Below are 57,671 nucleotides of genomic sequence, written 5' to 3'. Positions count from 1 at the left end.
AGCATGATAAAGAGCGCAGCCGCCCTGCCGCAGAGCAGATCCGCAAGATCCATAAAGAAAGAATCCCCCTCGAAGAACTCCAGGAAGATTACGAAATAGTTGACCACCAGCATCCCGAGGACGGCAATAGCCCTGGCGATATCATAACTTTCAATGCGGGTGGCGGGAATCGCCCGCTGTTCGGGCAGGGGAGCAGCGATTCCTGCGCAGGGTGGGACGGGAACAGGACCGAGGACTACAATGGATTGCGTCATCAGAATAGAAGACAGAACAGAAAATGCGACATAAAATTCACCATCCCCGAGGGGAATTGAAAAATGGATGATTCTATTAAATCACCCCACCGGCAAATGCCACAATTATTTTTTCAAAGCTGAATATTGATGGCTTCGTAAAGAATCTTATACATCCAGATTACCTACGATAATCCAACAAGTTAGATGGCACTGCCCATCCTTCTCGTGGCTTTTTACGAGACCGGCAAAAATGTTCGCGCTGCCTCTTCTGGAAATTCCGGGGCAGCCCTTCCCCTGCTGATATCTTCCCGTAATCCGGAAGATGACGCGCAATCCAGAATCTCAAAAGCGCCAGGAGGCGCTCAATGATCCGAAGATGTTGTAATCCCTCTCCGCATCGAACTCCTTGGTCCTGAGAACGTAGGAATAGGTCAGCCGCAGCTGGTTCAGATCAAGAACATATCCTGCCATAAAATCCGCCACCCACACCCTTCGATCGACACTGTGGCTGTCCTTGAAGGTGTTGCCGTCCAAAAAAATATCATGGGCAACCGCCCGTCCGTCCAGGGCGGCAAAAAAATGCCAGCCGACAATCCCGAAGCCGTTGTCCCTCGGGAATGGATCCCTGAAGGCGCTGTTGGTGGCACATCCCGCCCTGATGGGGCAGGAGCCGAAATCGTCCGGTAATTTCCAGCCGTAGCGCACTTCAACTCCGGCATTGCCATAAACGTTCACATTGCCGACCCGGAATCCCAGGTGAGGAATCAGATCAAAATTATAACCGCTCCCACAATCTTTCTGCCAGGTCCGCCATTGTGATTCACAGATCGCCTCAATGGCCACTTCGTTCTTCAGCTGGTTGTCCCACCCTTCCGCCTTGTTGTTACTGAGCAACTGATGGGTTATATTCTGAACCTCTTCACCGAGCGCCAGCGGCCCGACCACCCCGAACTGAAACTCCCAGCTGGTCTTGCGGTTCATGGTACGGCTGTGGAATCCCGTGGCAAAATAGAGATATCCGGCATAGGGTCGGTCTTCGACAATCAGGTCTCTGCGGCTCGTATTTTCCGGAGTATAAATATTGTGGCCGACGGAGAGAGAGACGGCCCGGTTGGTTGCCTTGTCTTTAATAAAAGGCAGGCTGTTGATCAGCGGATAGCTCCATTGCGGCAGATTGGGCTCTTGAAAATCGGTCTCGTAAGGGGTACTCCAGGTCAGTTTCAAGCCGCTGGAATACCCACGATCGGTCCCGGTAAAGGCATCGTTTTCCCAGTAGAGGGTAAAAGTATCAAAGAGTTTCTGCTCCTCTTCCGCCCCGACGATTTCCACTCCGAAAACCAGAAGAAACAGCGCTGTCAACGCAAGGCCAACCTTGATCCATCGGCAATCTCCGACTGAGTATCTTATTGAAATAATTTGCAAAATATCTTTATTCGCGATCTCCTGGCGATCCAATCGATCATTATATCGATTCCAGCGCCCCGCCCTTTTCAACCCCTGATTTTGCAACGACCCGTGACAAACCGCGAACAACATGAGACTTCAAGCCACGTGGACTGCTTTTCTCTTTCCTTGTTCAAATAACCACACAAAGGTTGATCTGAAAATAAAAAACGCCTTGCCGGATAGCACAGTTTACTGGCACAGTAATGACAGATGCTGTTCACCGATAACTATTCGACAATGAAACAAACCCTTTCAACCCTCTATGATTCACTGGTACTGAAGCAACCGGCCGTAACCCTGATCATCACCCTGCTGACGGTTGGTTTCTTTGCCTGGCACATCCCGGACTTCCGGCTGGACGCATCAGGCGACTCCCTGATTCTCGAAAACGACGCCGACCTTTATTATCATCGCCAGATCGCCGAGCGTTACGGGTCCGGTGACGTGCTGGTGGTCACCTATACGGCTGCAACCGATCTGTTTGCGCCGGAATCCCTTGCCGATCTCAAAGGGCTTCGGGACGAACTTGCCCAACTTGAGGGCGTCGCCTCGGTGACCACACTTCTGGATGTGCCCCTGATCTTCACCACCGACATTTCGCTCTCGGACGTGGCCGACAAGGACAAACTGCTGACCCTGGAAAAATCCGGCGTCGACAAAAGAACGGTCGTGACCGAACTCTCTGAAAACCCGCTCTACAAAGGGAGGCTTCTCAGTGAAGACGGAAACACCACCGCCCTCCTGGTCAACCTTCCCATCGACCGGCAATACCGGGAGCTTCTGGCCCGCCGTTACCAGCTCAGGGAAAAAGAATCCCTGGGCACCCTGAGCAGACAGGAAGAGACAGAACTGCACCAGGTCTCAAGCGCTTATCGGCAGAACCTGACCAGGCTGCAGCATCAAGAAAGCCGACTGGTAGATGCGGTCCGGCAGATCATCGACAAACACCGCGGGAAAGCGGAGCTTTACCTGGGCGGGGTGCCGATGATTACCGCCGACATGATCGCCTTTATCGAAAACGACCTGCTGGTCTTCGGGGTCGGGGTCTTCATCTTTCTGGTGATCACCCTTTACATCACCTTCCGCAAGACTCGCTGGGTGTTTCTCTCCCTGCTTTGCTGCAGCGCTGCAGTCATCACCATGCTCGGCCTGCTCGGGATGATGGACTGGCGGGTCACCGTCATCTCCTCGAACTTTATCTCGCTGATGCTGATTTTGACCATGGCTCTTACCATCCATCTGATCGAGCGCTACCTGGAGATCCATGCCAGAAACCCCGGAGTCAACCAGCGCTATCTGGTTCTGCTGACGGTTAAAACCATTGCCCTTCCCTGTTTTTATACCGCCATGACCACCGCAGTCGCCTTCAGCTCCCTGGTGGTCAGCGGGATCAGGCCGGTTATCGATTTCGGCATCATGATGACCATCGGCCTCATTGTCTCTTTTACCCTGGCCTTCATCCTGTTCCCGGCTTCGGTCTGCCTGCTCGACAAAGACACCTCCGGCGCCGGCGAGGATTTCAGTCACCCCTTCACCCTGATTTTTGCCGGGGTGACCAAGAACCACGGCGGGAAAATCCTCATCCTGGCCCTGCTCCTGGCCATTATCAGCGGGGTCGGTATCACCAGGCTCAAGGTTGAGAATCGCTTTATCGACTATTTTCGGGAAAAGACCGAAATATTCCGGGGGATGAGCCTGATTGACCGAAAGCTGGGGGGCACAACCCCGCTCGACCTGGTGATCGATTTCAAAGTTGAGGAAGAGGTCGGCTTCGGCGAAGATGAATTTTCTGCAGATGATGGAGGCGGCACATCAAGATGGTATGCCGACACCTATACCATGGAGGAAATCGAGGAAATCCACGACTATCTGGATGCATTGTCCGAGACCGGCGAGGTCCTCTCCCTGGCAATTTTAGGCAAAATCACCACTCGTTTGAATGACAATATCCCCCTCGGCAATTTTGAACTGGCCATTCTCCATAAAAAAACCCCGGCCGATATCAGGGAAATGCTGGTCGATCCTTACGTTGCAGAGGACATCACCCAGGCCCGATTTACGATGCGGATCATCGAGTCCGGCCATCCGCTTGCCCGGGCTGAACTGCTGACCCGAATCAGGAATTTTCTGGTCGGGGAGATCGGTCTTAAAAGTGAGCAGATTCACTTCACCAATATGTATGTTTTGTATAACAACATGCTCGGCAGCCTCTTCCGCTCACAGATCATGACCATCGGCCTCGTCTTTCTGGGGATTGTGTTGATGTTTCTGGTGCTTTTCCGCTCCCTCTCCCTCGCCCTGATCGCCATTGTCCCGAATATGCTGCCGGTGGCGGTGGTCCTGGGCGCCATGGGCTGGCTCGGAATCCCCCTCGACCTGATGACGATCACCATTGCCTCAATCACCATCGGCATTTCGGTGGATGACACCATTCACTACATCCACCGATTCCAGAAGGAGTTCCCTGAAGATCGCAATTATCTGGCCACCATGAACCGCTGCCATCGCAGTATCGGCCGGGCCATTCTCTACACGACGACCACGATTACCATCGGTTTTTCAATCCTCGTGCTGTCAAACTTTATCCCGACCATTTATTTCGGCCTGTTCACCGGCTTTGCGATGCTGGTCGCCCTGCTCGGCGACCTGCTGCTGTTGCCGAAGATGCTGGTGCTGTTCAAACCTCTGGGCAAAGAGGGTGTTCCGTCAGCGGGGAATTGATTGCCGGCCAAAAGGCAAACAGTCCGACATTTTCCCAGGTGAAATTGTAAAGTATACGATTATCTTCTCTTGGTATCCTTTACATCCCGATTCACTCAGCACAAACAAATTATCCTGTTCCATTTGTTTGATATCCATATCAAAACAATATACAATACAAGCATGTTTATATTGTTTTAGCATGCATCGAGCGGCAAGATTGCTTCATAAGTGAATCCCCATGATATTCGACAAGATCTTCGAGCGTATAAAAAGAGAAACCGAGATCAAAAGCATGGCCCACCTTGCGAAAATGGTTGGCACAGCACAGTCCTACGTTTCGAAAAAGAGAAAAGAAGACAAGTTTCCCGTTGAATGGGCATACATTGTCGGCCGGGAATACGATCTCCTGACCGAATGGATCCTGACGGGAAATGGCCCGAAAAGTCTTAATGATGAAAATGAACGAAAAATCAAACTATTAAATGAAGTTGAGTGCTGGATACTGAATACAGACGAAGAAGAGCGGGGCGCCGTCGAATGGTTTACCTATGATTTCAGAAAAAAGTATCCTGAATTCGTGGAATGGCTGAGAAAAAAAGAGGCCGAAGAGACTGAAAAAAACAAGGATCAACTCGATGAGTCATGAACCGGCGCCTGTTATTTCAGCACGCTCGGAAGGAGGACTATGATGACGGGCCATAGCATTTTACTGGTTGACGATGATGAAAGCATCCTTGAGACCCTGAAGGATATTTTCTGGATGGAAGGATACGAAGTGAGCACCGTAAATAATGGAAAATCCGCCCATAAGTTTATCGGCGCGAAATATTTCGACCTGGTGATCACGGATCTGAAAATGAAAGAGATCAATGGCCTTGATGTCTTGAAGAAATCCAAAGAGGTGTTTCCCGAATGTGGAGTCATCATTCATACCGCGTATGCAAACCTTCCTTCGGCGATTGACGCATTGCGAACTGGAGCTGACGACTATCTCCAGAAACCCTGCTCTCCTAAGGAACTCATCTTTCGGGTGAAAAAATGCATCGAGAAATATGAAGTGATCCGAAAAATGAAATCCTTTGATGATATCCTGCCCGTATGTTGTAAATGTAAAAAGATCAGAGATGATTCAAAAACCGAATACGGGACCGGTGAATGGATAAATCTGGAAAAATACCTGTCCCTGAAAACCAATGCGCGGATATCCCACGGGTACTGTGAGAGTTGCCTGCAGGAGGAAATGAAAAAAGTAAATTCAGACCAAAATGACAGGCTTGGCGAATAGTCGAAACACAGATTATTCAGTATGTCGTCATTTATCTTTTGCAGATTGCACCATCCTGATCTCAATACCGCTGCCCCACCGAGACCCGTGGAGGATATGGGGATATATTTTTCCGATTCGCCTGGCCGTTTCAGCTTGACACATACCGCAATGGTGAAGAACATAATGGGAAAGGAATATCAAACAAATCAATAATCGAGAGGATGCCCATGGAAATTCACGACCCGACCCTGCACCTGAAACTGATTGAAATGTGCGACTGCTACATGGAGACCAATTTCAAGGAACAGCTCCAGCACCTGGCAACCGCGCCGGGTGGAAACATTGAAGAAGACAGCATGAAGTATCTGGCCCTGGCCATTATGTATGCAATCACCGAGAAGGCCCGGAAGCTCTCCTTCAAACGTAAGAAAAGCGATATTACCGTAGTGCTCAAGTCCTTTGGCGAAAAAACCTCCGTGAAGGCCCCTTCCGAGGACATCTTCAACCGGATGATTTCCATTGTCCGAACAATCCTCCACCTGGAAGAAGACAAAGCATCTATGCCGCTTGCCCTGGGACTGCGCAGCGGCAACCTGGAGGTGCAGGTCAAGGTTGAACGTGAGGGTGACAAGGAATCCATGAAGCTGACCTTCCCGGATCTTGGGGACTGATCATCCACTCTGATAATCAAAAACAGCAAGACCCGGCTTCCTTGGTCGGGCTTTGCTGTTTTGGTGAAACATTGCTCTGCATGTTCAACAGTTGGGCAACTCGGAAAGAAAAGCCTCTCAAGAGATCAATCATCCCCCCCTCTCTAAATATCCTCACCCTCCCATAATCCCTTTCCAGGAATTTCAGTTTCACATCCCTCATCCATTGTGATAGCTTTAATGGTGATAGCGGGGGTCTTGATGAGGAAACAGTTCTGCCGGACGCTGGATACAGATGGCAATGATCGCCGGCTGACAAGCAGTTCAGCACCACTGCACCTCCATTTTTTGAAGCCTTATACCCAAGTAAAAAGCGAAAATTTCAATAGAACAAAATGACCTCCGATACGACATCCACATCCAAAGAACCGGCCGAACGCTTCGCAGAGCTTGAGAAGCAGGAGCGTTTGCTTCGCCTGGTTTCTGATAATTCTCCCGCATACAACGCCTATGTAGGAATTCACGATCTTCGCTACAAGTTTGTGAATAAAAGATACATTGAAGGTTTCAACCGACCTCGGGAAGAAATTATCGGCAAGCATATCAAAGAAATCATCGGCGAGGCAAATTATGAATTTGCACTGGAATCCATCAATACCGTGAGGAACGGACAGGCGACCTCATATGTGAACACATTTAATCTCAAGGAAGGGAAACGCTGGATCAAAGTCAATTTTTCCCCGGATTTCAATACCCGGGGAGAAGTTGTCGGCATTGTTGTTCTCAGTTACGACATCACCGAGCAAAAACAGGCGGAGGAATCATTACAAAAGTCGGAAACCCTGTATCACGATCTTGTTGAAACCTCTCAAGACCTGATATGGCAGTGCGATGCCGAAGGCCGATATATCTACCTGAACCCGGCCTGGGAGACCACCTTCGGATATCAAATCACAGAAATGCTGGGGAAAAAATTTACCGACTTTCAGTCCCCGGAGCAGGCAAAAAAAGATCACGCGGAATTTTTACGGCTGAAACAGGGAAACTCGGTCAAGGGCTTTGAAACTGTCCATCTGGGGAAAGACGGCCGCGAAATCCATCTGGTATTCAACGCCAAGTTTCTGACCGATGAAACCGGCGATATTGTCGGCACCCGCGGGACCGCTTACGACATCACCGACCGATATCTTGCCGGAAAGCAGCTGAGTGAAAGTGAAGAGAAATACCGAGATCTGGTTGAAAATACCGAAGACCTTATCACCCACACTGATCAAGATGGCCGTTTTACGTTTGTAAATCACACTTCCCGGAAAATATTCGGCATTTCCCCTGAAGAGTGTGTCGGTTTGCGAGCCCTGGATTTCATCCATCCTGATGATCGAGAACGGACCCGGAACCAGCTCTCTGACTGTGTTGCCGGCAAAAGATTGAAGGATTCCATAGAAAATCGCCAGGTCAATCGAATCACAGGCGAATCGCATACCCTTCTCTGGTCAACATCTTTTACCTATGATGATTCCGGTTCCCTTGTCGGTATTGGAGGAATTGCCCGAGATGTCACGCCAATCCGGACAGCGGAACAAAACTATGCAAATCTCTTCGCAAAGATGCTCGATGGATTTGCGCTGCATGAAATTATCTGTGACGATGCCGGAAGGCCGGTTGATTATAGATTTCTCAGCGTAAATCCCGCCTTTGAAAAGTTAACGGGATTAATCGCCGAAAAACTTATCGGCAAGACGGTGTTAGAGGTTATGCCGGGAACCGAAAAACACTGGATTGACACCTATGGTAAGGTGGCCATCACCGGAGAGCCGGTATTATTTGAAAATTACTCAGCTGAACTGGACAAGTTCTTCGAAATATCGGCATACCGACCGTCAGAAGGACAATTCGCCTGTATATTTCAGGATATTTCCTCCCGGAAAAAGGCTGAAAATGCTCTGCAGGAGAGAACCAACTTTCTCGACAAAATCATTGAGAGCGCAGCCTTGAGCATGTGGATTTCCGACGCGGAAGGGACTGTCATCAGGGCAAACTCAGCCTGTCTGGATTTTTTCGGCGCCACTGAAGATGAGGTGGTCGGCAAATATAATCTGTTCAAAGATATTGTTATAGAGAAGCAGGGATTCATGCCGGTCATCAGAGATGTTTTTGCAAAGAAAGAACCTGCCAGCATCATTTTGGATTACGATTTCGGGGCCGTTGACCATGTTGAAGTAAAAAATGCCACCCACAAAATCATAGAATCGGTCTTCACACCGGTTCTGGATCACAACGGCGATGTTTCAAACATCATCGTTCAGGCGATAGACCTCACCGACATAAAAAAGCAGGAAGAAGCATTACGAAAGAGCGAGGAAAGGTACCGTCTTTTATATACGAACACCCCGTCCATGCTGCACTCTATCGATCAGAACGGACAGCTTATTGATGTCAGTGATACCTGGCTGAACAAACTCGGATATCTTAAAGAAGAAGTGATCGGGCGGAAATCCAGCGATTTTCTCACTGAAGATTCACGGCGTTACGCTTCCGAAACAGTTCTGCCGGAGTTTTTTAAAACCGGGAGCTGCACTGATATCAGTTATACATTCGTGAAGAAAAACGGCGAGGAGATGGACGTTCTTCTTTCCGCTACTGCTGAAAAAGATACTGAAGGGAATATCATCCGATCACTTGCCGTGCTGGAGGATGTCACAGAAAAAATCAGGCTTGAGGCGCAACTTCGTCATACCCAGAAAATGGAAGCCATCGGCACCTTGTCCGGGGGAATAGCGCATGATTTCAATAATATCCTTTCCGCTGTTCTTGGTTACGCCGAAATAGCCAGGGACGAAATTCCCGACTGGAACCCCGCCAAACACCAGATTGATGAGGTCCTGAAAGCCGCCAATCGGGCAAAGGACCTGGTGAAACAGATCCTGTCGTTCAGCCGTAAGGGGGAGCAGAATCGGAAACCGGTAAAGATTCAGCTGTTGATAGAAGAGACCTTGAACTTCCTCCGGGCTTCAATTCCCACAACTATTGATATCAGACTCAATATGGCTCCGGACTGTGGAGCGATACTGGCCGACCCGACCCAGATCCATCAGGTTCTTATGAATCTCTGCACGAACGCTGCCCAGGCCATGGAAGAAGATGGCGGAGTCTTACGCATTGATCTCTATGAAATCGAGCTGAATGGCTCCGGTTCCGGCAACGACTTAAACTTGAAACCCGGGGTGTATATTCTTTTATCGATTGCCGATACCGGTGTCGGTATTTCCCAAAAACATCTCGAACGGATCTTCGACCCCTACTTCACCACGAAAGAGGTGGGGAAAGGTTCGGGCATGGGTTTGGCTGTGGTCCATGGAATTGTTCTCAGCCACGACGGACGGATTACAGTTGAGAGTTCCGCCGGTCAGGGGTCAACGTTCAAATTATATTTTCCAAGGGTAGCAGTGGAACCGGAAAAACAGGAGAATGTCGACACAAGCCCACTCCCCGGAGGCAAGGAGAATATTCTGATCGTGGATGATGACGCCAGCATTGCCCGGCTTACGCAAAAAAGACTGGAAATGCTCGGGTACCAGCCAACCGCCATGACAAGCAGCACCGAAGCCCTTGAGCTTTTCAGGGCCGCCCCTCATACCTACGCTCTGGTCATTACGGATCAGACAATGCCGATGCTGACCGGGGAACAGCTTGCCAAGGAACTTCTTAAAATCCGGCCTGATATCCCGATTATCATGTCTACCGGGTACAGTTCAAAAATTGATGCCGATAAGGCAAATTTAATGGGCATCCGCGCTTTTATCATGAAACCGGTCGATCACAAGGATCTTGCAACAACGATCCGAGCAGTCCTGAATGGGAATTGACAGACTTTTTTGCATGGCACCGGGCCACGCCCGGTGCAGCACTGTGATCTCTTCCTCGACAAGCAGATCGCTCTTGCTCAACAGGACAATCGGCCGGATACAACTCTCGTGCGTCATAACCAGGTAACGCTCAAGGCGGCGGAGGTTGAAATTTTCATTTAGGGACTGAACCATGAAGGCAATATCGATATTGATGGATTTATCGATCCTGCACCGCGCCGTTTCCGCGATCAGTTGCCCCACTGACTCGAAATCATTTTGCCCGCAGATACAAAACCTTTTGACTTGATCCCGGTATCGGCCGTTCTTCTGTCACGAAAAGGTCCTTCTTTGCTTTCACCAGATCAGAGAGTTTCTTGTAACCATAAAGCCTGGAATCAAAGTCCGGCTGCAGCTTGGTGAGATAACTCCCGAAAGCCCCCAGACCTGCCCAGCCGGTATCGTCAATCGACTGCTCCAATGCGTCCAGAACAAATTCTTTGGGGAATTTCTGCTTTGCCGGTGCTGTCTCCTCGGCAGCTGCTTTGGCTGGTGGGGTTCTGGTCTTACTCTTGGTTTTTGGCGGCTTCTCAACTGACTCAGAACCGGTACTTGGCCTCAGGACTTCCGTGAAAATAAATTTGTGACAGGCATAGCGAAAGGCATCCGGGGTTTTCTTTTCCCCAAAGCCAAGAACAATGAGCCCCTCTTCACGCAATCGCATCGCCAAACCGGTGAAATCACTGTCGCTGGTGATCAGGCAAAAGCCATCGAATTTTCGCGTGTACAGTAAGTCCATCGCATCAATGATCAGCGTACTGTCGGTGGCGTTTTTCCCGGTCGTGTAGGCAAACTGCTGGACAGGCTTAATGGCATATTTCTGCAGCACCTTCTTCCATGAAGCGCTGGTCGGCGCCGTGAAATCTCCATATATCCGCTTTACGGTTGCCTCGCCGAATCTCGCTATTTCCGCAAGCAGGCCTTCAATGACAGAAGCCTGGGCATTGTCCGCATCAATTAATACCGCCAATTGAAGAGTTGGCTCTTCAGACTCAATTTTTGCAACTAACCGTGGTTTTACCAAAATGCCTCCAGTTCCATAACTTGCCGCGTCAGCTCCGCCTCCGTCCTCAACGTCCGCTGAATACGTTTGGTTAAAGATCTTTTCCTGTTAACTTCCCATTCTAACATACTTGCAGTGCACCCCGGGGAGAAGAGTCTGAGAAGGGATAGCTTCTTCCATTGCCTGAATTTGAATGGCATGAACATCTTTGCCGGATATGCGATTGTTTACCCCGCAGTCTTTCCTGAAATTCACCCGATGCCCAATCAACCCGGCTCTCTTTCCCAGGCATTCTCCCCCACCCTGCTCTTTTCGAAACCGATGACAAACGCGAGCAGTGACGGGATGACGAAGAGGGTGAAGACCGTAGACATGGCGAGGCCCCCGAGAAGGATGCTGCCAAGGCCGCGGTACAGTTCACTTCCCGGCCCTGTGGACAAAACCAGCGGGGTCATGGCGAGCACACTGGTAGTGGCGCTCATGAAGATCGGGCGGATCCTGGTCCGGACGGCATCGGAAATGGCCGGAACTCCGACCATGCCGTTATAGCGGACGTTGTTCAACGACTGATGGACGATCAGGATCGCATTATTGACCACGGTGCCGATCAGGATGATGAAACCGAGCATGGCCAGCACGTCGAAACCCTGAGGGGCGACCAGCCTGTTGACCAGCCAGAGGCCGATAAAGCCACCGGCCGCCGCCAGCGGCACGCTGAACAGGATGATGAAGGGATAAAGGAAATTCTCGAACAGGGCCGCCATCAGAAGATAGGTAATGATCAGGGCCAGGAGCAGATTCCACTGCAGAGCCCGCCTCGTTTCATCAAGCTTGTCGGCATTACCGCCCACCGAGACCTCCAGTCCCTCCAGCTGGCCGGAGGCCCGCATCCCGCCGATCACGTCATTCTGAATGATTTCCATCGCCTGCTGCAGGGGTAAATCGGCCGGCGGAGTAACCTGCAGGGTAATGGTCCTGGTCCGCTCAAGGTGGTTGATCTGCGGCATGCCCTGGCCATAGACCAGATTCGAAACATCACCGACCCTTATCAGGTTCCCGTAGCGGCTGACAACGGTGCTGTTCAGGATATCTTCGGGGGATGTGTAGTCGACATCATCGCCTTTGATCATGAGATCAATCTGCTTGACCCCCTCCGGCCGGAACTCGTCGATCTTGCGCCCGTCCATCAGGATGTCGACATAGGTGCCGAGGTCTGCTTCCGACAGGCCGTTGGCCGCGAGTTTTTCTTTGACCGGGATAATCCCCGCCTCCGGATAACTGGTTTCAAGGGACGGAATCGGCCGGATCTGGCTGTTCGGCACCTTGGCGGGAATCAGGCCGAACATCATGGCCTGGGCAACTCCGGTGATCCGGCCGATATCCTGGCCTGAGATATTCACATCAATATTCCGCCCCTGACCAAGCCCCGACTCGAAGATCCCTGCCTGGATACTGACCCCGAACACCCCGGGAATGGATCTCATGATCCGGGAGAAAAGCGGCATCATCTCCTTGGCCCTGGTTTCGTGAACGCCGATCCCGCCGAAGAGATTGAAACGTTCCGCGCCCACATAAAACATCCGGGAGATTTGCGGAATGCCGTCCTTGCCGTCCTCTTCAAAATAGGGCTTCGCCTGTTCATAGATGTAATGCCCCATGCTTTTCAGCTTCTCCACCGAGTAGCCGGGCGGGGGGATCAGGATGTTTAAAATCAGGTTCCGGTTGCCCTGGGGCAGATATTCGGCACTCGGCATCATTTCGGCGCTGATCAGCAGCGAAATCAGGGTAAAGAAGATCACCGTCAAGAGCCTGTTTCGGGTTGAGTTAAGACAGAGAGCGGAAAAGAACATGATCCGCCCGGCGATAAACTCACCGGTCCGGCTCCGCTGGAAACGGTTTGCCGCCCGCTCTTTTTTTCTTTTATAAAACTGATGGATCAGGGTGGGAATCACCGAAACCGAGACAAAGAGGCTTAAAATAATGGAAAAGGTAATGGCGATGGCGATATCCCGGAAGAGCTGTCCCGCCTCTTCCTGGATAAAGATGACCGGCAGAAAGACCGCGACCGTGGTGGCGGTGGAAGCGAGAACCGCCCCCCAGACCTCTTTTGCGCCATCGTAGGCGGCACCAAAGGCGTCTTTGCCCATCTTCCGGTGCCGGTCGATATTTTCGAGAACCACGATGGAGTTGTCCACCAGCATTCCCACCGCAAAGGAGATGCCGGCAAGGCTCACCACGTTCAGGTTACGGCCCATCATCCACATGAAGACAAAGGTGCCGATGGCCGAGATCGGGATAGCCACCGCCGTGGTGATGGTTGAGGTCACACTGCGCAGGAAACTGAGCAGGACGACAATGGCCAGAATCCCGCCGATCAGGACGTTCATCTTGACCAGGTTGATGGCGTTGTTGATGTAGGGCCGCTGATCGTAGACCCAGTCGATATAGACATTGTTCCGGGCCAAAAGCCCCCCGTTCAGCCACTGCACCTTTTCTTCCATCCGGTCGGTCAGTTCGAGGACGTTCGCCCCCTGTTCCTTTCTGACCCCGACCACTATTCCCTGCACCCCGTTGTGAAGGACGGAGCCGTCTTCCTTCTTGAAGCCCCTCTCCACCCGGGCGACATCCCGCAGATAGACCCTGCGGATACCGTCATCGGAGATCACCACCTCCAGCGCATCGGCCGGATTCTGAAACTGGCTGACCGTCCGGATCCGGTAGTTTTTCTTGCCGATTCCGAGCACGCCTGCCGAAATGTTGAGATTGGCCGCCTGGATGGCGCCGATCACCTGATTGATGGTCACCTTGTGCCGCGCCATCTTTTCGGTATCGATCACCACATGCAACTGGTCTTCGGTGCCGCCGAAAACCAGGAGCGAACCGACCCCCTTGACCCGCTCCATATGCTGCCGGACATTGTCTTCGAAGAAGGTCTTGTAGTTGTTGATATGTTTTTCGCTCTCCGGTTTGGTCTTGAGCATCATCCAGATCACCGGCGAACTCTGGGCCCCGGCGGCTTCAATTTTCGGCCGCAACACGTTCTCCGGATAGTCAGAGGCCTCGTTCATCTTGTTGGAGACCCGCAGCAGGGCGTCATCGAGATCGGTCTCCAGTTCGAAGGTCAGGGTGATGGTGCCGTATCCGTTGAAACTTTCACTTTCCAGCTTGGTCAACCCCCGCAAGCCCTTCAGGACCTCTTCCTGTTTCTCGACGATCTCCTTCTCGATCTCGTACGGGGTCGCGCCGGGCCAGACGGTGCTGACGGTGATCTTCGGCTTTTCCACATCAGGAGTCAGCTGGACGGGCAGCTTGTTCAGGCCGATCAGGCCGAACATCACCACCAGGATGACCGCAACCGTTACCCCGACCGGTTTTTCGATTGAACTCCGAACGATATCCATTATTTTTCTCCAGCCACCACCACCGGCTGATCCGGCCGTAACCGTTCATTCCCCTCGACAACCACCACCATCCCTTCAGTAAAAGAAGGGTTATCTGCCCCGATCTTGTTGCCGAGGTAGGTGACAATACGGACCGGCATGATTGCCGCCTTGTCATCCTGGACCGTATAGACAAAGTCCTGACCCTGCATTTTGATCAGGGCGTCCCTTGGAATAATGGCCAGTTCCTTTTTTTCACTGGTCGGCACATAGACCGATGCCGACATGTTCTCCGCCACTTTCTCCTGGGCCGGGATTTTTACTTTCAGAAAAACGTTCTTGGTCTGGGCATCGGCTACCGGATCATAATCCTCGATAATCCCGGGAACCTCCTTGTCATAGGCGATAATCCGGACCGGAACCTCCTGGCCCGCCTTAAAGTAAGTGAGCAGGTTTTCCGACACCGGCACCCGGACATAGAGGTCTTCGGTTGAGGCAATGCGGACCAACGCCCTTCCCTGCTGGACCCAATCGCCGGAATCGACATTTTTCTCCAGAATCACTCCGGGATACGGCGCCCTGATGATGCTTTTCTTTTTGGCGAGCAGCAGTTTTGACAGCTCAAGTTCAGCGGTCTGCTTCTCTTTCAGACTGTCCTGGTAGGTAAAACGGGCGTCATCGTAGAGCTTTTCGCTGACTCCGTCTTTTTCAAACAGGCTTTCCTGACGACGGTAGTTCTTTTCGGCATTCTCGATTTTGAGCGTGATCTTCTCGATATCGACATGCTTCAGGTCGATCTCCTTGCCGAGCATTTCAGTGTCGATCCTGATCAGCTGGGCATCCCGTTTCACCAGATCTCCCACCTTGACCGCTACGGTTTCAACAAGACCGGAAACTTCCGAAGAGACGTGGCTGGTGCGATCGTAGTACAGGGTGCCGATGAAAGAGTTGTTTTCAAACACCTGCTGCCGGGAGATTTTGCTCACCACCACCTTGGCCGGCGGCGGGCCTGAGGGTTTGCCATTCTCGGATTTGCTCTCCTCCGCCTGAGCAAAGGCCGGAAAACCCGCCACAGCAATCAGCACTATCAGCAACAACACCTCTGGCAACAGCAACCTGTTCTTCATCAGACCAAACTCCCGATTCGCAATAATTGAAACTTCCCCCGGCAGGCAACGGACCACCTCAATCCGAGCTGCCGGAAATGCACCCTGAATATATTCTTTTCAAACTCCCTTGAGGAGGACAACATTTCCCGGCACATGCTCATGGCACATATCCCCGATAAGCAGTCCCTGAATATATCCACAAAAACCAACAAGCATAAGGCAAATATCAATTTGCGGCAAAAAAAAACAGAGCCGAAGCTCTGTTGGAAAATCACAAATGGATTGTTGATCAATTCTCAGCCGATCCAGGTGGCGAGTGAGTCATCAACCGTGCGCCAGTAGTGGACTTCAAAGACAAAGTTAGGAATACTCCCGAAGCTCAGATACCGTTCCTTGATCAAATCCTTGGCGTCTTTGTCTCCATCGTACTTATCAATGTGATAATAGGAGATCGCGTGAATCTTGCCGTCTCCTCCGGTTCTGAAGAACGGGCCGACCATTTCGATGGTCTTCGGCATCGGCTCGAGCTGCATCAGAATCTCAACCGTTTTCTTAAGACATTCAATGGGGAATGTCACCTCTGCGATAACAACCATAGCCTTCCCTGTGCATGCAATTATGAGGATGCCAACAGACAAAAATATCTATAACAAAATGAACAGTAAAATCAAGTAATTGTCAAATCATAAACCTGCAGATCTCCACTCCAATCTAAGGAATACATTATACCAGGCCCTGATCGAGCATGGCGTTCACTACCTTGGTGAATCCGGCAATATTGGCTCCGACCACATAATTCCCCGGCGCACTATACTCTTCGGCCGCCTCCAGACAGGTAGCATGGATTGATTTCATGATGATTTTCAGCCTCCCTTCAACCTCTTCACGGGGCCAGTTCAAACGCATGCTGTTCTGGGCCATTTCAAGGCCGGAAACCGCCACCCCTCCCGCATTGGCCGCCTTACCCGGAGCATAGAGGATTCGCCTGTCCTGAAAAAGATCTGCCGCCTCCGGAGTCGAAGGCATATTGGCCCCCTCACAGACCAGAATGACCCCGTTATTGATGAGATTCCCGGCATCCAGCCCGTTCAACTCGTTTTCGGTGGCACAGGGAAAGGCGCAATCAGCCTTGTGCCCCCAGAGCGGATTGGCGGTCCTGCCAGGTTCCACCGCGAAATAAACCGCCTGTGGATACCGGGCAACATACTCCATGATCCGGCCTCGGCGGATATTTTTCAGCTCCTTCACATATTCCAGCTTGTCATCATCGATTCCCTCTTCATCATAGATATAGCCTGAAGAATCGGAAAGGGTGACCACCCTGCCGCCGAACTGGATCAGTTTCTCGGCCGTAAACTGGGCGACATTGCCGGAGCCGGAGACCAGGCAGACCTTGCCGTCAAAAGTTTCCCTCCTCGTGGCAAGCATTTCCGCCGCGAAGTAAACGCACCCGTAGCCTGTAGCCTCAGGGCGGATCAACGACCCGCCCCAGCTCAGGCTCTTGCCGGTGATGACCCCGGTGAACTCATTGGCGAGCTTCTTGTACATCCCGAAAAGGTACCCTATCTCACGGGCCCCGACCCCGATATCACCCGCCGGGATATCGGTGTTCGGGCCGATATGCCTGAACAGCTCCGCCATGAACGCCTGGCAGAAACGCATGACTTCTCGATCGCTTCGTCCCTTCGGATTAAAGTCCGATCCCCCTTTGGCGCCACCCATGGCAAGAGTGGTCAGGGCATTCTTGAACACCTGCTCAAAGGCCAGAAATTTGATAATCCCCAGCCGAACCGAAGGATGAAACCGCAATCCACCCTTATAAGGCCCGAGGGAACTGTTCATCTCGACCCGGAAGCCACGGTTGACATGGACCTCGCCCTGATCATCCTGCCAGGGAACCCTGAACATGATCACCCTCTCCGGTTCGGTGATCCGTTCCAAAACCCCTTCCACTCGATATGAGGGATTCCGGTCAAGAACCGGTTTCACCGAGTCAAGGACCTCCTGAACCGCCTGATGAAACGCTCCCTGGGCCGGATCCCGGTCCCTGATCAATTCCATGATATCAATCATTGCCATCTCCCCCGCTGACCAAATGTTCCGAGCTCCGTGAAAGTCGCCGATTTCCGTTCACAAACAACCTGCAACACTTGAAGCATCTTGCTCTAATTTCGTAGAAAAACACCCATAGCGACAAGCAATCAAGCCCGCCTGTTCAGGTACATCACACACCTGGATTCCCGGCCATTGAGCTTCATTACAAACGGTTCTTCAAGTCTGACCTGCCTGAGAAATTTTGTCTCCTGAATCGTTTCCAGATGTGACAACCAGTCCCAGTCGAGACGATCCTTCCCTTCAGTCACCGTGACATAACAGATCCCCAGGGAAGTGATGTTCTGGAAGAAATGCGTCCCCTGGGAAGGGTCAACCTTCAGGGTCTCATTGCGCAGTTCAATCATCGCCCCGACCCCCGAGATATCGGCCCAGCGGACCGGAATGCCGAGCAAAGGATCATTGGACCCCCACCGTCCGGGGCCGATCAGCAGATATGGTCTCTCACTCCCGGTCAGGATTCTGTTCAGCTCCCCGATCTCTTTCGCGATCTCTCTCGTTTTTCCGGGGGCAAACCGCTCTGGTTTGACAACAATAATATCCGCAATATTTTCGGTTTTCCCATGCCCCAGCGCCTGGCCGGAAACACAGAAAGCGCGGCTGATCTCCTCTTCCGTTATATCGACATCAAAGCTCTCGCTTCCCGTCACCATCGGCCTGATCTGCAGGAAGCAGATCTCCTCCGGCACCCCCTGATCATTTAATTCGGCGGCAAACTCAATCTCAACGGCACACCCCATGCCTCTGCGCCCATCCTCAAGCAGTTCGTCTAATGCTCTGGGGAGAGTATCGTCAAACTTCAGCAGTGCGGCGAAGGTCAGAACCTTCAGCCCCTTCCCCTGATTGTCCCGTATTCGGTGCTCCTCAGGGGAATAGGTGCTTGACAGCAAGAGCACCGGTCTTTCCTCGCCGGCGGTGACGATTTCCCGCCTGACCAGGTTCGAATCCCTCATACCGATCTCTTCCGACTCCTTCATATCCAGTGCATAAAAGAAGCGCTGGCTGTTTTCAAGGATATCATCAACCGTTGAAAACTGGGGCAACAGGCCCGGATACCGCGGGGAGAAGCGCAAGCTTTTTTCACCCTCAACCACCGTTTTGCCGAAACCGAGAGCGATCTGGACCACCCCATCCTCCGGATTCATCTTGCCCACCGGATAATAATTTTGCGACATCGCCACCCCGGAAACCGCAGGGTAGAAATAATCCCCGTGCACCTTGCCCACCAGTTCCTGGATAATGATCCCCATCCCATCCTTTCCCGGCAGCCTGGCCGATTGGGCGAAAGCCTTTGGCCCGCTGAAATATGCCGACGCATAGACAAGCTTGACGGCATCGGACAACTGCTTCAGCCGCACCTGATGATCCGGGTGGTTATTGGGTAGCATATAGGTTGCATAAAGGCCGGCAAAGGGGCGGAAGTGGGAATCCTCCATAGTGCTTGAGGATCTGACAGTCAGTGGAAAATTGATCCGGTCAAGGATGTCGGACAGATTTTTGACAAGTTCATCAGGAAGCGCCGCCTGCCGAAAAGCGATGGCAATCTCATGATCGATATCATTGTCCCGAAAACATCTCAGATTGTTCTTCTCGACAAAATCATCAAAGTTGCCGGTCGTGATCACGAAGGTCCGGGGAATCCTGACCCGCAATCCCTCTCCCTGACATTTAAGGCACTTCAACCTGAGCCTGCTCAACATGAAAGCAAGACCAAGGGCCTTGCCGCCCATCGTGCCTTTGCCGATGGTGACAAAATCCATGATCTCGCTGTCGAATTCGTGGGCGGAATAACCGGCGACAACTCCCTGCTGGCGAAAGCGCCGGAGTGAATTGATCGAGGAGACCAGATACCTGCGCATCTCCTCAATGGTGGCGAAATCCGACACCCTGACCTCACGCAATCTGGAGGCCATGGAAACCTCCGCCCGGGCCATGATCCAGTTTGAAAAATGACTCCGCTCCGCGTGATAGGCCAGAGATTCATCCGGGATATCGGCGATCATTTTCTCAAAACTGTACAGGCTGCCGGCGCTGCCGAGCACTTTACCACCAGGCATCTTGAAGACAAAATCACCAAATCCCAGATGATTCAGGAAAAACTGGTGCAATTCTCCGGTGAGCCCATGACTGTTTTTATCGAGAAAAACGGCCGGAATACTCTCCGCCGCAGCTTTGTTCGAGGAGTCTGAACTGATGAGAAGTAACGGCAGATCAGGATTTTCCTTTCTGATCATCGACAGGAGTCGTCTGCCTCCATGATCATCCATAGCCCCGTCACGGGAAAATCGGGTATCGGAAATCACCCCATGGATGAAAGAACGAAACTTCAGGTAGATGTTTTCCGCCTCCTCATAGTTCTTTGCCACCAGAATTTTCGGTCTGGCCCGCATCTTCAGAAGCCGATGCTCCTGGTTCAGGGTTTCGTCAAGTACCGCCTGGGTCTGGCGGACTACTTCCTTGTACAGAAACGGCAGGAAATAGGAGAGATAATGAGGTGAATCTTCAACCAGAAGGATGATTCTAACTTTGGCGGCAACCGTGTCGGCAGGAGCATTCAGATGATCCTCGACATTTTTGATCAGGGCCAGAAGCAGATCAGGGTCATGAGTCCAGATATAAAAATTGTCGATTCCGCCGAGGTCGATGTGATCAGGAAGGGGATACCCCGCCCGGAGGTTATGGGTCAAAAGCACAACCGGCAGGGCACTCTTCAGGGCCTTGATCTCCCTGCCCAGAGTAAAACCGTCCATGTCGACAACCATGGGCATGGTGATGACCAGATCAAAGGGTCTCTCCTGAATGATCTGCAAAGCTTCGCGCCCTGATGAAACATTGGTCATCCGGGGAGGATTGCTGAGGTTCAGCCCATGATACTCATCAATCACCCGTGAGGCCAGGCTGCCGTCCTCTTCGAGGATAAACGCGTCATAGGGGCTCAGGACCAGCAGAATCTCACGCACCTTTTTCTGCATCAGATCATGATACACTTTAAAGTTGGCCTCTGACTCAGCCTGATCCGCCCCGGGATCGATATGGATATTATCTAATGATTTCGTTTTATTATCTCCATACTGCATCACCCAAATCAGCGTTTCTGTTCGCGGAATCTTACATCAATCGCACCAATCTCCTCAATACGGATCAGGGCATCAAAATATTCCTTGCCCTCGATCTTCTCAAGATGAAGGAGATGTTCACCCACACCCTTTACTGTTCCGGCGAGGGTCTTGCCGGAATCAAGAGTCACATATACTTTTTTACCGGTAAAGGCTTTCAGGTTGTCGTTCAGCGAATGGCTGACGTTATAGCCGACCCCTTCAAGTTCAACCACTTGTGGTGCGGCAAAGACAAAGGAAGCATAAAAAAGCATCGAAAGACACAAAACCGCCATCACAACGCCCCTGTTCAAACTGATCTCATTGTTCATTTCGTTCTCCTCTCTGATGTTTTTATCTGATTACCAGCATATTATTTCCACAAAGCAAAAAACCTGGAAGCCCACCGATTCAGACCTCCTCTTCCTGATCCGGGACAATTGATTTCGGCAATCTGGCGAGATCCGTGTCGGATGCGGCAGCAACTCCGGCCTGAAAAGCCTTTCTGTTCAGGGCCTCTGTTCCCCGAGGAGCCCGGGACATCACCGCCTTTTCCACACTCTCGATCCTTACCAGCGGACAGAAATGGGCCATTGCCCCCAACGCGACCATATTCGCGGTCATCACCTTGCCGATTTCATCACGGGCAATACGGGTAAAGGGGATGGCCACTGCTCGGCTCGTCGGCAGCTGCTCGACAAACGTTGAATCAACCAGCAGCAGTCCGTTCGGTTTGAAATCAAAAAAGTAGGCGTCACACGCTTCCTGGGTCATGGCGAGCAGCATGTCGAGCTTCAGAACCCGCGGATAGTCAATCTCCTTCCTGCTGATCACCACTTCGGCCTTGCACCTGCCGCCACGGGCTTCAGGTCCGTAGCTCTGGCTCTGGCTGACCTGTAACCCTTCATGGATTGCAACTGCTTCGGCCAGAATAACGGAGGCCAGAATAATCCCCTGGCCGCCGGACCCGCTCAGACGCACTTCGTAACGTTCATTGTCTTGATTCTTAGGAGAGTTCAACATTTCCCCTCTGTAGATTCCTCATTTACCCGGATGTGGTTTTGAGCCGCTCTCTGCCTGATCTTGTCGTATTCCTCAAGATAGTTTGGTTTATCAAGGTCAGCCAGCACACCAATGGAGAACCGTCCCGCCATCTCGGCTTCTGTCTTCCCTGCCGCGCTCTTCACCGAGACCGCGCTTTTTTTCATCCAGTTCAGCATTGTTACCGGATCCCCCATCTCGTTGCGCCGACCATACTGCACGTGGCAATTGGAAATGACCTCGATCACACTGAAGCCGGTCTTTCTGATCCCCTGTTCGATCAGCCGGTCGAGCTGGGGAACATGATAGACTGTCCCCCTCGCCACAAATGACGCCCCTGCCGTGACCGCCAGTTCGGAAATGGAAAAGGCGTGCTCGACATTGCCGTAGCTGGCGGTGGTGGCGAAAGCTCCATACGGAGTGGTCGGAGAAAACTGCCCACCGGTCATGCCGTAGATCTGGTTATTGATAATGATGGCGGTCATATCAAGGTTGCGACGAGCGGCATGGATGAAGTGATTCCCGCCGATTGCCGTGGCGTCGCCATCGCCCATGACGGTAATCACTTTTAAATCGGGATTCGCGAGTTTGACGCCGGTGGCGAAAGTAAGGGAACGGCCGTGGGTGGTATGGAGGGTATTGAAATCAACATAGACCGGCATCCGTCCGGAACAGCCGATGCCCGAAGCAAGTACGATATCATCCTTTTCGATCCCAAGACTGTCAACCGCCCTGATCAGGGAAGCCATGACCACACCTATGCCGCACCCGGGGCACCAGACGTGAGGGAATTTCTTGTCATGACGCAGGTACTTGTTGCGCAGATCCGCCATACTCTGTTTCATATCAGTTTCCTGTCTTACATTTGCAACAACTCTTCATAAATCTCATCAGGCCCGATGCCCTGCCCGTCGATCCGGTTGTGTTTCAGGACCTTGGCGCTCATGTTGACCCTTTTCACCTCTCTGCTGATCTGGCCGATATTCATCTCCGGCACCAGAACCGCCCGGCATTGCCTGAGAACCGCATCCGCCGCTCTTTTCGGAAAAGGAAAGAGGGTGATCAGCTGCAGCATTCCCACCTTGATGCCCTGTTCCCGAGCCCGCAACACCGCCCGATGGGCTGCCCGGGCCACGGAACCGTACGCAAACACGGCAATTTCGGCATCATCAAGAAGGAACCGTCTGGTCATCTGGATCTCGTAGGCGCCATTGGTGACCTTGCGAAACTGGCGGGCCATGAAATCACCGACCTCTTTCGGCTTTTCGGTCGGGAAGCCGTGGGTGTCATGAACAAGACCGGTCACATGATGACGGTACCCGGAACCGAATGGCGCCATCGGCGGCACCCCCCGACTGTTGTCTTCATAGGGAATGTACCATTCAGGGGGCACAGTGGGGGTGATCCGGTCAACCACCTCCACCTCGTCCGGCCTCGGCAGAACCACCGATTCCCTCCCATGGGCCACGATTTCATCGGAAAGGATGATTACCGGAACCCGATATTTCTCCGAAAGATTAAAGGCCTGGACGGTAATGGTAAAGGAGTCCATGACGCTGGACACGGCGAGTACAATGATCGGATGGTCGCCGTGGGTGCCCCAGCGGGCCTGCATCACATCGCCCTGGCCCGGGCTGGTGGGCAGACCGGTTGACATCCCGCCCCGCATGACATTGACGACCACACACGGCACTTCGGCGTTACAGGCGAAACCCAAGTTTTCCTGCATCAGGGAAAATCCAGGGCCGCTGGTTGCGGTCATTGACTTGACTCCGGCAAGGGAGGCGCCGACGATGGCGCCCATGGAGGCGATCTCGTCTTCCATCTGGATAAAGGTCCCGCCAACCGCAGGCAGTTTGACGGACATCAGCTCGCTGATCTCCGAGGCCGGGGTGATGGGATACCCGGCAAAAAATCGGCATCCGGCGGCCAGCGCCCCTTCCACAACAGCCTCATTTCCCTGAAGCAGAACCACCCTGCCGGAATCTTTAACGGCCATTGCTCTTCCTCCTGCGATCAGGGTAGCGCTCTTCGATGGTGATAGCGAAATCGGGGCAATGCATCTCACAGAACAGACAGCCGTTACAATCGTCGCCTCTTTCCACAACCGGTTTGCCCGACTCATCCCGCCCATACACCTTACGGGGGCAGAACGCGATGCAGATACCACACGCCTTGCACCAGTCGCGATAAATGATCTGTTTGTACCCTTCGGGCATAAGTCTCGAAGTCTCGGATGCTCGCTTCTCGGTATGAGCAGACGAGCTGCTCAACTCAGCTTGATACCGCCCGGCCCTCTTTTTCTGCATAGCTGCATGGATCTCCTGTTATTCTACCGGGAGAAAAATTTTGACGGTTGTTCCCCGGCCGACGGTTGATTGAATCCTGATGAAGCCATCATGATTATCGATGATTGACTTACAGAAAGCAAGCCCCAGACCGGTTCCGCGCTGGCTGTCTCTGCTCCTGGTGGTGAAATAAGGGTCGAACACCCTTTCGAGATCTTCAGGAGGAATGCCTTTGCCTGAATCCTTGATTGAGATCTTCACATACGTTCCGGGTGGAATCCCTTCCTCATTCCCGGCGGATACTTTTGCATTGACCGCCATGACATTGACCACCCCGCCCCCCTCCATCGCCTGGTCTGCGTTCAGGATCAGGGCCGTGATCGCCTTGGCAAGAAAGTTCGCGTCGCCGATGATCGGCCGGAGGTCATCCCCCAGCATCATGACCATCCTCACCCGGGCCTTGTCATCGTCCACCGGCACCGATCTTCCGATCAGGGAGGCCAGCTGGATTGTTTCTTTTTTCAGGGATTCCGCCCGGGAGATAAGGGCCAGATGACTGATCAGGTCTCGCGCTTCGTGGGTCGCCCGGTCCATCTGGTTTAAGAGTTCGACGTCCGACTCACCACGGGCCTGCAGTTTTTTCAACAGTTTAATATTCCCCATGACCGCAGTCAGGATATTGTTGAAATCATGGGCAACCCCCCTGGTGAGGGTGCTCAGATACTCCTTTTGCCGGGCATGGGCGAGCTCCTCTTTGAGCCTCCAGTTCGAATTCTCCACATCCTCCTTCTCCCTGATGTTCGCCAGGGCTTTACGGGAAACGGCAAAAAGCGTTCCGAACAGGAACAGGAAAACCGCAAGAAGAAAGGCATGGGAAAAGGCGGTCAGGTAATGGAGCCGCTTCCATCTCCCGGTAATATCATAATACACTTCCAGGACTCCGACCGGGGCATCGGCAACAGACATCGGCACATACACCTCGACAACGGCCTGGCGCCCTTTGCCCTTCACTCCGACTTCCAGCTTCCCAACTCCGATACCGCCCAGGATGACGCCCCTGATCTTGTCCGCCTCGCGGGTGTCCCCTACTTCCTCGGAAATCGTGGAGTAAATGACCGCTCCGGCCGGGGTGAAAACCTTGATTTTTAAAGGTGTGGCATTGTTCCGGAATTTTTCCAGCTCAACAAAGAGATTGTCCGGAATCGGGCGGCCGAGAGAAAGCGCTTCGCCCAGCGCAAGGCTGGAGGCTACATGATTGGCAACGGCTATCAGATCATCAGTAGTGTTACGGTAAACATATTCGGTAAATTTCGGAGTGATCACCAGATAGGAGAAAAGAGTGATCACGGTCACTGCGGCCATCGAAAACTTGGCGACCCGGTTTATCTCTTTGTATCGGAACATGACTTCCCCAGGCCCCCAAGTTCACCGCCACCAGCCACACCACGTGATCAGACTCCCGGCGCGGTCGGCAAACCTGCTGAGCAAATGCATCATTTACAGAACATCAGGACTTCTCATTTATATTTTCTCATACAGACTTTATCTTAAATATCAGCTCCTTCAAGATATTATTTATCTTTATCCTGAATCAGCGAGCTTGTCGAACTGTCGAAGGATAGCTTTATCAGGAGATTAGCCAAACTCGGAAAGTTGTGATGGATTCTGAAAAAAGAACGCGGCCGGCGCCGCTTAAGTTGCAGCACCGGCCGCGCAGGAGGAGATGAACCCGGTGTTACGGGTTCACTGAAGAAAACACTCGCCGTCCTGGACCTTGATCGTCCGTTCGGCATATTTGCAGGTCTCAGGATTATGGGTGACCATGATGATGGTCTGTCCTTCCCTGTTCAGTTCGGTAAGAAGGGCCATGATTTCTTCCGAAGTCTGGCTGTCGAGGTTACCGGTCGGTTCATCGGCCAGCAGAATGGGCGGGTTGTTGACGATGGCCCTGGCAATGGCCACCCGCTCCTGCTCGCCGCCGGAAAGCTGATCGGGAAGGCGATCACCCTTACCACCCAAACCAACCCTGCCAAGGACCCGCAACGCCATTTCATCCTGTTTACCGGGCTTGATCCCGGTAATGGCCATGGGCATTTTTATATTTTCGATCACCGTCAGGTACGGGATCAACTGGAACGATTGAAAGATGATGCCGATGTACTCGCTCCGGAAATCGGCCCGCTGCTCGCTGTTCAGACTGTACAGATCCAGGGCATCGATCACCAGCTGCCCGCGGGTCGGGTGGTTCAGCCCGCCCATCACCGAAAGCAGGGTTGATTTGCCGGAACCCGACTGGCCGACAATGGTCACGAACTCACCATCGTCGATGAAAAAATCCATATTCCTGATCGCCTGAACAGTTGTCTCGCCACTCTGGTAATCCTTGCCGATGGAACGTACTTCAATCAGATGCTCTACATTTTCAACCCGGGCAGTAGCCATATCTGTTCTCCTGTGATTCTATCTCTATGCACAAATTCTTAAAGAGCCCTTAACGCTTCGCTCGGATCGAGCTTGCTCGCCTTCAACGCCGGATAGAGACTGGCCAGAAGACTCAATGATACCGAAAGGATAACCGATATCGCGCCCATACTGGCATTGATCCCGGCAAAGGACCCTTCCTCGATCACGAAGGGCATGACGGCCCAGGCAACACCATTACCGCCGGCAAAGCCGAAGATGCCGCCGACCAGGCCGACCACCATTGCCTCCAGCAGGATGATCTGCATGACATGGCCGCGCCGAAAACCGATGGCCCGGAAGATCCCGATCTCGCGGGTCCGCTCATTCACCGAGCCCATCATGGTCACGAAAACCAGCAGGGAACCGATAAAGACCACCAGCACCGCGATCCCGTAACTGAAAGACTTGAACAGGTCGATGGACTGCATCTTCGACATGACCGCCTGCTGCAGAGCCGTCACATTGCCTTCAGGGAATTTCCCGGCGATCTGGAGGACGATATCAGTGATGGGGCAGCCGCGGCAGAAAGCCGAGATCTCAACCATCGAAATTCTGCCTTCCTTGCCGAGAACCTTCTGCACCTCATGAAGATCGCCGACAATCACCCCGTCTTCAGAGCCGCCGGTCGCCATCAGAATGGCCGCCACTTTAAAATCCCGGCCTTTGAGAGCAAGCGTGTCGCCAACCTTCAAACCCAGGGTGGAAGCCGTGGTCGAACCGAGAAGCAGTTCGTGTTCTTTCGGCACTTCACCCTGGAAATGCCACCAGGTCTTTAAGGCCAGCTCATCCTCGATATTGGTCCCCATCAGAAGAACGTTGCGCTCACCAACCTTGACTCCACCCAGCACCTTGGGGACGACCAGACCGAGGTTCTTGCTGTTCTCGATTTCCTTGATCAGCCCCATCCGCGACTCATCAAAATCCTTGGATTCGTAGTTGACGCCGCCAACACTGATCCCGCCGTAACTAAGTGAAAGGTTGTCACTTTTGGGAACCATGACGATATTTGCCCCGAACTGGTCCAGGCGGTCTTCAATATCCCGTGACATTGACTCGGTTATCGACAGCAGGGTAACGATGGTGGCAATCCCGATGAACAATCCCAGGACCAGAAAGATCATTTTGCCTTTCCGACGCTTCAGGTTATTGAAAGATATATTATGGAGTTTCAAATTCGGCCTCCTTCTTTAAAATAGACTGCCTCTGCCGATGGTCCATCCGGTTCAAGAGATCAGCTTTGACGCCCTTGGTATCAAAGAATATTTTAAACTTCTCCGGGCCCATATGGTGCCGGTTGAAAGTCACCACCAGGCGGGTCTCATGGTTGTCGGCCACCGCACTGGTCACCCCGCCCATGGAACGGAGTTCGGAAACGATCGCCGCATCCCATTTCCGCGAATCCTCAAGCTTGTAAATCACGTCATCCAGGTTCCTGGTGCTGAAGTAGGAAACCGTCTTCGGCACAGCGATAAACCCGAGACCGCCGATGATCACCACCGCAACCACAACAGCAATCGTACCAAAGCTCAGGCCCCGGCTTCTGACCCCGAGAACCCTTTCCCGCTTGCCCCTGTATTTTTCCAGATCGTATGCCATAAATTCCTCTTTCAGACAGATTGCCCATCTGTATCGTTGAAGCTGTTCAGCCCCGCACAAATTCTGCAGGATGATCACGGACCACCCTTTGATTGTAAAACAGCTTTTAGGGAAAATTCTATTTTTTCTCAGTCCTGATGAAACGCCGGTACAGCTCTTTCCAGGCGTCGGCCACCGGGCTGCAGCCGCCACTCTCCCTGTTACAACCCTCGGGTCCGGCACCATACCCGGCCAGCCTGCGGAAAACTCTGGCCTCTTCACTTCTGATGGAGACCGCTGAAACAACCTGAGCCGGATAACCGAGACGGCTGACAATTTCGGACACTTCTCCCGAGGATATTCCGCTTTCATGGTCGGCAACCACGATCCCCTTCCTGAGATCGGCAGCCATCCCGGTTATGCCGGGTGTTTTCCGGAATTCCGACTCTATCACCCGCAGACAGGAGCTGCAGGAAACATTCCGGACACTGAGAACAGTCCGCAGAACATCCCCTGCTTCCGCTATTCCGGTGAGGAACAGCAGCGCAACTGCTGCCAGTGTCCAGTATTTTATGTGCCTGAAGTGAGTCATCCCGCCAGATTCCTTTTATATTATCCCTGCTGCTGAGGCGCTCTCGGATAGCTGCAGCCGCGAGGACCACAACCGTTACATCCGCTTCCACCAGAGCCCGAGGCTCCCGGTTTGGGGAGGTTCCCTGCTGCTGCAGAATCAACCACCGTGGCCGGATATCCGGTTTCGGTGATCACCGAGGCAATCCTTGCCGGGGTAAAATCCTTGGTATGCGCCACCACAACCAGGCCACTGGCCAGATCGGCCTTCATTCCAACCATGCCGTCAAACTTTCTCAACTCGGACTCGATGGTGTAAAGACACGATCCGCAGGAAAGCCTTGAAACCTGCAGGGTCGTCTCTTCAACATCACCGGTGGGCAGAGGTGCGGCCTCGCCGGCTGTCGAGACGGTTCTGAAACCTTTTTCATCCGGGGTTTGAACGTTTCTGGCCGCCACAAAAGAGATTGAAGCCACAACCAGAAGCGCCACCACTCCGACTACAACACCTATTACTGATTTCTTGTTCATCACACCATCCTTAAGTTATGGTTCATTCAGGAATACAGACAATAATCCAATTCGTGCCCTATTGATTAGCATTTTATATGCCACCACGACCAACCACCTCTCAACATATTGTTATCATTAATTAATTTTCCATCACCAGCACAACCTTTGATCCAGCGCCCCTCCATCCTCCCGCTGAGTTAAAGAATATTCTCCAGACGACTCAAGAATATTCTCCATGGCACATGGTGGCACCACCATACATCCCCCACTTTCCAGGAGCTTTTTTTTTCTTCCATATTTCACAGAACCGGTGATACACTGTACAACAGATTGTTTCATTTCATCCGTTGCTCCGTTCATTTTCGAAACAAGGGGAAGCCCGATTGGCAACCGGGTTCAAAGGGGATCTGAAGAATGGGGAGAAAGCGTTCCTTGTTTTCCCGGGCACATACCCGGATCAAACCGTCGGCTGTTTTTGCCACACTTTTGCTCCTGCTGTTTGCAGGATGCGGTGAATCGCAGGAACCGGCACGAAAGATCTCTCTTAATAAAACCGCGACGGTTGCCCAGGTCCCGGCAGTTGACGACACCAAAGCCATCCGGATCGCGATCGCCGCGATCATCTCCCCTAAGGAAACCTATATCTCCTACAAGGGGATTCTCGACTATATCCACACAAAATTGCAAACACCTGTACAACTGGTCCAGCGGGACACCTATGCGGAAGTAAACAACCTCATCCGGGATGGGGAAATTGATGCAGCCTTCGTCTGCACCGGCGCCTACACCGAAGGCCATCGCGATTTCGGCATGGAGCTTCTGGTCGCCCCGGTCGCCTACGGGGAGACCGTTTACTACTCCTACATCATTGTCCCCCGCGACAGCGATGTGCACGATCTCACGGAGCTTCGCGGAAAATCCTTTGCCTTCACCGACCCGATGTCAAATACCGGCAAACTCTCGCCAACATACATCCTGAGCCGAATGGGAGAAACACCGGAAACCTTTTTCAAGAGCTTTCACTTCACCTACAGCCATGACAAATCGATCCAGGCAGTCAGCTCAGGCATCGTTGACGCCGCTTCCGTCGACAGCCTGGTCTGGGACTACCTGAATGCCAAAGACCCGACCCACACCGCCAAAACCAGGATCATCAACCGCTCCGAACCATATGGAATCCCCCCGGTGGTGGTTCCGGGAACCATCGACCCGGAACTGAAAAAAAAGTTGCGCGACATCTTCCTGACCATGCATGAAAACAAGGAAGGCCGGAGGCTGTTGAGCGAAGTCATGATCGACCGCTTCGTGGAAGTGGACGACAGCCTCTATGACTCGGTCCGGGAAATGGAAAAACGGGTCAACAAACCGTAAGGATATCTTATTCGAAATGAAGATATTGAACGGACTGCGCCTGCGATGGAAACTCTCCCTGCTCATCGCTTTCATGATGAGCACGATGGGGCTGATCACTATTTCCGTGATCGATCACCGGATGGAAGAAGCCCTCCTTGAAGCGCTGACGGAAAAAGCCGCCTCAATTGCCGGAAACCTGGCCATCGACAGTGTCGATCCGATTCTCGTTGACAACCGCATCCTCCTCCACCAGTTGATGCTGAACGTCTATAGCAACGAATCGGATATCAGCTACATTTTCATCGCCAACCCGGACAACTCCATCCTCTGTCATACCTTCAACAACGGTTTCCCTTCCGATCTCCAAAGTATCAGTCATCCCGGCGCCGGGGCAAAATCATTGCATCAGAGATTTGAAACCGAGGAAGGGATTGTCCACGATATCAGCATTCCCATCCTGAAAGGAAAGGCTGGATATCTCCACCTGGGAGTCAATGCCTCCCGGCAGGATGAGAAAATCGCGGCAATGAACCGTGACCTGATCCAGCTTGCCTTCATGGGGGCCCTCCTGGGATTCCTGGTTGCGTTTCTGGCCGGCCGGATGATGGGCAAACCGCTCTCCGCCCTGGCGGATGCGGTAAAACTTACCGGCAGGGGCGAAATCAGCCCGGCCCTCCCGGTCACCGGAGATGATGAGATAGGAATCTTGACCGATAAATTCAACCGGATGTCCGCCGACCTGCAGACCTATCTCGAAGAGCGGGACGAAGCGGAAACAGCGTTGAAACAAAGTGAAAGCCTGTATCGGTCCCTGGTTGAAAACATTGATTTCGGCATCACCTATATTGACTCGGACCATACCATCATCATGGCCAACAACGGCCAGGGCAGGATGTTCGGCCGCGACCCGGAAAGCTTCATCGGCAAAAAATGCTTCAACGAATTCGAAAAGCGTGAACACACCTGCCCCCATTGTCCGGGGGCCACTTCCATGATCACCGGCAAACCCGCCCAGGTCGAAGCGGAAGGAATCAGGAAAGACGGCAGCCGCTTCTCCGTGCTGATCCGCTCTTTTCCGGTAAAGGATCCTGACGGGAAGGTCACCGGATTTATCGAAGTCGTTGAAGATATCACGGAACGGCTGCAGCTGGAAAAGGAGATCAGCAAAGCCCGGCAGATGGAGTCAATCGGGGTTCTGGCCGGAGGGATCGCCCATGACTTCAACAACCTGCTGACTGCGGTCTTCGGCAATATCGAACTGGCCAAGTTGTTTCTGAAAGATCCCGAAGCGGCCCGAGAAAGGCTGGTCGATGCCGAGGGTGCCTGTGCCCAGGCCAAAAACCTTACCGGCCAACTGCTGACTTTTTCAAAAGGGGGCTCGCCGATCCGGGAAAAAACCGCCCTTGCGGATTTCCTTAGAGAAACCTGCCTGGCTTTTCCATTCGGAGCCGGCATCGAATTCAATCTGGAAACACCGGACTCCATCCGGGAGGTGATGACCGACCGCCAGCAGCTTGAGCGGGTTGTGACGAACATCCTTGAAAACTCCTGCGAGGCAATGCCGAGCGGCGGCTCGATTACAGTTGCCGCCGCCAATGTTTCAGTCGCCCCCGCCTCATCCCTGCCGCTCTCTCCCGGAAATTACGTCGAAATCAAATTCACCGATAACGGGCCAGGCATTTCTCCCGAGATTATCGGCAAAATATTCGACCCGTATTTCACTACCAAGGACATGGGATCAGACAAGGGGACAGGGCTGGGCCTGAGTATTTGTCATTCGATCATCGCCAAGCATAAAGGACATATCAGAGCGGGCAACCATCCTGCGGGTGGGGCAGAATTCACGATCTATCTTCCGGCAGACGAGAGCGCGAAAGAAGCCGGAACAGATGCAGCCCGAAAAAAACAAACCGGCACTTCCGGAAAAGCGCCTTCCGACAGTTTGCGTATTCTGGTTCTGGAAGATGAGAGTGTGGTGATCGAAACTCTGACCAGAATGCTGGAACACCTCGGCTATGAGGCGGAGTTTGCCATGGAAGGTGAAGCTGCGGTCCGGTTATGCCGGGAGGCCACCGATTCCGGCACCCCTTTTGATCTGGGAATAATGGACCTTGCCATTCAGGATGGAATGGGCGGACTTGAGGCCTTCAGAAAGATCCTCTCCTTTGCTCCCGACTTCAAAGCGGTGGTCTCAAGCGGTTATACCGACGATCCGGTGATGGCCGATTACGCGGCCTACGGATTTAAAGAAACCCTTCCCAAACCTTTCAGTATCGGCAAACTGGAAGAAACGATCCGGAAAATCCGCTGAGGAAATGGACGAATCCGGCGCCAAGGTGAGAACAATCCAACCGGCCCCAAAAGCCGCCGAGTTATATCGCCCGGTGATCCCTTCTTCCTCCGGCTCCTTCTCTCCCTCTCCTTTTTTTATCACAATGAAACCAACGGCAGATACTCGGGCTTCCAGCGCATTTTCTCGATCAGGACCGCCAGTTTTTCTTCACTGTTTTCATGCCAGTAGGAGCTGAACACACATGGCCGGCTTACCCCCTGCCTGATCGCGGCCTGCCCGACCGCCAGCGCCACCTTCCGGCTTACCTCCCGCAGCTCGGTCACCGGGGGATAGAGGATCCCTTTTGCCAGATCGGCCGCAGAAACACATTCCGAGACCGCATGGGCGGCTGCCGTAAAAAACTGCGGCAGGATCTCCTTGGCGCCTGAAGTGAGAACTCCCAGGCCGACCCCGGGAAAAACAAACACGTTATTGCCCTGCCCGACCCGGATTTTTTTCCCGTCGACCGCTACCGGTTCAAAAGGACTGCCGGTGGCCACCAGGGCACGTCCTCCGGTCCATTCATAAATATCCTGCGGCACCGCCTCGGCCTTGGAGGTGGGGTTGCTGAGAGGCATAATCACCGGGCGCTCACAGTTGCCGAGCATCGCCTCCACCACTTCCCTGCTGAAACAGCCCGTCTGCCCTGAGGTACCGATAAGGACCGTTACCCCCGCTTTTCTGACCACATTGAGCAGGTCGCCATCCTTCTCTCCGCCATACCAGGAGAGATCCGCGATATTTCTGGCAAACCGGCATTTATAGGGGTCGTTCTTGTGGCAGGAAGTGACCAGACCGCGACTGTCGATGGTAAAGATCCTTTTCAAGGCCTCTTTCTCAGTCATCCCCAGCTCAACCAATCCGGCCAGAATCTGCTCGGCAACCCCGATTCCGCCTGCGCCGGCTCCATGCACCAGATATGTCTGGTCCTCCAGTCTTTCGCCCTTGATCTTCATGGCGCTGATCACCCCCGCCAGGGTCACCGCCCCGGTCCCCTGGATGTCATCATTAAAAGAGACCAGGTCATGCAGGTAGGCATCACGGATCGCATAGGCGTTCTGCTTGGAAAAATCCTCCCACTGGCAGATGGCATTCGGGAATATCCTGCTGAAGGCCCGGGCGAACTGCTGGAGAAAATCGACATACTCGTCACCGGTCAACCGCTCATGCCGCCAGCCGAGATAATTTTCGTCTTCCAGAAGAGTCTGATTGTTGGTGCCCACGTCAAGGGAGATGGGCAGGCAATGCCACGGTGCGATCCCCGCCCCTTGCGTGTAGAGCATGAGCTTGCCGAGACAGATCGCGATCCCGCCGGCGCCCTGATCGCCGATCCCGAGAATCCCCTGGTTGTCGGTAACCACCGCCACCCGGATGTCGCGATACAGATAACGGCGGAGAATGGTCTCGGCCTTGCCGATGTTCCCCGGATAGAAATGAAGGCCATTGGCGGTCCTGAACATCGAGGAGTACTGCTGGCAGGCAAGGCCGACAGTCGGGGTGTAGATGATCTTCATATATTTTTCGATGTCGCTTCGAATGACCGCGTGGGCCAGGGTGACGTTGCGATCGAAAAGGGCCCGCATGTAAATAAACCGTTCAATATCATCAGCCTTTTCGGCCACCTTCCGGTTCGAGTCAATGACCTGCCGCTTCAGGGGCCTGACTGCGGGGGGCAAACTGCCGGAGAGGTTCAGCTGCTTTCTCTCCTCATGGGTAAAAGCGGTCCCCTTGTTGGTATAGTTGCTCGCCAGAACAGCCGACCCTCTGGTGTAGAGGAGGATTTCGGAAGTATTGCCGAACTCGTCATATCTGAAACCATGTGTGCTTTGCGGCATAACAGATCTCCTTGAACCGTTTGAACAGCTTGAACCACTTGAACAGTTTGAACGGTTAAACCCGCTTGAACGGTTTGAACGGTTCATTTCCATCTAAATCAAGTATACTGATCTCCCTGATTTGAGCAAAGGGATTCTCAACAACTCATTCCGATAAAGAAAAGGTCGATGAAACACTGGCGGAAAATACTCGCTGAAAGCATAAAAAACCCCGATGACCTGCCCGTAAATCTGCGACCGGATGGGAAGGATTCCCTGACGGTAACAGAAAAGTACCCGATGCGGATCAATCCCTACTATCTGGGGCTGATCAGAAATAAGGGCGATGCCCTCTGGCGGCAGGCGGTCCCCGACCCCCTTGAACTGAACGACCACCTCTGCCACGTCGACCCGCTGGGCGAGGAAGATCTGTCTCCCGTTCCCAACCTGATCCATAAATACCCGGACCGGGTCCTGTTTCTGGTCCACAATCAATGCGCCATGTACTGCCGGTTCTGCACCAGAAAGAGAAAGGTCGGCACCGGGGGTTTCCCGGTAAACCGGAAGTCCATCGAATCGGGACTGGACTATATCAGGCGGAACCCAACGGTCCGGGATGTGCTGGTTTCCGGGGGCGACCCGTTGCTTCTGGAGGATGATCATCTGGAATGGATTCTCGCCGGTCTGCGAAGTATTCCCACGGTCGGCATCATCCGGATCGGCAGCCGCGTCCCCTGCACCCTGCCGATGCGGGTCACTCAAAAACTCGCCCGGCTGCTGAAAAAATTTCACCCGCTCTACCTCAACACCCATTTCAATCATCCGGATGAGATCACCCCTGATTCTGCCGCGGCCTGCAACAGATTGGCCGACGCCGGCATTCCTCTGGGCTGCCAGACCGTCCTCCTGAAAGGTGTCAACGACAACCCGGAAATCATAAAAAAATTAATGTACGGGTTGTTACTGATCCGGGTAAAGCCCTATTATATATTTCAGGGAGACATGACCAGAGGGACCGACCATTTCCGGACGCCGATCGAAACGGGCCTTGAAATCATGAGGCAGCTCACCGGATTCACCTCGGGGATGGCGGTGCCCCGTTTGGCGATTGATCTCCCCGGCGGATTCGGCAAAGTCCCGCTGGCCCCCGAGTATATGGTCAACCGGGGCCGGGAAACCGGGTTCAGAAATTATCGGGGTCAGTACTGCACATACCTTGACCCGGATTGAAAGGAAAAGTGCCTCAGGAATCATGGAAAGAAAGATCCTCATCGCCGTCGACGGCTCCATTCACACCACCAATTCCCTGAACTATCTCTGCGGACTGTTCAGGGAGATGGACGAGGTGAAGTTTCACCTCCTGACCATAGTGCCCTGCGCGAGCCTTCCCCCCGGCAAGGAATGGATGGATGAGCAGGAACTCATGAACTGCCTCCCTCCCGCGGCGATAAAAAAAGTCCGCGCGGCCCGCAGCGCCGTAAAAAAAGCGGTGCAGAAACTTGAGCAGAACGGCATCGCCGCCGACAGAATCACCAGCGACACCAAACTCGCCCGGGGGTCCATTGCCGCCGATATCCTCGGCGAGGCCCGCCGTGGCCTGTATGACTCTCTGGTCATCGGCAGACGCGGGTTAACAAAGATTGAGGAGCTTGTGATCGGCAGCATCTCCAACTCGATCGTTGCCGAGTCGCACGATGTTCCGCTCTGGATCGTTGATGGCCAGGTGGATTCAGATAAATTCCTGCTCCCGGTCGACGGTTCCTACTGTTCGCTGATGGCTGCAGACCACCTCGCCCATATCATGCAGGGGAATCATAAGTGCCGGATCACTCTCTTCCACTCCTCGGCGATGTTCGGCGGAATGGGCAAAACCGATCAGGACCACCTTTACGAACTGTGGGGCAGAGAGTGGTGCGAGGAACACCTCGGCAGGCCGGACAGCCTTTTCCATGCCCCGAAACAGATCCTGATCGAAGGGGGTATTGCCGAGGACAATATCACCTGGCTCCACACCTTCACCGGGATCTACCCGAGCCGGCAGATCCTCCGCCAGGCCCTGATCGACGGCTTCGGGACCATCGTGATCGGCAGACGTCTTGACAAGGGGCGCAAGGGGCTGTTCCGAGGTGTATCGGACGCCCTGATCCTGATGGGCCAGGAGCTGGCAATCTGGGTCGTCGGCTGATGCAGAAGATCAGCCCGGCCACTCTGATAAGACTCTCTTTACTCGTCTTGTGGGTGGTTCTCTTCGGACTGCTCCTCAAACGTGACTACTTCATCGAACGCCTTGACCTTCGGGAGGCGAGGGTCATCCAGAAGGGCCGGGAGGAGAGTTTCAGCGGCGTCTATTTTCAGAATGAACGCATCGGCTTTGTCAATAACCGGCTGACCCCGGTTGCTGACGGCTTTCAGCTGACCCAGGAAGCCCTCCTGTTGCTGAACATCCTTGAACAGCGGCACCGGGTGGAATTAAAGATCAGCGCGCGACTCGATCCGGCCATGCTGCTCCGGAATTTCGACTTTCAGCTCGAATCTCCGTTCTACAGCATGACCGCCAAGGGACAGGTGGAAGGGAAAACAGTCCGTTTCACCATCACCACCGGCAAGGAAGAGATCAATGATTCCGTCACTCTGGACCACCCCCCATTCCTCGCCACCAATCAGCGAGGCTACCTGCTTGAGCGAAAACCTGAACCCGGCAGCAAGATCCGGATACCCTATTTTGACCCGGTTTCCCTTTCCGGAAAAGATACGGTTCTGGAATATAAAGGATATGAGAAAATCCTGCTCGCCGGCAGAATCCATCGTCTCCACCATTTCACAGAATCCTTCTCCGGAATGCAGATCAATTCCTGGCTGGATGATGACGGCAAGGTGATCAAGGAAGAATCCCCTGCCGGGTTTACCTTTCTCTCGGAACCGGAATTCAAGGCTACCGACCTCCCGACACAGGGCAGGGAGATTCTCTCCAGCGTTTCCGTGCCGGTCACCGGTGTGATGCCAGGTGATTATGCGACCAGAGAAAAACTGCTCTTCCGCCTTTCGTTTCCGGAGGAAGCCGAAGTGGAAATCGACAAGGACCGGCAGCGGCTGAATCACGGGGTCCTTTCGGTCGTTCTTGAGCCCCTGCCCGCGGCAAATGCCCGCGCCTGCGAAGGCCCGCCTGCCGAACTTTCGGCAACACCTTATATCCAGTCCGAACACAGTGAAATTTCCGGACTGGTTGATTCTCTGGTCGAAGAGACCATGAACGATCTGAAAAAAGTCAGGGCCATTGCCGACTGGGTGTTCAAAACCCTTGAAAAAAGACCGGTGCTGGGCATCCCCGATGCACTCACCACCCTGCGCATGAAAAAGGGCGACTGCAACGAACACGCGGCCCTTTTCGCTGCCATGGCCAGAAACGCCGGGATTCCCACCAGGATTGTGGCAGGTGTTACCTATCACCAGCAATCATTTTATTACCACGCCTGGAACGAGGTCTGCCTCGACGGGCAATGGCTGTCCCTCGACACCACGAAAAACCAGATCCCGGCCGACGTCACCCATATCAAATTCGTCGAGGGGGAAACCAAAGAGCAGATCAAAATCGGCGGCCTGCTCGGGCGCCTGCAGATAGAAATCGTTCCGGAATAACCGTCGCAAGGTGAAACAACAGATTATGACTAACGGTCCTGATGGGAAAAATGAAAAGAGGATGATCCATGTCGAAAACCTGACCAAGGAGTTCGGAGGCTACAAGGCTGTTGACCATGTGAATCTCTCGGTACAATCAGGAGAAATCTTCGGCTTCCTTGGTCCGAACGGCGCAGGCAAAACCACCACCATCAAAATGCTCGCCGGACTCCTGAAACCCGACCGGGGCAACATTTTTATCGGCGGCAGGGATCTGGCAATTGAGCCGCAACTCTGCAAGAAGATCACCGGCTATATCCCCGACCGTCCATACCTGTACGAGAAACTTACCGGAGACGAGTTTCTGCAGTTTATCGCCAGCCTTTATGAAGTTTCCCCCTCCCGCTTTGCCAAACTGGTCCCGGAGTATCTGGGACTGTTTGATCTTTCCGAATGGCGCCACCATCTCATCGAGAGCTATTCGCACGGGATGCGCCAGAAACTGATCATCACCTCCGCCTTTATCCTGGAACCGCCGCTGATCGTCGTCGATGAACCAATGGTCGGCCTCGACCCCAAGAGCGCCCGGATCGTCAAAGAACTCTTCAGAAAGCACGCAAGAAATGGCGGCACAGTCTTCCTCTCGACCCACTCCTTGGAGATCGCCGAAGAACTCTGCGACCGGATCGCGATTATCATCCAGGGAAAAATCAATAATATCGGCAACATAGACTCACTGCGGGCCGAAGCGAAAATGGCTGGATCAAAACTCGAGGACATCTTCCTCGAACTGACCGGGGCGTATGAGTTGCAGGAGGTAATCAACGCCCTGCGGAGTGACGAGTGAAGAGTGAAGAGAGAAGAGAGAAGAGAGAAGAGAGAAGAGAGAAGAGAGAAGAGAGAAGAGAGAAGAACCGTCAGAGATCCCTGTTTCGATGTCAAGCGATATTCATGACAATATCCTGAATTTATTATAAAAAAGTACCTTTTTTGCAAATCGCCTGACTGGCGGTTTGAGACGGTATCATTCATTCATGGGGGAGTCAAAAGTGATCAAGCTGAGTCTACGCAACAGGTTTATCCTGTACTTCTCCCCGCTGATCGTCTGCATCTTTGCTTTTGGAATTTACAATATCCGGACCTTTGCCTTTATCCACAATCATTTCGAGAAACTGCAGCAGGACGTGACGCCAACCGCCATCGCGATGCTGGAACTCAAGAAAATCCTGCTCTCCCTTGAATCGGGGATCAAAGAAAAGCGCATTGACAAACAGCAGGTTGCCGAAAGCATCAGGCAACTGAAAAAGCTTGTTTCTGCCCACGGCGATCATGAAAATCTGGAAACGAATCCAACAGAGAAAGCCTCTCACGATACGATGCATCATGTGATCCGGACCATGAGCCTCTCCGAATATATTATCAACCAGGCGGAAACGGGCTGGCAGGACTCCGAATTAGCAACCGTTGCCGAGATGATCCATCAGGAACTGATTTCCCTAGGGCCGGTTCTCGATGAACACCTGCAGATCCATCTGCAGCAATTGACCGAGACGGAAGACTTCCTTTCCCTGAAATATCAGCACACCCTGATTTTTGTGAGCCTGGCCGGCGCGGCGGTTATGGTTCTCGCGGTCATTATTTTCATGGCCATGATGCGTTCCGTTCTCGGGCCGGTAAAAATACTACAGGAAGGGACCAGGCAGATCGGCGCCGGCAATCTGCGGCACCGGCTTGCCATTTCCTCCGGCGATGAATTCGAATTTCTCGCTGAGGAGTTCAGCAAGATGGCCGATAAACTCTCGCAATACCATGAAAGCCTTGACCTGAAGGTTCAGGAAAGAACCCGGGAACTTCTGGATGCAAACTCCGAATTGCAAAAGGCGGAAGAGCAGGTCCACTTTCTGTCGCAGGAGCTGCTTGAGGTCCAGGAAGCGGAGCGGCAGCAGATATCTCTGGACCTCCACGACAACGTGGCCCAGGAGTTGTCGTCATTAAAGGTGGCCAGTGAATCGATTCTGGAAGATGCTTCCCAGGGCAAGAGCGTCGAGACCAGGGAAATCGGCGAATGGGCCAGCCTCCTTGACCGCTGCATCAAGACCGTCAGGGAACTCTCCTACAACCTGCGTCCTCCCGGTCTTGAACAGATCGGCTTGCCGAGCGCCATTTCCGATTACTGCCGGGACTTTACGCGAAAAAACAACATCGGTGTCAACTTTTCCAAAGCCGGGGTCGATACATTGCAGCTGGAATTCAATTATGCTATTAACATTTACCGACTGGTGCAGGAGGCCTTGAATAATATCAAAAAACACGCCGACGCCCGAACGGTGGAGGTGAAAATGGTCTCCTCCCACCCGAATCTCATCCTCCGCATCGAAGATGACGGCCGGGGATTTGACCTGGACGCCGGATACCTGAAAGCAAGAAAGAACAAACGCTTTGGCTTGCTCGGAATGCGGGAAAGGGTCCGGATGATGCACGGCGCTTTCAGGATTCAGGCAACTCCCGGCCAGGGAACAAGAATATTTATCGAAATCCCACTGGACCCGACCGATGTCAAACAATAAAAAAATTGTCGTTATTGATGATCATGATACCTTCCGGACAAGCCTGAAGCAGATCATCAACAAATTCCCGGGATTTGAAGTCGCAGGTGAAGCTTCAGACGCCAGAAACGGTGAAATCGTGGTCGGCGAAATCAGTCCGGATCTGGCCGTGGTTGATTTGTCGCTACCGGACAAGAGCGGTATCCAGCTGACCCGAATCATCAGGACCATCCGCCCGGCAACCCGCATCGTCATCGTCAGCATGCATTCGAAAATCGACTACATCCTCGGTTCATTACGGGCCGGCGCTCTAGGCTATATTGTCAAAGAATCCGTTTCAAGATGTCTGTTGGATGCTTTGCAGGCCGCCCTGAAAGATGAGTTCTACCTCGATGCCGCCCTTTCCCAGGAAATAGGGGCAAGGCTTCTTGAAACCGCCGAAGCGGCGGATGTCTCCGACACCGGTTACGGGAATCTCACCTCACGGGAACAGGAGATTCTGCGTCTTCTCGCCCAGGGCGTCGCCGCGAAAGACATCGCGGAAAAGCTCTTCATCAGCGCCAAAACCGTGACCAATCACCGGGCGAATATTTTGAGCAAACTCGAACTGCATAGCACCGCCGATCTGGTCAGATATGCTGCAAAGCTCGGGTTGCTCGAAGATATCGCCTGAAGCAACTCCGTTCGTCCTCCCACCTGATCCTTATCACCTTGCCCGACCTCCCCGGGCATTTATCCCGGCAAAATGAGGCGCAGACCTTATTGCCCGGGCGACGATAATTGTTTTAAGTCACGGAACGAACCTTGGGGGGCTTTTCATGACTGATACACTCATGCTTTATTCCGGCGCAATCACTCTCGGCGCTCTTCATGCCTTTGAACCCGGCCATGGCAAAACTTTAATTGCCGCCTACATGATCGGCAGCAGAGGCAAGGCCTGGGACGGCTTTATCCTGGGAGCGATTGTTACCTTTACCCATACCTTTAGTGTTATTCTCCTCGGGATAATCGCGAAGCTCCTGTCGACAAGCTATTCGGCGACCGAACTCCATAACTGGCTCGGGCTGGTGTCGGCGGCGATCATCATCGTGGTCGGAATCTGGATGCTGCGCCAGAGACTATTCGGGCATTCCGGACATCACCACTTTCATCTTTTCGGGAAAGGCCACAGCCATCACGACCATGTTCATTCAGACCATCACCAGCATGATCATCTTGACCACCATAGCCACAACCACCGGCATGATCAGCATGAGCACCACCCCGGCGATGAGCCGCATCAGCACCCTCACCCACATTCCCACAGCCATGCCGCCCATCAGCCTGAACAGGCTAAAATCGCATCGTACAGCAAGTGGGACCTTCTCCTGCTCGGCATATCCGGCGGCATTATTCCCTGCCCCGCCGCCATTGCCACTTTGCTGGCAGCAGTTGCCGCCGGAAGAATCGCCCAGGGGCTGAGCATCACCATCTTCTTCAGTCTCGGTCTGGGTCTGGTGATGATGGGGATCGGAGTCGCCCTGTCCCAGGCCGGTCGCTTGACCGGAAAGATCAGCGAGAATCTCGAATTCGGCCGCCGCATGGGTATAGCCAGCGCTGTCCTGATTGTTTTTCTTGGTTCCTACACCATGTTCCACTCAGTCAGAAACATCTGGTTTTAGGAGCTGTTTTCAAGGCCCTCCGGCGGGGCCTTTTTTTAAGCATCCCGGTGTTACTTTTTTGTGATTTGTAACACCAGAACCCATTGCCTTTATCAATTTATTTTAAATGGAGGAGTGATGTCTAAAACCACCGCGCTGTTGCTGATCCCGTTAATACTCCTGTCCCTTGCCCACCAGGCTCAGGCGGACGACTCAGCGGAAATCGAAAACCTTCGCCGCCGCCTGGAAAAACTGGAGGGAAGGGAGACGGAAACGGAAGGCTTCAATATTACCGAAGCCGGCAAGCTTCTGAACATCTGGGGCGTCGTTGAGATTGAAGCTGGCTACCGGGATACCAAGGATCTTCCGGCTGAAAGCGACATCTCTGTCGCCACAGCCCTGATCGGTTTCGACGCCAGATTCAATGATCGGGTCGAGGGGCGTATCGCCCTGCTCCACGAAGAAGGGGAAGAACCGGAAGTGACCGTTGATGAAGCCCATCTCAGTGTTTCCTGGGCAAACGTCATCGCTGGAGATCTTACATTGACAGCCGGGAAAAAATATCTGCCTTTCGGCAACTTCAACAGCTCGATGGTCAGCGACCCTCTTACCCTGGAACTCGGGGAGACCAGCCGCACCCTCCTGATGACCGGCTGGAAGAGAGGCATGGTCGAAGCTCAATTCGGGATATTCAACGGCGCTCACGACACCACGGGCCATGATGTCATCGATAACGGGGTCGCGTCCCTGGCGATTACCCCTTCCAACATATTCGGATTCGGAATTTCCTATATGTGCGACCTGGCCGAAACCAATGGCGACCTGCTGGCCGATGCCACAACGGAGTACGAGGACAATGTCAATGCTCTCAGCGCCTACCTGTCGCTTAACCTCTCGTCGGTAACCGTCAGCCTGGAATACCTTGGCGCCTTGAAGAATTTTTCCACCAGCATGCTGGCCGATCCGGATCATGCCGCCGAACTGACCGGAAGCAAACCGAGAGCCTGGTTCGGGGAGGCTGCCTATGCCCCGAACGACGCCTGGAGTTTCAGCGCCCGGTACGAGAAGGCAAAGCACTACCAGGACGATGTGGCACGATATGGCGTAACCGGCAGTTATGGCCTCTATGAAAACACCGTCCTCTCGCTTGAATACCTGTACAGCGATTATGACAAAACTACCGAAAACAAGGCTTCTCAGGTAACGCTTCAGCTTGCCCTGGAATTCTAAAGACGAACATTTGTGTTCAGCACAACCAACAAGGAGAATGAACCATGCATATGGCAGACGCTTTACTTTCACCCGCTGTGGGCGGTACCATGTGGGCCGCCACCGCCGCCGCCACCTTTTACAGCTCGAACAAGGTTAAAAAGAGCCTTGACGACCACAAGATTCCGTTGATGGGGGTCCTGGCAGCCTTTGTTTTCGCCGCCCAGATGATCAACTTCACCATTCCCGCCACCGGCTCCAGCGGCCATCTCGGCGGAGGACTGCTGCTGGCGATACTTCTGGGGCCGCACGCCGCCTTTCTCGCCATCGCCTCGGTGCTGACCGTCCAGTCCCTGTTCTTCGCCGATGGAGGGCTGCTGGCCCTGGGCTGCAACATCTTCAACCTCGGGGTTTTTCCCTGCTTCATTGCCTACCCGCTGATCTACAAAAAAATCGTCGGGAATCGTCCGACTCAGGCCAGGCTGATGATCGGCAGCGTGATTGCCGCGGTGATCGGTCTGCAGCTGGGCGCCCTCGGGGTCGTATTGGAGACGACTGTTTCCGGGATTACCGAACTGCCCTTCTCGTCTTTTGTCATCATGATGCAGCCCATTCATCTGGCCATCGGCATCGTTGAAGGCCTGGTCACCGCCGGGGTCATCTCCTTCATCTGGCTGAATCGCCCGGAAATTCTGGAAAAAGCCGCCGCCGACCAGCCCCTCGGTTCTTTACGGATGAAACCGATTCTGCTCGGTCTTGCTCTGGTCACGGTATTCACGGGCGGGATCCTTTCCTGGTATGCCTCGGAGCATCCGGACGGGCTGGAATGGTCGATGTTCAAGGTTTCCGGCCAGGAAGAACTGGAAGCGCCGAAAGGAATCCACCACGCTCTGGAAGGAATGCAGGAAAAAACCGCCTTTTTACCTGACTACGGGTTCAAGGAAACGGCAGAAAATGACTCGGGCAAACTCGGCACTTCGGTGGCCGGACTGGTCGGTGGACTGCTGGTTATGCTGCTTGGCATAGGTATCGGCGCACTCTTGAAAAATCGTGCAGTCACCAATCATGGGAAAGTTATACCCGAAGGGTGAAACAAAAGGGTTTTGGCGATTTTTTCCTGCCTGTGTTCACAAGAAGCCGGAAGCCAGGAGTCAGAAGCCAGGAGAAAAGCTTAAAGCTTAAGTTGAGCAGCTCGCCTGCTCGTACGAAACTTATACCCGAAGGGTGAAAAGCTTAAGTTGAGGAGCTTGTCTGCTCGTATGAAACTTATTCCCCTCAAGGGGTACTGAAGTGAGTCCCCGAAGGGTGAAAAAATCAAACATTCCGGCTCCCGGCTCCTGACTTCTGGCTCCTGGCTCCTGCATGACTCTGATTCATTAAGACAATTCGGAAAGTTGAGATTAACTGTTCCCCCGGGAAACAGCGTCAATGTCGGAAAAAATTAATCGGGCCTTTTACGATATCGGCCATCTGGACAGTCTGGCCGAAGCGGACACCCCCCTGCATCGCCTTGACCCACGGGCCAAAGTCCTGGTCACTGCGGTATTCATTATCTGCGTGGTCTCCTTTGACAAATACGAAATCGCCCGGCTCCTGCCCTTCTTTCTCTACCCGGCCCTGCTGATCGGGCTCGGCAACCTGCCTCTGGGTTTCCTACTCCGCAAGTTGCTGATGGTTTCGCCCTTTGTCATCTTCATCGGCATCTTCAACCCCTGGCTGGACCGAACTGTTCTTTTACATCTTGGTTCTTTGCACGTTACCGGCGGCTGGCTTTCCTTCATCTCTCTTCTACTGCGCTTTTCGCTCACCGTTGGTTGCGCCCTGATCCTCATTGCCTCCACCGGCTTTCCGGCCTTTTGCATGGCCCTGGAAAAATTGGGGGCGCCCAGGATACTCGCCGTCCAGCTCTTGCTCCTCTACCGTTATCTTTTCATCCTGATCGGCGAAGCCATCCGGATGATCCGCGCCCACTCCCTGCGTTCTTTCAACCGCAAGAGCGGAATCTCCTTCAAAGTCTTTCTGCAAATGCTGGGCAACCTGCTCCTCCGCACCATTGATCGTGCCCAGAGGATTCACCGGGCCATGCTCTCGCGCGCCTTTACCAGAGAAATACGAATCGTCAGACAGTTCAGCTTTGGATACGGGGAAGCCATGTTTCTGATAGGCTTCAGCGGATTATTTATTGTATTACGCCTGACCGATGTCGCGGATTTACTGGGGCGCCTTTTACTGGAGATCAGCCGATGAGCCATCATATCGTTGAAATCAAAGATCTGAAGTTTCATTATCCCGACCGGACACCCGCCCTTCAAGGCGTCTCGTTCCGGATTAAGCACGGCGAGTCGGTGGCCATTGTCGGCGCCAATGGCGCGGGGAAATCCACCCTGCTCCTGCACCTGAACGGCTATCTCACCCCCAGCGAAGGACTGGTGAGAATCGGCGATTATCAGCTCACCCCCCAAACCCTGCAGGAAGTGCGCCGCACTGTGGGGATGGTCTTCCAGGACCCCGACGATCAGCTCTTCATGTCAACCGTTTTCGATGACGTGGCCTTCGGCCCTTTAAACCTCGGATATACAACGGAAGAAGTCGCAATCAGGGTGGAAAAAGCGTTGGAGACGGTGGGGGTCACACATCTTAAAAAACGACCTCCCCACCGTCTGTCTACCGGTCAGAAGCGGCGGGTGGCGATCGCCTCGGTGCTCTCCATGAGCCCGGACATTCTGGTCATGGATGAGCCGACCGCCGGACTCGATCCACGGGCCCGCACCCAGCTTATCTCTCTTCTGCAAACCTTCAAGCACACCAAGATCATCGCCACCCACGACCTCGATCTGGTCGTGGATCTCTGCGAGAGAACCATCATCATGCACGACGGCAGGATTTGCGCCGACGGACCATCCATGGAGATATTCAACAACGAGAACCTCCTGGCCGCCTCCTGTCTGGAAAAACCCTTAAGGATGCAGGGGTGCCCGATATGCGGGCGAAAGGAGTGAAGAGTGAAGAGAGAAGAGAGAAGAGAGAAGAGAGAAGAGAGAAGAACCGTCAGAGATCCCTGTTTCGATGTCAAGCGACATTCATGACAATACACTGAAATTATTACAAAAAAGCACATTTTCAAATCGCCTGACTGGCGCTTCAAGACGATATAATTCATTCATTGGGAGTCAAAAGTGATCAAGCTGAGTCGGAACCAGCTCTCCCAGGTTTTGCGCCCTCGGCGACAGGCAGCAAGAAGATTTCAGGGGATGTCACAGCTTCAGGGAAAACTCTGCACGGCTGAAATTCCTATTCTGATCGCAGCCAGGGCGATGAGGATTGCCAGCAAGGTCCGCAGGCGGGCGACCTGAACTTTGCGGCTGAGCAGACTCCCGAAATGGGCCGCCGGAATGACCGTCAGGATAATCGGCAGCGTCAAGGGCCAGACGATCTGTCCGGTCAATGCCTTGCCGAAAAAGGCGGCGAGAGACGAGAGAAACACGATCGCCAGATTGCTGCCGATGGCGATTCTGGTGGGGACCTCTACAAAAGATGTCATCAGTGGAATAAGGAGAAAGGATCCTCCCTGGCCGACCAGACCTCCCAGAAGTCCGACTGCTCCCGCTGCAGAAACAGCCTTCAGGCGACTGAAAGAAAATCCGGCAACGTCAGGCTCTTCACTTTCGGCTCCGGCAGGAATGAACATGAGAACCGCCGCACTCAAGGCAAGCAGGGCAAATATTGTGAGGAGAATGTCGTTCGACACGTACCCCGCCGCAACCCCTCCTGTCAGGGCGGTGATGAATATTGTTATGCCCATCCAGCCCGTGAGCGACCTGGAGACAAATCGGAACTGATTATGGGTCACCGCGCCCGACAGGCAGGCGACAAGCCCCTGGACAATGGTCAGCCCGGCCACATCCCGCATGGGGAGAGGCGGAAATCCAAGCCACTCGGGAACGTAGAGAAGCAGCGGGGCCATGATAATGCCGCCGCCGATGCCAAGCATCCCAGACATGAAACCGGCAAAGGCGCCAAGTATGGCTATAACGAGGAACATTTCCATTTCAGCAGCCACCTGTCCGGATGATTCCGGTTCATGGTCAGCATGATCTTCTCATGATTGTAGATAAAGATTGAGAAGCTCACTCCACGGTGATGCCGATCGGCTCATCGGTCACTTCACCGATACAGGTTGCAACCGTCACCCCGTTTTTATGCAGCGCCGAGAGCAACCCGTCCGCCTGGGATTTTGGCACCGAAAGCAAAAGCCCTCCGGAGGTCTGCGGGTCATACAGCAGTTCGTCTTCATGACTCGTAAGGGTTGCGTGCAGGTCGAGAATGTGCTTTGCCACCATGGCCCGATTTGCCTTATTGCTGCCGGTGGTTTCGCCCTTTTTGTACATCTCAAGGGCGCCGGGATAAAAAGGCAGGCTTTTATGCCTGACCCGAACCCTGGCATTCGACCCATGGGCCACTTCAAGCAGATGCCCGAGAATGCCGAACCCGGTAATATCGGTGCAGGCGTGGAGATCAAACTGCAAGGCGGTTTCCATCGCCTTATCATTTAATGCCGCAAGGAAAGGCAGGACGTTTTTCTCGATTTCCGTAAACGACAACCTTCCGGACCGGACGGCATTGAAGAGCACACCGGAGCCCAATGGTTTCGTGAGAACAAGCGCGTCCCCCGGCCTGGAGCCGGCATTGGTGATGATCCGGTCGGGGTGGACGATCCCGTTCACACAAAGACCATATTTCGGCTCCTCATCGTCAACCGTATGCCCCCCGACGAGGCAGGCCCCTGCCTCGACCACCTTGTCAAAGCCGCCACGGAGGATGTCCCTCAACACCCCCATGTCCAGTTGTTTGGAGGGAAACATCACGACATTGAGGGCGGTCAATGGCTTGCCGCCCATGGAGTACACATCGGAAATGGAATTGGCCGCCGAGATCTGGCCGAACCAGTATGGATCATCAACCGGCGGGGTGATAAAATCCACAGTGTTGATCATCGCAATCTCATCGGTAAGCCGGTACACAGCGGCGTCATCGGCTGTCTCGATACCGACCAGGAGATTTGGATCGGAGGGCGGGGGAAGACCCGCAAGCGCGTCCGACAGATCCGTCGGACCGATTTTGGCAGCTCAACCGCAAGTCCGGGCCAATCCGGTGAGGGTTTTCTTTTTAAAGATCTGCATAACTCGCTCCTTTTTATAAAAAATATTTATCGCTTAGAATATTTGCATCAGAAATTTGGATAATAAACTCGCATTCCTTGTCCGTCAAGAGTAAAACCAAATAAGAAAGGAGCCCGAAATCAAACCAGACCAATTGACCGTTTTTCTTCAGGGCAGAAGGTGCGGTAACGAGAGAGATTCTGTAGAATGATATGCTCGGGAATGCAGCAACGATTGCCTCCCAACTTGCAAACCCTGAGAGGTGAACACCATGGAAACAAGACAGCTGAAAACCTTCATCGCCGTCTATAAAACCGGCAGCTTTACCAAAGCGTCCGAGCTGCTCGCAACCAGCCAGCCGGCGATCAGCGAGCACATTAAGAATCTGGAGAAGAACCTCGGCTGCAAGCTTTTTGACCGGCTGGGGCGATCAATCCGCCCCACGAGAAAAGCCGATGTCCTCTACCCGAAAGCACTGGTGATCATCGACGACCTCAACCGACTGGAAAACGAGCTGGCCGCCGAGGATCTCTGCGTTTCCGGAGAACTTGTCATCGGAGCGAGCAGCATCCCCGGAGCGTATCTCCTGCCCCGCCTGGCCACGGTATTCAAGACAAAGCACCCGGAAATCTCCTTTGAAATCAGAATCGCGGATTCCGGAGAAATCATTGATTCAGTATTGAACCACGACCTCCTGATAGGAATCGTCGGGACCAGGACCCCTTCCAAAAACCTGAAATTCGCTCCTTTTGTGGATGACGAATTGGTCCTCGCCGTTTCGGCAGGCAGGAAAATAGACAGCGAGATTCCAATAGCAGACCTCTTCAAACTCCCCTTTCTGTTAAGAGAAAAGGGATCAGGAACCAGAAAGTCCGTTGAAGAGGCGGGCCTGAGAAATAAAATCGAAATGGGACGGCTGAACACGGTTGCCGTGTTGGGCTCAAATGCCGCAATCAAGGAGGCGATCAAGGAAGACCTTGGAGTCTCCATTCTTTCCCGCATCTCAATCTGTGACGAACTGGAAAGTGGCAGGATAAAGGAGGTCGCGGTAAAGGGGCTGGCCATGAAACGGACGTTCTATGCTGTTACCCTGCAGGAGCGGACCCTCCCGAATCACTATAGCGTCTTTCTCAGAAGCCTTCTCCAGATCGGGAATTAAGTGAAGAGTGAAGAGTGAAGAGTGAAGAGTGAAGAGTGAAGAGTGAAGAGTGAAGAGTGAAGAGTGAAGAGTGAAGAGTGAAGAGTGAAGAGTGAAGAAAACTGTGGGCTACGCTTGCCGGAATGTCAAGCATTATTGCGATATCTAGCTGTGTTTATTACATAAACACCCACATCCTGTCTGTACCATGCATCCTCACTCCCCCTCGCCAATTCCTTTCGTCAGTCCATATCCGGATACGGATGCAGTCCCAGCTGTTTCCGGACGGCAACTTCGAGAAAATTGACCGGATAGGGCTTGGGCAGATATTCGTCGGCACCCAGTTCAAAACCGAGGACCCGATCGTGTTGTTCATCCTTGCCGGTCAGCATGATGATCTTGATGTGCCTGGTCTCTTCGTCGTTTTTCAGTTCCTTGCAGACATCCCGGCCGTCCTTGCCGGGCATTAGAAGGTCGAGGATCACAAGGTCGGGATTCTCTTCCCTCGCAAGCTTCAGGGCATCATTGCCGTTATAGGCATTCAGCACCTCAAACCCTCCATCCTGCAGGTGTTCAGTGTAGCTTAAATGGATAATTTCCTCGTCATCAACCAGAAGAATTTTCATTTCATCATCCCGTCAGTAGTTTATGGGTAATATCAAGTGCTACCAAAAATCATTTCTGACAAGCAAGAATTATTTAACCCGTTCTCATTTTAACCTGTTGTAATCCTGCTCATAATTTAATAATTATTCCCACGGTCGACGATTCTTGCCAATTTCCCGACAGAGCGTGTATATTTGACTTCCTGATTCCAACACTTGATTCAAATTTTCCATATAAAACAGGGCCCATGTACAGCAAGCACTTCAACCTCGATGAGAACCCTTTCTCCATCGCCCCCGACCCTCGTTATCTGTACATGAGCGAGAAACATCGGGAGGCGCTGGCCCACCTGTTGTACGGGCTTGAGACCGACGGCGGGTTCGTTCTCCTCACCGGGGAGGTCGGCACCGGCAAGACCACCGTCTGCCGTTGTCTGCTGGAACAGCTCCCGGAAAACATCACCATCGCCCTGGTTTTGAATCCAAAGCTCACCTCCCTGGAACTCCTTGCCACCATCTGTGATGAACTCGGCATCGATTACTCTCCGGATCAGACCACGAACAAAACCCTGGTCGACAAGATCAACCGCTATCTTCTGGAAAAGCATGCGGAAGGCCGGAAAACCGTGCTGATCATCGATGAAGCGCAGAATCTGGAGATTGAAGTCCTGGAACAGCTCAGACTGCTCACCAATCTCGAAACCAACCAGCGGAAACTTTTGCAGGTTATCATTCTCGGACAGCCCGAACTCCGTGACATCCTGGCCAAACCGGAGATGCGACAGCTCGCCCAGCGGATTACCGCCCGTTTTCATCTTGGCCCGTTGCACAGAAATGAAGTCGGCCCCTATATCAGCCACCGGCTGGCGGTTGCCGGGCATCGCAAAAAGCTGTTTTCCGACCGGGTGATCGGCAAGATCTACGAAATGACCGGGGGCATCCCCCGCCTGATCAATGTCCTGTGTGACCGCTGTCTGCTTGGGACCTATGTACAGGGCAGGGAGATCGTCAACAGCCCGACTCTGAAACAGGCGGGCAAGGAAGTCTTCGGCAAGGAGAAGAAACCCCTCTTTACTGCCAGACCCACCCTTCTGTGGCTGGGAGTGATTGCAACAGTTTGCGCTGCCGCGATCCTGCTGAACTATGAGCGCCTCATTCCCATGAACGGCGACGGCGATAACACTTCTCAAAATATTGTCGGCGAAAGTCCAAACGCTACAGATGATCCAGTAAAGACAAAAGAGTCTTCCTTACGCCCGGAGCAGGCTCCGTCAATGGCGAGCGGAACCGTGGAACTTGTCTGGCCCGACGAAATCCCGAGATCGGCAAGCCTCACCCTCGGCTACCGGGAACTTTTCAGTCGTTGGGGGAAAACGTATGCGGAAGAAAGCGAACTTCCCATCTGCCTCCAGGCCAGAGAACAAGGGCTTGACTGCCTGCACCGGAAAGGAAGTCTTGGCGGACTGAGCCATCTCGACCGCCCGGCACTGTTGAAAATGGTTGACCGCAACGGCGCCGAGTTTTTCGCACCGCTGGTAAAACTCGGAAACGACCAGGCAACCTTCATCATCAACGGTGAAGAAAGGAGTGTTCCCGCCGCCGTCCTCGATCGACAATGGTTCGGCGCCCACACCATTCTCTGGCAACCGCCTCCTGAATTCGATGAGGTGCTCCGGACCGACTCCGAATCCGCCTCCTCCTGGTTGCGGGAGAAGCTTGCCCTGATCACCGGTGAAGACCTTGCCGACCGCGAACTGCTGCCGGTGATCCGCGCCTACCAGAGCAGAGAAGGGCTGATTGCCGATGGAATCGTCGGCCCTGAGACTATCATCCATATCAATTCCAGCACCGGGAACCCGGGACCAAGGCTTAAGGGGAACTGAAATGTCATTTATCCTAGATGCCCTGAAGAAATCAGACCAGGAAAGAAAAAAGGGGGAAATCCCGAACCTGAACACCGTCCAGGATTTGTCCGGCACAAAAAAAAGACCTGCCCGGCCGCCCTGGGTGCTGATCCTGATCGCCGCCTTTGCACTTAACGGCCTGCTGTTCGGAATCTGGCTCTCTTCCGACCGTTCCGGCAACACCCTCCCACCGGTTCCGGCGACCGCGGTTTCCGACAACCGGATAGCATCCTCCGACCCTGTCGATACCCCGGCGGCTGAGCCCGCGCTCCCTGCAGATACTCCTGTGGCAGCAGCACCCGAAGTCACTGCCGCCCCGGCCGTAACTGCAACTGAAACGGAAACAGCTTCACCCGTTCAGGAAGAGAACACTGCCGATGCAGCTGGAGAGACCCTTCCGGCAGAAGTTCCGGACACTGAATACCTTGTCCCGGCCGATGAAGTGACGGATCCATTCGAAGAAACCGAACAGGTTGATTCTGGACCGGCCCGACCGATAACCTACGAAAAACTGCCGACTGAACTCAGAAACGAACTGCCGAAACTGAAAATTTCTCTCCACTATTATTCCGACTCCCCTTCTTCCAGAAAGGCGAGCATCAATGGCCGGATGATGCGGGAAGGACAGGAAGTCGGCAAGGGTCTCATTCTTCATGAAATCACCCGTGAAGGGGTTATTTTTTCTTACCGGAAAATCCTGTTCAGCTACCAGGTTTTTAACCGCTGAACCATTGCCCTTTTCTCCGGCAGAACATTTATTCGTTTGACATGCCCCTCTGAAAATTCATAAAATCAGAGTACAGGGCAGGGTCATTCCAGATCCGCTGATTACTCTTAACTATTTCCTCTGCCCGCCAAGCCATGCCAAAGGAACAGGACAACTCGATGGCCAAGAAAACAAAAGATGAGGAACGCCGCGAACACAAAAGGTTCAGAGCCAAATCCGGCACCTGTGCCGTTGAATCAAAGGCCGGCGAGATCATCGACATCAGCATGGGCGGCCTCGCCTTCAGCTACGTCGACCATGGCGATTGGACCGACGAGTCCTTCGACCGGGGCATGCTGTTCGGTGAAAAAGACCTCTGCGTTGAAGATCTGCCGCTGAAAATCATCTCCGATTGCGCGATCAACAGCGGCCTTTCCATCATCAGACGGTGCGGGGTAAAATTCGGTGAACTGACCCCGAAACAGCTCTCACAGCTTGAATACTTCATCTGGGCCAATACCGAAGCCAAGCAGAAGTGATCAGAACGCTCCTTCTCCCCTTTCGCTGTTCCTTCCGGAACCGTTTTTTCCCCCCGGGCAGTTTTCCTTTTAAAACTCTCGCCGCAACGCTGTTCAGCCTCGCTATCTGTGCGGTGCTCTACCTCGTAACCGTCAAAGTGGTCGGCTATTTCCACCGCCAGAACGAGCTGGGAATTATCCTGAGCCTGAAAATCTTCCAGATGGCGTGGATCATTCTCTTTGCCATGCTGATCTTCTCCTGCATGGTCTCGGCGGTATCCACCATGTTTCTCTCCCAGGATAATGAGATAGTCTGTTCCGCTCCGGTCTCGGCTGAAGATCTTTACGGCATGCGTTTTATCACCACCGCCATCTACACCTCATGGATGATGGTCGTCTTTTCAATCCCGATTTTTGCCGCCTACGGCACCGTCTTCAGGACAGACTGGCCCTACTGGCTGCTGATGCCACTCACCATCACCGCCACCGCTTCCGTGGCAACCGGGACCGGCACCCTGGCCACCATAATTCTGGTCAACCTCTTCCCGGCCCGGCGGACCAAGGACATCGTCCTCTACCTTTCCCTCTGTTTCGGGATCTTCATCTACATCCTGTTCCGGCTGATGCGCCCCGAAGACCTGGTCAATCCGGACAAATACAGTCACTTCGTCGATTACCTGTCAAGCATCTCGACCCCGGCCGCACCCTATATCCCGGCGGCCTGGGCGGCAAACCTCCTTTCGCTCTATCTGCTCGACCGGGAAATAGACTGGCTGGTCTTCGGACTGATCGTGATCAGTCCTTTTGCCCTCTATTTCATCGGTGAGTGGGCAATGAAACGCTGGTTCTTCAACGGCCTTTCCAAGTCACAGGAATCATTCGGCGGCTACCGGAAGTTTTCGACCACGACATACCGCCCCCGGGCCTGGTTCTGGATCTTCGCCAAGGAGAGCAAACTCTTCATCCGTGACTCGGCGGAATGGTCGCAACTGTTCATGATTGCGGCCCTGATCATCGTCTACCTCTACAACTTCAAAATGCTGCCGGTGGACCGCTCGTTCTTCCAGGAAGAGTATGTCACCAACCTGATCTCTTTCTTCAACATCGGCCTGGCAGGTTTCATCATCGCCTCTCTCTCCGCCCGTTTCGTGTACCCATCCATCGGCGGTGAGGGCGGCGCTTTCTACATCATTCGCAGCTCACCACTCCCCCTGGGTCGTTTTCTGTTCAACAAATATCTCTACTACGTGATTCCTTTTACCGTTTTGGGCCTGTTGCTGGTGGTTGCCTCCGACCACCTGCTCAATATCGAAGGCCCGATGCTGTGGATCTCGATCACCAGCATCCTCCTGATCACCTGGACCGTCGTCGCCCTGGCCCTCGGTTTCGGCGCAATCCACGCGGACTTCAAAGCCGAAAGCAGGGCTGCGGCCCTTGGCGGAATGGGCGCCATTCTCTTTTTGTTCACGGCCATGACCTACGAGATCCTGTTGCTCAGTTGCGGCTTTTACCCGATCTACGGCCTGGTCAAGAGCTGGATGAAAGGCGAGCCTCTGGCCCCGGCCCATCTTGCCTTAATGGCCGGCTGGTTCGCCATGTTCCTGGTTGCCGGCATAATTCTCGCTGTATTTTTTATGAGAAAAGGTTTAAATAAACTCCGGACCGTTTCCTGACACCCGGAATGCCTGTTGCTAATCGGTTTTCCACAACGCTTTCCCCATAAATCAGCACCGCAAAGGTTCCCGAAGACACGACCATGCTTGCCAAAATATTCACCGGAACAGTGTACGGGGTCGACGGTCTGCTGATCGAGGTCGAGACCGATATCTCTCCGGGGCTGCCCGTCTTTGCAACCGTCGGTCTGGCCGAAGGCGCGGTCAGGGAGGCCCGCGACCGGGTAAAGTCGGCGATCAGAAATTCCGGGTACTCCTTCCCCAACCGGAGAATCACCGTAAACCTCGCCCCGGCCGACCTGAAGAAAGGCGGAACCGGGTATGATCTGCCCATCGCCTTAAGCATTCTCCTCGCTTCCGAGACCATCACCAGCGAAATCGCAACTCTGTACGCCTCCATCGGCGAACTCTCCCTCGACGGCAGTGTGCGGAGAGTCAACGGGGTGCTGCCGATGGTCCTCGCCGCCCGCAAAGCAGGGCTCAAAGGGGTGATCGTGCCCGTTGAAAATTGCGCTGAAGCTGCTGCCGTAGAAGGAATTTCGGTGATCGGCATTGCCACTCTCTATGAAGCGGCGGAATTTCTGGCCGGGCTCAGAACGATCAACCCGTCCCAACAGACCGGTCTTGAAGAAAATCATTACCCGAAACACGAACCGGACTTTTCCGAGGTTCGTGGCCAGGAACATGTCAAGAGAGCGCTGGAGATCGCCGCAGCCGGGAACCACAACGTCCTGATGCAGGGCCCCCCTGGTTCCGGCAAGACCATGCTGGCGAGAAGACTGCCTTCAATTCTGCCCGAGCTCACCTTTGAGGAGGCGCTGGAGACCTCGAGAATATACAGCGTCATGGGGCTGCTGCCTGCCGGCGGGAGATTGATGCGCCATCGGCCGTTCCGCGCGCCCCACCACACCATCTCCGATGCGGGGCTGATCGGCGGCGGCCAGATCCCGAAACCGGGTGAAGTGACCCTGTCGCACAACGGCATCCTCTTTCTCGATGAGCTCCCGGAGTTCAGGAAAAACGTTATCGAGGTCCTGCGCCAACCGATGGAGGACTCCACCGTCACCATCTCCCGGGCCGCCACCTCAATGCGGTTTCCCGCCGCTTTCCTGATGGTGGCCGCCATGAACCCCTGCCCCTGCGGCTACCTTGGCGACCCCGGGCATCAATGCACCTGCACCCTGCCCCAGATCCAGCGCTACAGCAGCCAGATCTCGGGGCCGCTCCTTGACCGGATCGACATTCATGTGGAAGTGCCCGCCGTTCCGTTCAAGGATATCAAGGCCACCGCTCCGGCCGAGCAGTCTTCGCTGATCCGGGAAAAAGTCTGCCGGGCGAGAGCGATTCAGGAGAGAAGATTTGCCGGTGCCGCCCCGGGCTTCACCAACAGCCGGATGGAACCGCGCGACCTCGACAAGCACTGCCGCCTGGATGATGCCTGCCAGTCTCTTCTCGAAAAAGCCGCCCATCGGCTCTCCCTTTCCGCCAGGGCCTGCCACCGGGTGATCAAGATCAGCCGGACCATCGCCGACCTGGCCGGCGAGGAGAACATCGGTTCCCAACACATCGCCGAGGCGATTCAATACCGACGCTCATCGCCGAGAATCTGTTGAAACATGAAATAACATCAGGATTGTGACACGAAAATCTGTTGGACATCTGAAGCGGGGGAGAAGGCCTGTATCAATCCTGATTCAGACCGTTCGGCGGGGACATCCCGGAAAGCAGAGATGTAGTGAGACATTTACTGATACGTTAGACCAACCATCGTATCATTACGATTTGTCATATAAAAAGAGAAGAAACCGCAACAGTTTTCGTGATAGTTATGAATGAAGTCTATCTGCTCTTCAGATAAGCAATTGACGTAGCGTTCCCGTTTCTCTGCCTTCATTTTTCTGACATTTCTGACCGGACATTTCGAATTGGAGAAGTCATCTCCCAGAGGGCATTCTTTATTCAGCAAACTATACAGAAATTCCTTCTTCTCCGAGAGGCCGGTCAATCGTCTCTTCTCTTCCGGGATGGTAACCATGGAGGTAATCGCACCACCACAGAGATCCGTCTTATAATAAAACTTCATGCAAGCCCCCTTACATAAAT

General features: G+C 53.4%; 48 protein-coding genes and 1 pseudogene (1 of these 49 running past the window's edge). 24 read left to right on the top strand and 25 right to left on the bottom strand.

Features of this window, described 5'->3' with window-relative positions; genetic code table 11:
- Nucleotides 1-254 carry the start of a DUF418 domain-containing protein gene (locus KKG35_12895; GenBank protein MBU1739022.1) on the bottom strand. It extends 910 nt beyond the left edge of the window, so 254 of the gene's 1,164 nt are visible here — the first part of the coding sequence; its start codon is at nt 252-254; its stop codon lies beyond the left edge, outside the window.
- A gap of 324 nt (nt 255-578) precedes the next feature.
- Complete coding sequence (locus KKG35_12890) at nt 579-1,595, bottom strand: lipid A deacylase LpxR family protein (GenBank protein ID MBU1739021.1); 1,017 nt, start codon at nt 1,593-1,595, stop codon at nt 579-581.
- Between the two features lie 324 nt (nt 1,596-1,919).
- On the opposite strand from KKG35_12890, the gene KKG35_12885 reads away from it, so the two are divergent.
- From KKG35_12885 to KKG35_12865, 5 genes are all read left to right on the top strand, one after another.
- Nucleotides 1,920-4,403, top strand: coding sequence for an MMPL family transporter (locus tag KKG35_12885; GenBank protein ID MBU1739020.1), 2,484 nt, complete (start codon nt 1,920-1,922; stop codon nt 4,401-4,403).
- A 220-nt stretch (nt 4,404-4,623) separates the two neighbouring features.
- Nucleotides 4,624-5,031: a helix-turn-helix domain containing protein gene (locus tag KKG35_12880; protein ID MBU1739019.1), complete on the top strand. Its 408-nt coding sequence runs from the start codon at nt 4,624-4,626 to the stop codon at nt 5,029-5,031.
- A 39-nt stretch (nt 5,032-5,070) separates the two neighbouring features.
- Complete coding sequence (locus KKG35_12875; protein ID MBU1739018.1) at nt 5,071-5,670, top strand: response regulator; 600 nt, start codon at nt 5,071-5,073, stop codon at nt 5,668-5,670.
- 209 nt (nt 5,671-5,879) lie between these two features.
- A complete protein-coding gene (locus KKG35_12870; GenBank protein MBU1739017.1) occupies nt 5,880-6,323 on the top strand; it encodes a hypothetical protein in 444 nt (147 codons plus the stop codon).
- A 374-nt stretch (nt 6,324-6,697) separates the two neighbouring features.
- Entirely contained in the window at nt 6,698-10,168 is a 3,471-nt protein-coding gene (locus KKG35_12865) for a PAS domain S-box protein (protein MBU1739016.1), read from the top strand.
- A 42-nt stretch (nt 10,169-10,210) separates the two neighbouring features.
- Here the strand turns inward: KKG35_12865 and rsgA are convergent.
- From rsgA to KKG35_12775, 18 genes and pseudogenes are all read right to left on the bottom strand, one after another.
- A pseudogene (rsgA, locus tag KKG35_12860) lies at nt 10,211-10,360 on the bottom strand (GTPase RsgA).
- Nucleotides 10,361-10,421: 61 nt separating this feature from the next.
- Nucleotides 10,422-11,231 (bottom strand): NYN domain-containing protein, encoded by an 810-nt coding sequence (locus KKG35_12855; GenBank protein ID MBU1739015.1) that lies wholly within the window; start codon nt 11,229-11,231, stop codon nt 10,422-10,424.
- Between the two features lie 245 nt (nt 11,232-11,476).
- Nucleotides 11,477-14,611 (bottom strand): efflux RND transporter permease subunit, encoded by a 3,135-nt coding sequence (locus KKG35_12850; protein ID MBU1739014.1) that lies wholly within the window; start codon nt 14,609-14,611, stop codon nt 11,477-11,479.
- On the bottom strand, nt 14,611-15,717 hold the full coding sequence (locus KKG35_12845; protein MBU1739013.1) for an efflux RND transporter periplasmic adaptor subunit: 1,107 nt from the start codon (nt 15,715-15,717) through the stop codon (nt 14,611-14,613). Before KKG35_12845 ends, KKG35_12850 begins: the two co-directional genes overlap by 1 nt.
- Nucleotides 15,718-15,995: 278 nt before the next feature.
- Nucleotides 15,996-16,295, bottom strand: a complete 300-nt coding sequence (locus tag KKG35_12840; GenBank protein MBU1739012.1) for a hypothetical protein — start codon at nt 16,293-16,295, stop codon at nt 15,996-15,998.
- Between the two features lie 127 nt (nt 16,296-16,422).
- Entirely contained in the window at nt 16,423-17,772 is a 1,350-nt protein-coding gene (gene gdhA, locus KKG35_12835) for an NADP-specific glutamate dehydrogenase (GenBank protein MBU1739011.1), read from the bottom strand.
- A gap of 128 nt (nt 17,773-17,900) precedes the next feature.
- The gene (locus tag KKG35_12830) at nt 17,901-20,888 is read right to left on the bottom strand and encodes a phosphoenolpyruvate synthase/pyruvate phosphate dikinase (protein ID MBU1739010.1); all 2,988 of its coding nucleotides are present in this window, start codon (nt 20,886-20,888) and stop codon (nt 17,901-17,903) included.
- Nucleotides 20,889-20,896: 8 nt separating this feature from the next.
- Nucleotides 20,897-21,238 carry a hypothetical protein gene (locus KKG35_12825; protein ID MBU1739009.1) on the bottom strand — a complete coding sequence of 114 codons (342 nt, stop codon included), beginning with the start codon at nt 21,236-21,238 and terminating at the stop codon, nt 20,897-20,899.
- Between the two features lie 79 nt (nt 21,239-21,317).
- A complete protein-coding gene (locus KKG35_12820) occupies nt 21,318-21,929 on the bottom strand; it encodes a 2-oxoacid:acceptor oxidoreductase family protein (GenBank protein MBU1739008.1) in 612 nt (203 codons plus the stop codon).
- Nucleotides 21,923-22,780 (bottom strand): 2-oxoacid:ferredoxin oxidoreductase subunit beta, encoded by an 858-nt coding sequence (locus KKG35_12815; GenBank protein ID MBU1739007.1) that lies wholly within the window; start codon nt 22,778-22,780, stop codon nt 21,923-21,925. Before KKG35_12815 ends, KKG35_12820 begins: the two co-directional genes overlap by 7 nt.
- Nucleotides 22,781-22,806: 26 nt before the next feature.
- Nucleotides 22,807-23,946 (bottom strand): 2-oxoacid:acceptor oxidoreductase subunit alpha, encoded by a 1,140-nt coding sequence (locus KKG35_12810; GenBank protein MBU1739006.1) that lies wholly within the window; start codon nt 23,944-23,946, stop codon nt 22,807-22,809.
- Nucleotides 23,936-24,166 carry a ferredoxin family protein gene (locus tag KKG35_12805; GenBank protein ID MBU1739005.1) on the bottom strand — a complete coding sequence of 77 codons (231 nt, stop codon included), beginning with the start codon at nt 24,164-24,166 and terminating at the stop codon, nt 23,936-23,938. The genes KKG35_12810 and KKG35_12805 overlap by 11 nt, the downstream gene beginning before the upstream one ends.
- 108 nt (nt 24,167-24,274) lie before the next feature.
- Nucleotides 24,275-25,639, bottom strand: coding sequence for a hypothetical protein (locus KKG35_12800; protein ID MBU1739004.1), 1,365 nt, complete (start codon nt 25,637-25,639; stop codon nt 24,275-24,277).
- A gap of 339 nt (nt 25,640-25,978) precedes the next feature.
- Nucleotides 25,979-26,677 (bottom strand): ABC transporter ATP-binding protein, encoded by a 699-nt coding sequence (locus KKG35_12795; protein MBU1739003.1) that lies wholly within the window; start codon nt 26,675-26,677, stop codon nt 25,979-25,981.
- Between the two features lie 38 nt (nt 26,678-26,715).
- Nucleotides 26,716-27,870: an ABC transporter permease gene (locus KKG35_12790; GenBank protein ID MBU1739002.1), complete on the bottom strand. Its 1,155-nt coding sequence runs from the start codon at nt 27,868-27,870 to the stop codon at nt 26,716-26,718.
- Complete coding sequence (locus KKG35_12785) at nt 27,857-28,294, bottom strand: hypothetical protein (protein MBU1739001.1); 438 nt, start codon at nt 28,292-28,294, stop codon at nt 27,857-27,859. The genes KKG35_12790 and KKG35_12785 overlap by 14 nt, the downstream gene beginning before the upstream one ends.
- A 118-nt stretch (nt 28,295-28,412) precedes the next feature.
- A complete protein-coding gene (locus tag KKG35_12780; GenBank protein ID MBU1739000.1) occupies nt 28,413-28,865 on the bottom strand; it encodes a heavy-metal-associated domain-containing protein in 453 nt (150 codons plus the stop codon).
- A 20-nt stretch (nt 28,866-28,885) separates the two neighbouring features.
- A complete protein-coding gene (locus KKG35_12775; protein ID MBU1738999.1) occupies nt 28,886-29,374 on the bottom strand; it encodes a heavy-metal-associated domain-containing protein in 489 nt (162 codons plus the stop codon).
- A gap of 396 nt (nt 29,375-29,770) precedes the next feature.
- Between KKG35_12775 and phnD the strand changes: the two genes are divergently transcribed.
- Nucleotides 29,771-30,727 (top strand): phosphate/phosphite/phosphonate ABC transporter substrate-binding protein, encoded by a 957-nt coding sequence (gene phnD / locus KKG35_12770; GenBank protein MBU1738998.1) that lies wholly within the window; start codon nt 29,771-29,773, stop codon nt 30,725-30,727.
- 16 nt (nt 30,728-30,743) lie between these two features.
- A complete protein-coding gene (locus tag KKG35_12765; GenBank protein ID MBU1738997.1) occupies nt 30,744-33,020 on the top strand; it encodes a PAS domain S-box protein in 2,277 nt (758 codons plus the stop codon).
- A 119-nt stretch (nt 33,021-33,139) separates the two neighbouring features.
- On the opposite strand, the gene KKG35_12760 is transcribed toward KKG35_12765, so the two are convergent.
- Nucleotides 33,140-34,876 carry an NAD-dependent malic enzyme gene (locus KKG35_12760; protein ID MBU1738996.1) on the bottom strand — a complete coding sequence of 579 codons (1,737 nt, stop codon included), beginning with the start codon at nt 34,874-34,876 and terminating at the stop codon, nt 33,140-33,142.
- Nucleotides 34,877-35,044: 168 nt separating this feature from the next.
- Here KKG35_12760 and KKG35_12755 point away from each other — a divergent pair, with 168 nt between their 5' ends.
- The 11 genes from KKG35_12755 to KKG35_12705 all read left to right on the top strand — a co-directional run bounded on the left by KKG35_12755 (nt 35,045) and on the right by KKG35_12705 (nt 46,864).
- Entirely contained in the window at nt 35,045-36,085 is a 1,041-nt protein-coding gene (locus KKG35_12755) for a KamA family radical SAM protein (GenBank protein MBU1738995.1), read from the top strand.
- 22 nt (nt 36,086-36,107) lie between these two features.
- Nucleotides 36,108-37,040, top strand: a complete 933-nt coding sequence (locus KKG35_12750; GenBank protein MBU1738994.1) for a universal stress protein — start codon at nt 36,108-36,110, stop codon at nt 37,038-37,040.
- The gene (locus KKG35_12745; protein MBU1738993.1) at nt 37,040-38,491 is read left to right on the top strand and encodes a transglutaminase-like domain-containing protein; all 1,452 of its coding nucleotides are present in this window, start codon (nt 37,040-37,042) and stop codon (nt 38,489-38,491) included. The genes KKG35_12750 and KKG35_12745 overlap by 1 nt, the downstream gene beginning before the upstream one ends.
- Before the next feature lie 61 nt (nt 38,492-38,552).
- Complete coding sequence (locus KKG35_12740) at nt 38,553-39,317, top strand: ABC transporter ATP-binding protein (protein ID MBU1738992.1); 765 nt, start codon at nt 38,553-38,555, stop codon at nt 39,315-39,317.
- Between the two features lie 202 nt (nt 39,318-39,519).
- Entirely contained in the window at nt 39,520-41,037 is a 1,518-nt protein-coding gene (locus KKG35_12735; protein MBU1738991.1) for a sensor histidine kinase, read from the top strand.
- Nucleotides 41,024-41,689, top strand: coding sequence for a response regulator transcription factor (locus KKG35_12730; GenBank protein ID MBU1738990.1), 666 nt, complete (start codon nt 41,024-41,026; stop codon nt 41,687-41,689). The genes KKG35_12735 and KKG35_12730 overlap by 14 nt, the downstream gene beginning before the upstream one ends.
- A 145-nt stretch (nt 41,690-41,834) precedes the next feature.
- Entirely contained in the window at nt 41,835-42,677 is an 843-nt protein-coding gene (locus KKG35_12725) for a sulfite exporter TauE/SafE family protein (GenBank protein ID MBU1738989.1), read from the top strand.
- 117 nt (nt 42,678-42,794) lie between these two features.
- The gene (locus tag KKG35_12720; protein ID MBU1738988.1) at nt 42,795-43,886 is read left to right on the top strand and encodes an LbtU family siderophore porin; all 1,092 of its coding nucleotides are present in this window, start codon (nt 42,795-42,797) and stop codon (nt 43,884-43,886) included.
- Nucleotides 43,887-43,930: 44 nt separating this feature from the next.
- Complete coding sequence (locus KKG35_12715) at nt 43,931-44,956, top strand: energy-coupling factor ABC transporter permease (protein MBU1738987.1); 1,026 nt, start codon at nt 43,931-43,933, stop codon at nt 44,954-44,956.
- A gap of 337 nt (nt 44,957-45,293) precedes the next feature.
- The gene (cbiQ, locus tag KKG35_12710; protein MBU1738986.1) at nt 45,294-46,112 is read left to right on the top strand and encodes a cobalt ECF transporter T component CbiQ; all 819 of its coding nucleotides are present in this window, start codon (nt 45,294-45,296) and stop codon (nt 46,110-46,112) included.
- Nucleotides 46,109-46,864, top strand: coding sequence for an energy-coupling factor ABC transporter ATP-binding protein (locus KKG35_12705; GenBank protein MBU1738985.1), 756 nt, complete (start codon nt 46,109-46,111; stop codon nt 46,862-46,864). Before cbiQ ends, KKG35_12705 begins: the two co-directional genes overlap by 4 nt.
- 263 nt (nt 46,865-47,127) lie before the next feature.
- Here KKG35_12705 and KKG35_12700 read toward each other — a convergent pair whose 3' ends face one another.
- Both KKG35_12700 and selD read right to left on the bottom strand, forming a co-directional pair.
- Nucleotides 47,128-47,913: a sulfite exporter TauE/SafE family protein gene (locus KKG35_12700; protein ID MBU1738984.1), complete on the bottom strand. Its 786-nt coding sequence runs from the start codon at nt 47,911-47,913 to the stop codon at nt 47,128-47,130.
- A 79-nt stretch (nt 47,914-47,992) separates the two neighbouring features.
- Nucleotides 47,993-49,045, bottom strand: a complete 1,053-nt coding sequence (gene selD / locus KKG35_12695) for a selenide, water dikinase SelD (protein MBU1738983.1) — start codon at nt 49,043-49,045, stop codon at nt 47,993-47,995.
- 250 nt (nt 49,046-49,295) lie between these two features.
- On the opposite strand from selD, the gene KKG35_12690 reads away from it, so the two are divergent.
- Nucleotides 49,296-50,183: a LysR family transcriptional regulator gene (locus KKG35_12690; protein ID MBU1738982.1), complete on the top strand. Its 888-nt coding sequence runs from the start codon at nt 49,296-49,298 to the stop codon at nt 50,181-50,183.
- A gap of 221 nt (nt 50,184-50,404) precedes the next feature.
- Here KKG35_12690 and KKG35_12685 read toward each other — a convergent pair whose 3' ends face one another.
- Nucleotides 50,405-50,788 (bottom strand): response regulator, encoded by a 384-nt coding sequence (locus tag KKG35_12685; protein MBU1738981.1) that lies wholly within the window; start codon nt 50,786-50,788, stop codon nt 50,405-50,407.
- A gap of 227 nt (nt 50,789-51,015) precedes the next feature.
- On the opposite strand from KKG35_12685, the gene KKG35_12680 reads away from it, so the two are divergent.
- The 5 genes from KKG35_12680 to KKG35_12660 all read left to right on the top strand — a co-directional run bounded on the left by KKG35_12680 (nt 51,016) and on the right by KKG35_12660 (nt 57,181).
- On the top strand, nt 51,016-52,650 hold the full coding sequence (locus tag KKG35_12680) for an AAA family ATPase (protein ID MBU1738980.1): 1,635 nt from the start codon (nt 51,016-51,018) through the stop codon (nt 52,648-52,650).
- A 1-nt stretch (nt 52,651) separates the two neighbouring features.
- On the top strand, nt 52,652-53,398 hold the full coding sequence (locus tag KKG35_12675) for a general secretion pathway protein GspB (protein ID MBU1738979.1): 747 nt from the start codon (nt 52,652-52,654) through the stop codon (nt 53,396-53,398).
- A 158-nt stretch (nt 53,399-53,556) separates the two neighbouring features.
- Nucleotides 53,557-53,916 carry a PilZ domain-containing protein gene (locus tag KKG35_12670; protein MBU1738978.1) on the top strand — a complete coding sequence of 120 codons (360 nt, stop codon included), beginning with the start codon at nt 53,557-53,559 and terminating at the stop codon, nt 53,914-53,916.
- Nucleotides 53,913-55,568, top strand: coding sequence for a hypothetical protein (locus tag KKG35_12665; protein ID MBU1738977.1), 1,656 nt, complete (start codon nt 53,913-53,915; stop codon nt 55,566-55,568). Before KKG35_12670 ends, KKG35_12665 begins: the two co-directional genes overlap by 4 nt.
- A gap of 83 nt (nt 55,569-55,651) precedes the next feature.
- Nucleotides 55,652-57,181 (top strand): YifB family Mg chelatase-like AAA ATPase, encoded by a 1,530-nt coding sequence (locus KKG35_12660; protein MBU1738976.1) that lies wholly within the window; start codon nt 55,652-55,654, stop codon nt 57,179-57,181.
- Nucleotides 57,182-57,312: 131 nt separating this feature from the next.
- Here KKG35_12660 and KKG35_12655 read toward each other — a convergent pair.
- Nucleotides 57,313-57,671: hypothetical protein (locus KKG35_12655; GenBank protein ID MBU1738975.1), on the bottom strand; the 359-nt coding region annotated here is incomplete at its 5' end.

The organism is Pseudomonadota bacterium (assembly GCA_018823285.1).
In the GTDB taxonomy this organism is placed as follows: Bacteria; Desulfobacterota; Desulfobulbia; order Desulfobulbales; family JAGXFP01; genus JAHJIQ01.
Note: the sequence above shows the minus strand (reverse complement) of the source record. Positions and strands in the feature narration are given on the sequence as shown.

Coding starts and splice junctions, on each gene's coding strand:
- KKG35_12875 (MBU1739018.1), top strand. CDS start 5,071: ATGATGACGGGCCATAGCATTTTACTGGTTGACGATGATGAAAGCATC.
- KKG35_12885 (MBU1739020.1), top strand. CDS start 1,920: ATGAAACAAACCCTTTCAACCCTCTATGATTCACTGGTACTGAAGCAA.
- KKG35_12780 (MBU1739000.1), bottom strand. CDS start 28,865: ATGACTCACTTCAGGCACATAAAATACTGGACACTGGCAGCAGTTGCG.
- KKG35_12775 (MBU1738999.1), bottom strand. CDS start 29,374: ATGAACAAGAAATCAGTAATAGGTGTTGTAGTCGGAGTGGTGGCGCTT.
- KKG35_12730 (MBU1738990.1), top strand. CDS start 41,024: ATGTCAAACAATAAAAAAATTGTCGTTATTGATGATCATGATACCTTC.
- KKG35_12825 (MBU1739009.1), bottom strand. CDS start 21,238: ATGAACAATGAGATCAGTTTGAACAGGGGCGTTGTGATGGCGGTTTTG.
- KKG35_12715 (MBU1738987.1), top strand. CDS start 43,931: ATGCATATGGCAGACGCTTTACTTTCACCCGCTGTGGGCGGTACCATG.
- gdhA (MBU1739011.1), bottom strand. CDS start 17,772: ATGATTGATATCATGGAATTGATCAGGGACCGGGATCCGGCCCAGGGA.
- KKG35_12810 (MBU1739006.1), bottom strand. CDS start 23,946: ATGGCCGTTAAAGATTCCGGCAGGGTGGTTCTGCTTCAGGGAAATGAG.
- KKG35_12670 (MBU1738978.1), top strand. CDS start 53,557: ATGGCCAAGAAAACAAAAGATGAGGAACGCCGCGAACACAAAAGGTTC.
- KKG35_12725 (MBU1738989.1), top strand. CDS start 41,835: ATGACTGATACACTCATGCTTTATTCCGGCGCAATCACTCTCGGCGCT.
- KKG35_12690 (MBU1738982.1), top strand. CDS start 49,296: ATGGAAACAAGACAGCTGAAAACCTTCATCGCCGTCTATAAAACCGGC.
- KKG35_12830 (MBU1739010.1), bottom strand. CDS start 20,888: ATGCAGTATGGAGATAATAAAACGAAATCATTAGATAATATCCATATC.
- KKG35_12760 (MBU1738996.1), bottom strand. CDS start 34,876: ATGCCGCAAAGCACACATGGTTTCAGATATGACGAGTTCGGCAATACT.
- KKG35_12815 (MBU1739007.1), bottom strand. CDS start 22,780: ATGGCGGATCTGCGCAACAAGTACCTGCGTCATGACAAGAAATTCCCT.
- KKG35_12800 (MBU1739004.1), bottom strand. CDS start 25,639: ATGTTCCGATACAAAGAGATAAACCGGGTCGCCAAGTTTTCGATGGCC.
- KKG35_12685 (MBU1738981.1), bottom strand. CDS start 50,788: ATGAAAATTCTTCTGGTTGATGACGAGGAAATTATCCATTTAAGCTAC.
- phnD (MBU1738998.1), top strand. CDS start 29,771: ATGGGGAGAAAGCGTTCCTTGTTTTCCCGGGCACATACCCGGATCAAA.
- KKG35_12755 (MBU1738995.1), top strand. CDS start 35,045: ATGAAACACTGGCGGAAAATACTCGCTGAAAGCATAAAAAACCCCGAT.
- KKG35_12705 (MBU1738985.1), top strand. CDS start 46,109: ATGAGCCATCATATCGTTGAAATCAAAGATCTGAAGTTTCATTATCCC.
- KKG35_12850 (MBU1739014.1), bottom strand. CDS start 14,611: ATGGATATCGTTCGGAGTTCAATCGAAAAACCGGTCGGGGTAACGGTT.
- KKG35_12740 (MBU1738992.1), top strand. CDS start 38,553: ATGATCCATGTCGAAAACCTGACCAAGGAGTTCGGAGGCTACAAGGCT.
- KKG35_12870 (MBU1739017.1), top strand. CDS start 5,880: ATGGAAATTCACGACCCGACCCTGCACCTGAAACTGATTGAAATGTGC.
- KKG35_12845 (MBU1739013.1), bottom strand. CDS start 15,717: ATGAAGAACAGGTTGCTGTTGCCAGAGGTGTTGTTGCTGATAGTGCTG.
- KKG35_12795 (MBU1739003.1), bottom strand. CDS start 26,677: ATGGCTACTGCCCGGGTTGAAAATGTAGAGCATCTGATTGAAGTACGT.
- KKG35_12680 (MBU1738980.1), top strand. CDS start 51,016: ATGTACAGCAAGCACTTCAACCTCGATGAGAACCCTTTCTCCATCGCC.
- KKG35_12765 (MBU1738997.1), top strand. CDS start 30,744: ATGAAGATATTGAACGGACTGCGCCTGCGATGGAAACTCTCCCTGCTC.
- KKG35_12865 (MBU1739016.1), top strand. CDS start 6,698: ATGACCTCCGATACGACATCCACATCCAAAGAACCGGCCGAACGCTTC.
- KKG35_12880 (MBU1739019.1), top strand. CDS start 4,624: ATGATATTCGACAAGATCTTCGAGCGTATAAAAAGAGAAACCGAGATC.
- cbiQ (MBU1738986.1), top strand. CDS start 45,294: ATGTCGGAAAAAATTAATCGGGCCTTTTACGATATCGGCCATCTGGAC.
- KKG35_12840 (MBU1739012.1), bottom strand. CDS start 16,295: ATGGTTGTTATCGCAGAGGTGACATTCCCCATTGAATGTCTTAAGAAA.
- KKG35_12700 (MBU1738984.1), bottom strand. CDS start 47,913: ATGGAAATGTTCCTCGTTATAGCCATACTTGGCGCCTTTGCCGGTTTC.
- KKG35_12720 (MBU1738988.1), top strand. CDS start 42,795: ATGTCTAAAACCACCGCGCTGTTGCTGATCCCGTTAATACTCCTGTCC.
- KKG35_12805 (MBU1739005.1), bottom strand. CDS start 24,166: ATGCCCGAAGGGTACAAACAGATCATTTATCGCGACTGGTGCAAGGCG.
- KKG35_12785 (MBU1739001.1), bottom strand. CDS start 28,294: ATGGCATACGATCTGGAAAAATACAGGGGCAAGCGGGAAAGGGTTCTC.
- KKG35_12660 (MBU1738976.1), top strand. CDS start 55,652: ATGCTTGCCAAAATATTCACCGGAACAGTGTACGGGGTCGACGGTCTG.
- KKG35_12750 (MBU1738994.1), top strand. CDS start 36,108: ATGGAAAGAAAGATCCTCATCGCCGTCGACGGCTCCATTCACACCACC.
- KKG35_12675 (MBU1738979.1), top strand. CDS start 52,652: ATGTCATTTATCCTAGATGCCCTGAAGAAATCAGACCAGGAAAGAAAA.
- KKG35_12820 (MBU1739008.1), bottom strand. CDS start 21,929: ATGTTGAACTCTCCTAAGAATCAAGACAATGAACGTTACGAAGTGCGT.
- KKG35_12745 (MBU1738993.1), top strand. CDS start 37,040: ATGCAGAAGATCAGCCCGGCCACTCTGATAAGACTCTCTTTACTCGTC.